The sequence below is a fragment of the Acidovorax sp. 100 genome, assembly GCF_003688355.1.
Taxonomy (GTDB): Bacteria; Pseudomonadota; Gammaproteobacteria; order Burkholderiales; family Burkholderiaceae_C; genus Acidovorax; species Acidovorax delafieldii.
Genome location: NZ_REFD01000001.1, coordinates 1,985,893 through 2,042,528, shown reverse-complemented (window position 1 = coordinate 2,042,528; position 56,636 = coordinate 1,985,893). Strand labels below are relative to the sequence as shown.

Sequence of the window (56,636 nt, the reverse complement as noted above, 5' to 3'; positions counted from 1 at the left end):
CAAAAAATTGCGCAAACCACCACATGGCACGCCGTGTTACCCCCAGCGATAGAAAAGTTCGAGCCCTCCGTCCTGGGTCCTTCAGATCGCTGTCGATTCCCGCCCAATCGTTCAACACGACGATGTGCGCCACCAGGCTGACGCTTGCACATACCACTGCCGCAAGCACAGCCAGGGCATCCGACCAAGGGAGCCCTTGCCCGGCACGGTAGTGCGCGAACGCGAACCCGATCAACGGAGTTCCCTGAAGTACCGCCACCTCATCCAGACGCACGCAAAACAGCCAAGGGTGTTGCCACCAAGAACGCGTTTCCACCGGGAAAATCTCTTTCATCGACGAAGCGCAGCCGCAGGACCGGCCTGCTCTGTTGCCGCGAAAAGGCGCAGCCAAAGCGCCAACCCCAACTCGGGTGACCAGTAGTATCGACGCACCGTGGCAGTCAGGTCATTGTGGAAGTACAGCAGGGGCGACTGCCAAACGCGCGAGAACCCACCCTCAGCCACCTGTCTCAGCAGGTCTTCGTTTATCTGGAGCTGGTGCCGGTCAATTCCCGCTTCTGTAACCTGAATCCGCTCAATGATCCGCAGCCAAAGCCGCTGATCAGCATCTTCGACGGTGAGCAGAGATTGAGGCAGCTTGATGGGACATCCCATGGCACGCAACGCGGGCAATCGCCACACAACGGCAGCTGGCGCTTTTTTGTAGTAAACCCAAAGAGACGGGTCCTCAGAGCGCGATTGCAGCACTTTGCAGAACTCCCGTGCCGCAGTGGCATCCACTTGGTTAAGCCACATCAGGACATGGATCTGGATGCCAATGTCAGCAGGATTGGGGTCCCTGCCAGGATCAACGCAATCGTAGTGGGCAGATGTAGATAACCATGTGCGGTAAAGACCCTCTGGCGTTTTGAATGCTTCCAGCATGGCGCGGGCCCTTGCCTTCAGCTTGTCATCTGACACCGGCGCCAATCGCCAAACCAGCGCAGTATCGTCCGCATCTGGTGTGATCTTGCACCCCAGTACACCGTGGGAAGGCATATCAGGGCGCCCATGGTAGCGAACGAGGCCCGACTCCTCTTCAATTTGCATGGAGAGAAAGCCCTTGGCCCGATTGAGCATGCCGGAGAGCTCCCATCGATCGCTCACTGGGCTGAGCAGATCGACGATCGCTGCGGTAGAGAACACGTTTAACTCGATGCCCGGTTTGTCAAAGCGCGTATCACTGGTGTAGTCGGTCAGCCAATAGCCGCCCACCTCTTGTTGATGCTCCAGCAGCTTGGCTGCGAGTCCGGCCATATCGCTCATTGGCATGCTGGGAGACCAATGCGGACGAGCGGCCGTAGCCGTAACCGAGAACTTCTTGGCGATGAGGTGCTGTGGTGTAAGGGAGAGGCTCTGCTGTGGCAGTACGACGGAGACTTGGTGCTCCCCCTCGGTCAAGCTGCGCACTGGGATACGGACTCTCCATCCGCTAGGACTGCTGATCCCCAGCACTTGCTCTACGTCCGGCCGCCTGTGGAAGGCGTCGATCACCGCGACCCGTTTACCGTCGAGCCACAGTTCCAAGTTTTCAGGCGCAAGTTGGCCGCGCGTGGTCCATCCCACAACGTCAACACCCCGGTTGGGATACACGTGCACCACATCAATCGCCCCTTTCCAGGAAGCCTCAGCGGGAGTCAATGCGACCAACGGGGCGACAACCACAGGCTTTGGAAGTTCGAATGCCTGAAGTGCCCAAGGCGGGGCATTGGGATGCGAACGGACCCAGGCACTGAATACGGGACGGTCCGACTTCATGAGCGAGGCAGGGAAAGATATTTTCCACGCCCCTGCGGCGGAATTGCCCATGAACTTCGCTACATCCTCACGGTACTCAAAATGATTTGCACCACCTGGTATGCGCACCCCATCGACCAATAAATGGACATCAAACGGTTGATGACTGCCGAAAAGCGACCACCCCTCTACGGTGGCAGTTCCATCCGAGGAAATACTCAGTCGGTCGATTGATCCGTAGAGGCCCGGGAACAGATCATTGAAAAACACGGGCAGGGATTTCCACGGCGAATGAGCAAACATCCAAGCAGCTTTTTCTGCATTTACTTTGTGCTCTTTATAGTTTCGTCCGGGATGGTCTCCAAGGTAGGCTGCGTGGGCAATGCCGTTGTAGCCAAATGCTCCGATCAAAGAACTGACAACAGCGATCAACCCAAGCCCCGCAAAAGCCCTGCGACCGATGACTCCGAAATGACGGATTACAGGGGGCAGCGCCCAAAAGAGTAGCGGCAACGCGTCCGTCAAGAATCGCGGCCCCCAACTCACTCCGGCGATCCAGTTCACCGCTCCGTAGAAAAATATCTGACACACAACGGCAGCTCCCACGGCCATGGACAGCAAACGCGTGCGAGGTTGCTTGGCATGGAGCAGCAACCCCAGTGGAGCAAAGGCCAGGAACGGAGAGAACGTGAGCAAGCCATGCACAGGGCTTACTAACAAGCCCCAGACTCCTTCCAAGGTACCCGTCCAGGACATGAGGATCCGATTTCCTCCAAGTGCGAGGCCGTATCCACCCAAAACATGGCCCACCACTTGAAGGTTGTACGCAAATGTGGCGGCTACCGGGAGTGCCCCCCCAAAAACGAAAAATCCGAAATTCCGGCGGTCGAGTGCAAACGCATGTGCAATAAAGGCCATGGCCAAAATTGCGTCCGGTTGCCGATTACAGCCGAGCAATCCGCAAAGCAGTCCCCCAAAGAGGGCCCGTCCGGGCGATTTTTGCTGACTCACAGCCAACCACAGCAGGCCAATTACAAGCAATTGCGCTACACCATGCATCCAAAGCGCTTGGCTACTGATAACCCATGTGGACGTACCAAATGCGAACAAGGTGGTCAAGCTTGCTGCAACGGGCACCTCGGATTGCCGACGAAGCAACAAAAACATCCAAGCCACACATATGCTCGCGACGAAGGACGCTGCCAGTTTTTCCATAACGCGAGCGACCCGTTCAACACGCTGTGGGCTCCAGTCCGTGGCATTCAAATAGATGACCGCGGGCAAATAGAGCGGCGCTACAACCAGTGGCGTGACGGGTGGATACATCGACACCAGCTTTTCCTGCTGAGTCTTTAACATCCACCAAGCTTCACCCTGCTGACCCGACTTCTGAGGAACAGCGAGTCCTTGAGCCACGTGGTTTGCGATGGGATCTAGAAGGAGACTGCCATTTTTCCAAATCGACAAGGGCAGATATCGCGCTGCATAGGTGTCCACCGCACCTATCGTTCTCAAATTGCTGTTGAAAACCAGAAAACTTGTGCAAAAGAGCAGCAAGGCAATCTGCAGGTTTCGGTCCCACCGCACAAAGTGCACAGTCCGGTCGAGTACACGTTGACAAATTGCCGTGCAAAAAAGATGAACACTCATGACCTGGTAAGACCTGGGGGGACAATTGGGGGGACGGGACACAGGAAAATGGGAGGCGCTAACCCGAGCCTGCCCCAGGAGTTCAGAGCCTCACAGTCGGGCACGAAAACGGCTACTTATCCCCGCCAGATGGTGGAAAGCAAGGACAATCGGTCGCTCAGTGTAACAATGCCCCCGGTGCGTAGCGAGTGATGCCATTCTGCTTAAATGAACGCGAATCTGGACCGCATATGCCCTTAGTTGCCGACGATTTTCTGCTCCTGCCCTGATGTCTGGACGTTAGCTTTTTGCGGTAGACCCTGTACTCCTTCAACAAAGCCCCCCGACATTCAGCTGCGCACCAATATTTTCAGCGTTTCGTTTTTCTTGAGATGCCCTGATGCCTAAGTTGTGCGCAAAGCTCATTGTGCTCATGCCCGTGTACGAGGACGCGGAGGCCTGCTCGCAGTTGCTACGACATCTCGAGATCAGCATTCAGGAACCTTACTGCGTCGTGGTCGTAGACGATGGGTCGCTGCGCCATCCATTTGTATATCCTGTTGCCAGAAATTCCGCGCAGGATCTTCGCGTCATACGCCTGAGCAGAAATCGGGGACATCAAGCGGCGATCGCAGTCGGTCTGCGTTACATCGCGAGATATGTGCGCACTGATCAATGGGTGGTGGTCATGGATTCCGACGGGGAAGACGTACCCGAGGCGATCGCTGAACTGGTGGCCCAAAATGAGGCAATCGTCGATGTCGTGGCGGCCTCCCGCGGAAAACGCAATGACGGACCTCTCTTTCAGCTGCTCTATGCTGCCTACAAGGCACTCTTCCGCTGCCTGACGGGCTACCGGATGAACTTTGGCAACTTCATGGCACTCCGGGGGACTGCGGTTCAGCGGCTGAGCACGATGACAACACTCTCCCAGCACCTTGCTGCCACTGTGCTTGCATCTGGTCTGGAGATGCGAAAAGTGCGAGTGGACCGCGGGCGGCGGTACGCAGGCCGCTCCAAGATGAACTTGCGCAAACTTGTGCTGCACGGTGTGGCTTCGCTCGCAGTGTTGGCTCCTGTGGTCCAGCGTCGGCTCGCTCTGAACACCGCACTCTTCGCGGGGCTGGCGTCAGTCGGCGGAATGGTCCTGGGTGGACTTATGGCGGCAGGACTGCACGCCAACCTCTCGTCCGTCGCCATGGCTGTTGTTGTTGTCTCGGCTGTGGTTGTAGTGGTATCTGTGGGGCTGTCCTCGCGACTGCAAAAGCTCCGCAAGCGGACTGAACGGGCGCTTGATCGGGCGCAACCGTTCTCGATTCGGATCGAGACATCGGAGGACCTTGTTACTGGCGGTACCCCAGCCCCATCAGCGAGACTGCTTGCTCAGCCGACCTCAGGATGCAGCTTGTCCGGCAACAACATCTCACACTCACTCCTTCCGCAGGATATTTGATGGAACGTGCAGCTCTCTCCGTCGCGGGAATAGCGACCTATGCAGCCATTGCAGTAGCTACATATTGGATTTACATCCGATTATTCAAAGTAGATGTTGTATTCTACGCGGCCATTTGGGCTTGCACCCTCGCATTACTTGCATATACCCTCCTCATCACAATCACACCATTTTCAAACTACTTCAACCCACTGGAGAAATTTCAAAATATCGCCATCTGTGGACTGCTCGGCTATATATTGGCAATCACCTTTCCGACCATCATAGACCGCTCGCTGTCGTTTTATTTTTTAGAAAAAATCCAGCAACGTGGGGGAGGCATCCAATTGAATTATCTAGACTATATATTTCGCGAGGAATACATCAAAGAGCATCGACTGATGGAGGTGAGGCTCACTGAGCAAATAGAGTCTGGCACCCTATTTGTCGACCAGGGAAGTTGTATCCGCCTGACCACGCGGGGAGAGCTCCTTGCGACGTTCAGTCGCTTCTTCAGGTCTCATTTTCTTCCGCCAAAACGCCTGATCGCTGGCGAATACTCCAGCGACCTTGTGGACCCCTTCCTGCACAAGAATACGGTGCCAAACTATCTTTGCAAGCAGTAGACTCGTACCGTGAATCGCGGTATGAACATTTTCGCAATTCCCACATCTTGCGAGATTAATTTTTGAAAAATGAGGAGTCAATTTGAATTTCGAAAAAGCCCAGCAACTGGTCGCCTCTGTCAAGCATTGGCATCATGCATTCGAAATTTACCCTGGCCTCGTGACACCCGGCAGTTACAATCCAGGATTTTTACTTAATGATATCGATTTCGCTCAAGATTTAAATGGCCAGAGAGTTTTGGACATAGGGTCGTCCGACGGATTTTTCTCGCTGGCCGCCAATCAACGGGGTGCTGAGGTAGTGGCAGTCGACTATCGGCCTAAAAATGCTCATGGCTTTGGTGTCATGGAAGAGATTACAGGGCGGAATTTTCAGTACCACCGTGCCAATATCTACGACCTGACTGCGGATGAGCTGGGAACTTTTGATCACGTACTTTTTCTGGGCGTCCTGTACCACCTGCCAGATATGGTGAAGGCAATGGCGATCGCTCGCTCTCTGTGCAGGGGTACCTTGCACCTCGAAAGCCATGCTGCAAACGACCTGGGTTTGCAAGAACCTGTCGCCCGTTACTACCGGCACTCCTCCCTTGCAGGCGATATTACGAATTTTTGGTCTCCCAATGCGGAGTGCATCCGGGATATGGCCTTCGACTGCGCATTTGACCTGGTATCGCAAAGAACCTGGGGAGATCGGTATTTTGGGCGCTTTCAGATCAACGAGGAGCCGTCGCGCAAGAGCAAACTTCAATGGGGCTACGGTCTGCTCAGATGAGCGTCCCGCAAGTAGCGCAATTTGCAGACAAGAGCGTCTGAGAAGCACGATGCAACCTGCGCGACGGGCGTCATCAGTCTGCGGCCCACTTCCAATGTGCATCGAACCTGGATATTTCAATGCCCGCGAATTTGCCCAGGCTTTGCTCAGCTGAGCCTCGCGATCTCCCCTCAACCTTGCGAGCAATGGCCCCATCCGGGGCCATTTACACGTTTACGGATCGCAACGTTTCCTCCATCATGGGCTTTCCCCTCGGAAAGCACGGAGGCCCATGTTCATTGAGCTGGTCAAAGGCGTTGCGCTGCTGCTGGCGCTGTGCTTTCTGCATGGGTTCAACATCCGCGTCTGGCGCCAGCACCCGTGGGTGGGCCAGGTCTTTTCGGGGCTGATCTTCGGCGGGATCTGCGTGGTGGGCATGCTCACCCCGGTGGTGCTGATGCCGGGCGTGATCTTTGACGCGCGCTCGGTGGTGCTGAGCATGGCCGGCCTGTTTGGCGGCCCGCTGGTAGCGGGCATTGCAGCGCTGATGGCGGCCACCGGGCGCCTGTGGCTGGGGGGCGCGGGTGCCGAGGTGGGGCTGATGGTGATCGTGCTGTGCACGGCCATGGGGCTGGTGTACCGCGAGGGCCGCGCCCGGGGGCGGCTGGGCGTGGAGCCCATACCCCTCGCGCTGTTCGGGCTGCTGCTGCACACGGCGGTGATCGCGCTGTTTCAGCTGCTGCCCGCCGAGGCCGTGCAGCGCATCAACCAGACGCTGGCCCTGCCCTATCTGCTGACCTTCACCCCAGCCACTGTGGTGCTGGGCCTGCTGCTGCACGATGTGGAGCAACGCATGGCCACCGAGCGTGCACTCACTGGCACGGCAGCCCGCCTGCATGCCATCACGCAGGCCATCCCCGATGTGCTGCTGGTGCTGGATGCCCAGGGCCGGTATGGGGAGGTACTGTCCCCCAACGACGCCACCCTGGTCGCCAGCGCCCCCGAGCTGGTAGGTAAACGGTTGCACGATGTGCTGCCCGCCGAGCAGGCAGAACGGTTCATGGGGCTCATCCGGGACACGCTGCAGTCTGGCCAGACCCACAGCGTGGAATACGAGCTGCAGACCCTGTCGGGACTGCGCCAGTTTGAAGGGCGCACCCAGCCCCTGGGCGTGCAGGTGGGTGGCCAGGCGGCTGTGGTGTTCCTCGCCCGCGACATCACGAAGCGCAAGCAGGCTGAAAGTGCGCTGCGCGAGTCCGAGCTGCGTTTTCGCTCGCTGCTGCGCAATATTCCGTCCATCTCGGTGCAAGGCTACCTGCAGGACGGCACCACCAGCTACTGGAACCAGGCGTCCGAGCAGCTGTACGGCTACACGGCCGAAGAAGCCCTGGGCGGCAACCTGCTCGACCTCATCATCCCGCCGCCCATGCGCGACGGCGTGCGGGCACACATGCAGCACATGTTCGCCACCGGCGAGGTGATCCCGGCGGGCGAGCTGCAACTGCAGCGCAAGGACGGCACGCCGGTGCATGTGTTCTCCAGCCACGCCTACATCCAGGTGCCGGGCCACCCGCCCGAGATGTTCTGCATCGACATCGACATCTCGGGCCGCAAGGCCGCCGAGGACGAGGCACGCTACCTGGCGTTCTACGACGCACTCACGCAGCTGCCCAACCGCCGCCTGCTGGTGGACCGGCTGCAGCAGGTGCTGGTCAACGGTGCGCGCTCGGGCCTCACCACGGCCGTGCTGTTTGTGGACCTGGACAACTTCAAGACCCTGAACGACACCCGGGGCCATGAGGTGGGCGATCTGCTGCTCAAGGACGTTGCCCAGCGCCTGCGCAGCTGCGTGCGCGAGCAGGACACTGTGGCCCGCCTCGGAGGTGACGAGTTTGTGGTGGTGCTGCAGAACCTGAGCAGCGACGCCCCCGAGGCCGCCGCACAGGCGCGCACGCTGGGCGAGCTGATCCTGGCGCAATTGCGCCAGTCCTACGAACTGGCGGGGCACGAACACCACTTCACCGCCAGCATCGGCGTGACACTGCTCAATCACCAGCGCGACTCGGTGGACGAGGTGCTCAAGCAGGCCGACATGGCCATGTACCGCGCCAAGGACGCCGGGCGCAACACACTGCGCTTTTTTGACCCCGACATGCAGCAGGCCGTGAACCGCCGCGCCCTGCTGGAAACCGAGCTGCACAACGGCCTGCGGCGCGCGCAGTTCCTGCTGCTGTACCAGCCGCAGGTGGACAGCCAGGGGCGCGTGACCGGCGCAGAGGCCCTGGTGCGCTGGCAGCATCCGGTCCAAGGCATGGTGCCGCCGTCGGAGTTCATCCCGCTGGCGGAAGAATCGGGCCTCATCCTGCCACTGGGCCACTGGGTCATGGAAACCGCCCTGCGCCAGCAGGCCCGCTGGCAACAAGACCCGCAGTTTGCGCAGCTGAGCCTTGCCATCAACGTGAGCGCACGCCAGTTTCTGCAGGACGACTTTGTGGCCCAGGTGCTGGCGCTGGTGCAGCAGACCGGCGCCAACCCCGCACAGATCAAACTGGAGCTGACCGAAAGCCTGCTGCTGGACAACGTGGACAGCGTGATCGCCACCATGCGCGCCCTCAAGGCCCATGGCCTGGGGTTTTCGCTGGACGACTTTGGCACGGGCTACTCGTCGCTCAGCTACCTCAAGCGCCTGCCACTGGACCAGATCAAGATCGACCAGGGCTTTGTGCGCGACGTGCTGCTGGACGCCAGCGACGCGGCCATCGCCCGCTCCATCATCGCGCTGGCTGGCAGCCTGGGCCTGTCCGTGATCGCGGAGGGGGTGGAGACCACCGCCCACTACCAGTTTCTTTTGGCCCATGGCTGCCAGGCTTTCCAGGGCTACCTGTTTGGCCGCCCGCTGACGCTCGAAGACTTTGAAAGCCGGGTGCGGCAAGAGGTGTAGCGGGGGGGGGCGGAGACTGCCACCACGCCAGCCATCGGGTACCCGGCAAAAGGAAGCCAGAAAGAGGGCAAGGCAACATTCAAGTTCTTTCTCCGTGGCGTCGATATCTCTGTGTGGAAGCCCTGGAGGTGTCCCATGAAGATTGAATCGTCCGCCCTGCAGATGCAGGCCCAGCACGTTGCCAGCCGCGTGCACACCCAAAGCAGCCACTTTGAAGCCTGGGTCGGCGATCGCCGCCCCACCAGTGCCCCTGGCCTTACCCGAGCGGCACCAGCCGTACAAATTTCCAGCGCAGCACGCCTGGCCCGCGCCGCCCAGGAGGCCATCGACCCCACCAATGCCGCAGATGCCGCGCCCGGCAGCAGCCCCAGCGACGGCCTGACACCCCAGCTGGCCATGATCCGCGACCTGATTGCCCGCATGACGGGCGTGCAGGTGCGGGTGTACACCGGCCAGACGGAACCCGCACCCTCCCCACCCGCCACACCCACCAGCCGCCTCGACACGGCGCCGACCGCCGATGCAGGCCGTCCCCGTGCCGGGTGGGGCTTGCTGGTGGAGCAGCGCGAAGTGGTCGTAGAAACCGAAAGCACCCAGTTTGCCGCCCAGGGCACCGTGCGCACCGCCGACGGGCGGGAAATCCGCTTCAGGCTGCAGCTGGATATGCAGCGCAGCTACCGCCAGGAATCATCGTTCAGCGTGCGCCTGGGCGACGCTGTGGCGGTAGACCCGCTGGTCATCAACTTCGACGGCTCGGCCGCGCAGTTGCAGGACCTGCGCTTTGCGTTCGACCTGGACAGCGACGGCCAGACCGACAACGTGCCCCTGCTCTCAGGCAACCGGGGCTACCTGGCCCTGGACCTGAACCACAACAGCCGCATCGACAACGGCCGGGAGCTGTTCGGCCCCGGCACCGGCAACGGCTTTGCCGAACTGGCCGCCTATGACAGCGACGGCAACGGCTGGATTGACGAGGCGGACCCGGTCTTTCAGCAGCTGCAGGTATGGACCCCGTCGGCGGATGGCGCCGAGGGCGCTGGCAGCCTGCGCACCTTGGCCGACGTGGGCGTTGGCGCACTCTCCACCAACGCCGTCGCCACCCCTTTTGCCCTGCGCACCGCCGACAACGCCAGCCTGGGCACCGTGCGCTCCACCAGCGCCTACCTGCGAGAAAACGGCAGCGTGGGCACGGTGCAGCAGGTGGATCTGACCGTCTGACGGTACTGCAGCGCCAGCCCGTTACTATGATTTTTATAGCTTCACAGGCATGAAACACTGGCGCTTGATGGCAATCTGACTCAAAAAAATGTCGACATGCGCTGAGTGTTGTACTGCCGAATTCGAAAAATCAGCGACTTGGAACAACATGGGGTGCATACCTTTGTACCTTTTATTCCTTCAGTGTTGTACTTTGCCGGGCGTTTCTCACTGAGTCTTGTACTTTTTCCAGTCGGGCTGTTCGGTGCGCCATCAGCTCGGGATCTTTCTACTCAGCGCCGCGCCTGAACGCTTGCCGCGAAGGGCAGCGATTTGGCCATGCGGCGGCTTCAGGCCGATAGCAGTCGCCGATGTTCGGCAGTTCACTGACCGCGTATTGTTCATACCGGACTTTGGCAACTATTGGAAAACCATTCCATGCCACAGCATCCTCGGCACCTGAGTACAGGCTATCAGGCAGCTAGATATTCCCTCTTCATGGACTGAACCAGGTCGGCAGTAGTCGGTAAGGATGTCACCCCCGACACCGAATGCCCCGCACTCCATAGATCCGACCACCGTTGAATGACTGGTCCGTCAGATCCACCTCCAAATTTGTTGCGTGCTTCCTGAACGGACACCGTCTCGTCCAACGCTTCGGGGTCGAGACCCACCCGGACGATGGACGGCTTCAAGAAGTTCGCGGGTAACCCGGTGAAGGCGCGTGTGGCGAGCACATCGTCCATGGAGCTTTCCAGAAGCATCTCTTTGTAGTCTCCCCCAGCCAGGCTTTCCTTGGTGGCGATGAATCGCGTACCCACACACCCCAGGTCGCAACCCAGTATGGTCGCGGCGCGCAGCGCCACGCCATCCGAGAGGCCACCCGAGAGCACAACAGGGCCGTCGAACATCTGGCGCACGGCGCGCACGAAGGCGAACGGATTGGCCCAACCTGTGTGCCCGCCTGCGCCGGAAGACAGCAAAACGAGGCCATCGACACCCGCCTCCAGCGCGCGCTCTGCATGGTGGAGCGAGGCCACATCGGCAAACACAAGGCAGCCGCCGTCACGCAAGGCAGGAATCACCGAAGCGGGAGACCCCACACTGGTGATCACCAGCTCCGCGCCGTGGCGCACGATCAAGTCCACTTCGGCCTTGAGGCGTGCGGGGTCGCGCCGCATGATGAGGTTGGGGCAATAAGGCGCTCGGCCAGGCTGTTCTTCGGCTTCGCGCTGAAGCCGCTGCAACCACGCCGCAAACTCGTCCAGCGACGTGCAATTGGCCGTGGGAAACGCGCCGATGACCCCAGCTGCACACGCGGCCGAGACCAGCTCGATGCCCGAGACACGCAGCATGGGGGCCGCAATGATGGGCACCACCAGCCGTTCCATAAAAGGCAATCGGTTCATTCTTGTTCCATTCCATTTTGTGAATGCATTGAGCGAAGGGCCGCGATGGCTTGCACCGCTTCGTCCACCATGCCATTGACGATGTCCTGCAGCGGCTCGATGCGGTTTGCGAATGCAATGGATGGCCCCAGGGAGACCAGGCCATTGCGCCAGTCACCCTCGGCGTAGCAGCGGTCGCGCGCCACGGTTCCGCTGATGAGGTCGCCGAAGGCGGCATATTCGGTGGCACCAGCCCGCTCGATGGCCTGAACCTGGCTCGCGGTGTCATTCAGCAGCACGCGCCAGGTGGTGCCCAGTGACTGCAGCAGCCGCACCGTGGAGTGCTCGTCGCAGGTCAGCAGATGCTCCTTGTAGCGGGGGTGCGTCTGTATTTCCTCGCACACCAGAAAGCGGCTGCCGATGAGCACGCCGTCCAGCCCCTGGGCCAGCACCGCAGCCAATTGATTGCCACGACCGATGCCACCGCCTAGCACCACCGGCACGCTGAACTGACCATGAGCGAGCGCGCCCATGAGCATCGTAGGCAGCTCGTTCATGCCCGGGTGTCCGCCTTCCTCCATGCCGACCAGGGCAATGGCATCTGCGCCTGCGCGCTCTGCAGAAAGTGCGTGGCGGATGCTGGAGGCTTTGTGAACAACGACGGCGTTGGCCTTATGCAGCGCTTTGATGAGTTCCGCTGGCGCATGTCCTGCTGTCTCGAAGACCTTCACGCCATGCCCCAGACTGGCATCCATCCAGCGCGGAACCATGGAGTTGGCTTCGGGCCGGTGCGAGAGCGTGAGGTTCACGCCAAACGGTTTGCCGTGAGTCAGCTCCGTGCAAAGCGCGAGGGCGTCCCGGAAATCCGCTTCGCTGGCATACGACCGGGGCGTGATGAAGCCCATGCAGCCTGCATTCACCAGCGCAGCCACATACCTCGCGTCGGACAGCCACATCAGGCCGCCGCCCAGAATGGGGTGATCGATCCCCAGAAGCTGCGTAATGCGCGTGCGCAGAGCGGCGCCCATGGGTCAGCCCCCCGCAGAACCCAGGGCGGGCGCTCCAGCCAGGTGGGTGTCGCCCATCCCCTCCATGGCCACGGGGAAGCGTACCCACGGCATGTCATCAGCAGCGGCAAACTTGCCTCGCGAGGCGAAATGCGCTTGGGACGACAGTTCGGCGGGATGAACCACGGGTGCAGCTGGAACGTCATGGCGACACAGCAATTCGAAGGCCTCCCGCGATTCCAGAGGCTGCATGGCCTGCTCGATACGCAGATTGATCGCATCGGCCACCGCCTTGCGTGCCTTGTGCGTGGCGTACTCCGGACCATCGAAGGGCGCGAGCGGGAGGGCTGTGCACAAGCGCTTCCAGAAATGGTCTTCCAGCGCGGCAATCGACACGTAGCGCCCATCCTTGCACAGGAACGCGCCGTAGGCAGCCTTTACCAGCGTGGCCTCGCGCTGCGCTTGCACAGTGCGCGCACCTGCAGACCGGTAGGCGCCCAGCCGTGGGTTCATCCAGTGCAAGGCACAATCGGCCAGCGCCACGTCCAGGTACTGCCCGCGGCCAGTGGCTTCGCGCTGGAACAGTGCGGCGAGGGTGGCTGACAGCGCGTACATGGTCCCGCACAGGTCGGCCACTGGTAGCCCAAAGCTCTGCGCGGGAGCACCATTCGGCTGGCCCGAAACGGCCAGCACGCCCGCGGCGGCCAGGTAGTTGATGTCATGCCCCGGCAGATTGGCCCACGGTCCTGTCTGGCCGTAGCCACTGAGGGACACATAGATGAGTCGCGGAAAGGCCTGGCAGAGTGCGGCGGCGTCCAGGCCCAGGCGCGCCATCACGCCGGGGCGGTAGGACTCGACCACGATGTCGGCCGACGCGAGCAACTTGCGGACGTGATCGCGCTGGGCTTCGTCCTTGAGGTCCACCAACAGGCTTTGCTTGCCCCGATTCACGGCCTCGAACGCGCCCTGTCCCAGGTGGCGCGCGTTGTCGCCGTGCGGCGGGCGCTCGATCTTGATGATGCGTGCGCCCATCTCCGCCAGGTTCTGCGTCAGGAAAGGCCCCGGCAGCAGCTCACTGAAATCCACCACCGTGATGTCCTTCAGCGGCGGCCGGGCTGTGGTGGCGGTCATGCGGCGGTTCTTTCGATGATCACGGCGTCGAGGGGCAACACACCCTCGCCTTGCGCGCCAATCCACACGGGGTTGAGGTCCATCTCCTCGATACGGCCTGCGTTCTGCATCACGAAGTCCGAGATGCGCAGCAGCAGCGTCTGCAGCGCCTCCAAGTCTGCCGGCGGGCGGCCGCGCACGCCTTCCAGCAAGGGAAAGCACCGCATCTCGCGGACCATCGTAGCTGCCTCGCTGGCGGAAAGCGGCAACATGCGCCGGGTGACGTCGCGCAGGATCTCCACATAGATGCCGCCCAGGCCGAAGGTCATCACATGGCCGAACACCGGGTCGCGCGTAACGCCGACCATCAGCTCCAGGCCACCGCGCGGCGCCATCTTCTCGATCAGTAGACCGTCAATGTGCGCGTCGGGCCTGTGGTGCTTCGCGGCCACCATGATGTCCTCCCAGGCTTGGCGCAGTTCCTCGGCGTTCTGCAGCCCCACCGCTACGCCGCCGATGTCGGACTTGTGCACGATCTGCTCGCTGGCGATCTTGGCCACCACGGGGTAGCCCATGGCGTTGGCCGCCACGACGGCGTCCTCCACGGTAGGCGCCAAGGCATTGGGCAGCAGCGGGATGCCTGCTGCCCGCAGCTGGGACTTGGCCTCGGCCTCGGACAGGCTGCGCGTGGCACTGGGCGGCGGCAGCGCCGCTACCGGGTTCAACGGAGTGTGCGTGCCGCGCGAGCGCTTCCAGCGGCCATATTCGATCCATCGCTGGATGGCCTTGATGGCCTTGCCCACCGACCGTGGTGGCGCAAACCCACCGTCGACCAGCATGCGATAGCCCTCGCCCATGCGGTCGCTCATCCAAATGGGAAGGATCGGGGTGGAGCACCCCTTCTGCGCCGCGATGATGGTGCGCGCCAGCTGGATCGTGGTGTCGCCATAGTCCAGCGCGATCGGAACGATCACGCAGCCCAGATGGGGATCCGCTGCCACGGCGCTCAGCGATTTTTCGATCAGCGCCGCATCGCTCAGCACGGCGGCGGTCGTGTCCACCGGGTTGTCCAGCGCAGCGTAAGCGGGGAGCAGATCAGCAAGAGTCTGCCGCGTGTGAGGGGCAAACTGAGCGAGGGTCAGGCCTGCGGTGCCCACGGCGTCCGCCGTCAAGGCTGCGGTGCCGCCCGACGAGGTGTAGATGGCCACACCTTCGCTGGGTGCTGGCTCGCCGCGTGCGAACAGCCAGGCAGTATCAACCAGCTCGTCGATGTCATCCACCTCGATCACGCCGCACTGCTTGAACACGGCGCTGTTCACTTCGGCCGATCCGGTCAGGGACGCTGTATGCGATTGGGCCGCCTTCTGCCCGTATTCCGACTTGCCCACCTTGAGTGCGATCACGGGCTTGCCATTGGCAGCCGCACGGTTCACGGCGGCCACGAACTTTGCGCCATCCTTGATGCCCTCCAGCAAGGTCACGATCACCTTGATGTCGGGAGCATCGGCCATGTAGTGGATGAAGTCGGCCACCTGCAGGTCCACCTCGTTACCGGTAGAGGCCCACAGGCCGATGCCGATGCCCCGGTCCATGGCTTGCATCACGTTGCGTCCCAGTCCGCCGCCCTGCGTGGCCAGGCCGATGGGCCCCTTGACCAGATCGTGCGGGAAGGAGGGCGAGAAGGTCAGGCCCAGGCGGTGGTTGACGTTGGTGAGACCCGGGCAGTTGGGGCCATACAGGCGCATGCCGCCCGCATCGGCAATCTCCTTGAGCCGCACCTGGGCGCGTTCGCCTTCTTCACCGGCCTCGCCAAAGCCCGACGTCAACACGATGGCAAACAGAACGCCCCGCGCTGCGCATTCTTCGGCCACCGCCAGCACGCCCGATGCGGGCACCACGATCACCGCCACGTCCGGCGTGGCGGGCAGCGATGCCACACTGGGCCAGCAGCGATGCCCGCGAATCTCTGCCTTGGTCGGGTTGACGAGGTAAATGTCTCCGTCGAACTCGGAATGGTCCAGCAGATTGGTCAGCGTGCGCTCGCCAATGCTCTGCGGGCGGTCGGACGCGCCCACAAGGGCAATTGAGCGAGGGCGGATCAGTCGCGAAAGGTCAGTCAATCTTGTCTCCTGGTCGTTATGGGGGTGTTTATGACGAGGGTCAAACAATCGCCGAGATGCCCAGGATTTCGCGCCCGGCAATCAAGGTCTGCACTTCCGTGGTGCCTTCAGGGATCGTGCCGCCGCGTGTGTCGCGGAAGATGCGCTCGATGGGGTAGTCGGTGGCGTAGCCCAGGCCGCCGTGCACCTGCAGCGCCATGCTGGCGACTTCGTGTGCGGCCTCGGTGGCGTAGAGCTTGGCGATAGAACAGGCAGTGCGCGCATCGGCATTGGCGTCCAGTGCGGCGGCGGCGCGCAGGCCCAGTGCCCGGGCGGCTTCCACACGGATCGTCATGTCCACGATGAGCTTTTGAACCAGCTGGAAACTGCCGATGGGCTTGCCGAACTGGGTGCGGGTTCGGGCGTAGTCAATGGACAGGTCGAGCGCCGCCTGGGCTGCGCCCACAGCACCCATGGCGATGTTGACGCGCGCGCCATCCAGGCCCATGAGCATTTTCTTGAGCGCATTGCCTTCTTCGCCCAGCAGGTTGGCGCGAGGCACCTTGACGTTGTCGAACGCGAGCTCGGCCGTACCAGTACTCCGCAGCACCATGGTGTCAACATTGCGCACTTCATAAGGCGATACATCACGCTCTACCAAGAAGGTGGAGAGCCCTCCCTGGCAATCGGGGCTGAACGTGCGGGCAACCACAATGCCAAAGTCGCCAAAGGCTCCGTTGGTTATCCACAGCTTGCGGCCGTTGAGGACGTAGTGGTCGCCCTGCAGGTCTGCGCGGGTCTGAACCTGCGCAATGTTCGAACCCGTGCCCGGCTCGCTGATGGCGTTGAACACCTTGCGTTCGGATGCCAGCAGGGGCTTCAGGAAGCGTTCGCGTTGCTCTTCATTGGCTTCGGCCGCCAGCTTGTTGATGGCCGCGTTGGTGATGTTCACCATGGTCCGCAGCGACAGCCAGGTGTAGCCCGCCTCTTCCATGAGCATCGCCCAGGTCATCTGGTCCATGTCCATGCCTCCCAGGGCCTCGGGCAGGCGGCCACCGATGTATCCGAACTGGGACAGCTCCTTGAGGAGTTCGAAGGGGAAGGTCTTGTCCCGGTCGTGCTGGGCCACGCGGGGTGCGACCTCGCTTTTCATGAAGCGGCGCACGCTGTCGCGCAGCATTTCTTGTTCGGAACTCATCGTTGCATACATGGCTATGTCTCCTGGGTTGAATGCATGGACCCGCCGCTATGCGGGCGTGGCGTCTTTGGTGCCCGCGCTGCGCCGGCCCGAGGCGGTGGCGCGCAGCGTGGGCGCGGGGTTCTGGGGGTGGAACACGAGCGCCCGTACCTCCTGCAAGGCCTGCAGGCACGCGTCTTTGGTACGACGCAGCCGTTCGGTGGGGCCGGCGATCGACAGCGCGAGGGGTTCGTCGCCCAGATAGCCAGCCACGGCGATGGCGGCCAGGCCGTCAAAGCCTTCGTTCTCCACCCACATCCAGCCTTGCTCGCGCGCTTGCGCGATCTGCGCCTCCAGCGCTGCGAGGTCGGTGATGGAGCCGGGGGCGATCTGCTTGAGCGGCTTGAGCCGCAGCTGGCGTGCAGCCTCTTCGGGCGTGCCCAGCGCCAGCTCGGCCTTGCCCAAAGCAGATACGTGCAGGGCGATCTTGTTGCCCACGTTCTCCACATAGCGCAGCGGGTGTGTGCCCTCGGCAAACGCCAGGACCTTGACCACGCCGGCCTCCACGCGGCCGCACATGCCGGTCTCTCCAGTCTTGTCGCGCAGCAGTTCGCAGGCCTCGGACGCCACCGCGTAGAGCGAATCCCCTGCAGCAATGCCTTTGGCAACCGTGAGCAGGCGGGCCGTGGGGTAGAAGCGCCGGGTCCGCGCTGTCCGCATCAAGTAGCCCAGCTCATGCAGCGTATGCAAGAGATCGGAGCAACTGCTTTCTGGCAGGTCCATCAGGCGCGCAAGGTCTGAGTTGGAGAGTTCGCGGCGCTCCCGGGCAAAGACCTCCAGAAGGGCCATGGTGCGAGACGCAGCGGGGACGATGGTGGGCATAAGTTCTCCGGTATTTCGTAGATATCAACGAATCATAGCTTTGACAGCAGGACTATTCATTGAGGAAATCTTTGTGGAATCTCGCTTCTTGCTTTCTACACGAAGATCAAAACTTCTTGCTTGTCTACGAAATATTGAAGTATTCTACGACCAGCCGCAATCTAGTGGCAACAAAAAATGGAGACAAACATGCGTAGAACCTTCCGAAAACTGGTTGTTTTTGTCATCGCCTCATTGGCCTTCGGTGTGCTGCACGCTGCGGGAGATGCGTGGCCCAGCAAGCCCATCACGTTTGTGGTGCCGTTCCCACCTGGGGGCATTACGGACAGCACCTCGCGGCTTTTGGCCAAGCTGCTCAGCGCACAGCTGGGTCAGTCGGTGGTGGTGGACAACCGCCCCGGGGCGGGCGGCTCCATCGGTGTCGAGTCGGCCTCGCGCCAGCCGCCCGATGGCTACACCATCATTTACGGCACGCAGGGAACGCATGGCGCCAATCTGGCGCTGTACAAGAACGTGCGCTATGACCCCGTGGCGGACTTTGTGCCTGTGCACGCCATGTCGGAAACGCCGCTCATGCTGGTGATCAACCCTTCGCGCCCGTTCAAGACGGTGCCCGAGTTGATTGCCTATGCCAAGGCCAATCCCGGCAAGCTCAACTACGGCTCCGCCGGGCCTGGCACGGGCACCCACCTGACGGCCGAGCTGTTCCAGACCGCCGCCGGCATCAAGATGACCCATGTGCCGTACCGCGGCAGCGCGCCGGCCTTGAGCGACCTGATGGCGGGCAACGTCGACCTGATGTTCGACTACCCGGCGGTGGTGCTGCCCCAGGTGCAGGCGAACAAGCTCAAGGCGCTGGCGGTCACCTCCAAGACGCGCCTGGCCAGCTCGCCCGACGTACCCACCGTGGGTGAGCTGGGCGTTCCCGAAGCCGAATCCACAGCCTGGGGCGCTGTGTTCGTTCCGGCCAAGACACCGCCAGACATCGTGAAGCGCCTGGGCGACGAGATCGCCAAGGCCATCGTTCACCCCGAAATGCTGCAGGCCACCGAGAAGTTCGGCAGCGTCCCGCTCGTCGGCCTGCGCGACGCCAAGCTGGGCACCTTCGTGAAGTCGGAGATGACACGGTGGCGTGCAGTGGTTCAGCAGTCGGGCGCCAAGCTTGATTGACAGGCTGCGGGCAATCCATGCCCGCCCAGCAGCTTTCCTTTTCCCTCCCTTCTTCCTATGACCGATTCAAAGACTTCCTTGAAACCGTTGCAGCCCACTCTGTATGAGCTGGCTGAAGACGGCCACTCGCTCAACTTCTTCTTTGCACAGTGCGGCGCCTGCGGGGAGCTGAGCTTTCCTGCCAACGCGCCGGGCTGCATGCACTGCGGAGAGCCGCTGAGCGAAGCCCTGCGCGTGACCCGTCCAGGCGGTGGAGACCTACTGGAGTTCGTGACGCTGCATGTGCCGCTGCTGCCCGGCATGGCGGCGCCCAGCGTTGCGGGGGACATTCGCATCGCGCCCGGCATCGTCGAAGAAGGTGTGATGGCCGTGGCAGATGAATCGGCGCTGAAGCACGGTACGACGGTTCGCGCCGTTGCCGAAGTGAAGCCGGAAGAAGGCGTTTACGTCTGCCGCTTTGTGCCCGTGAATGAAGGAGCCGCTCAATGAGCAATACACAACAATCTACTTCGCGCAACTGGCTCGATGTCAATGGCGGCGTGTTTATCGCCGGTATTGGTCTGCATCCCTACCAGTTCCCGACCGAAACGCCTTACACCAAGCTGGGCCTGACAGCTGTGCGCGCCGCACTGGCGGACTCGGGGCTTCCATGGGGCCGCGTGCAAAGCGCGTACGTGGGCACCACCTCCATCGGGATGGCAGCCGGCCGCGTCATGCTGCGCCACCTGGGGTCGACGGGCCTGGCGGTGACACAGGTGGAAAACGCATCGGCCTCCGGGTCGTTCGCCTTCCGCCAAGCCTGCATGGAAGTGGCCACCGGCATGAGTGATGTGGTGCTGGCAGTCGGAGTAGACAAACATGGCGACGGGCGCCGCGCCGCCAACAAGGACGGCCTGGAGCGACTGAGCGAAACGGCCACCATTCCCGCCGCCAAGTTCGCGATGATGGCGCGTACCTACCTGCGCGAGCGCGGAGCATCCGTGGAGGAAATGGCCAACGTGGCCGTGAAGAACCACGGCAATGCGGCGCGCAACCCGTTCGCGCAGTTCCGCAAACCGCGTACGCTGGAGCAGGTGCTTGCATCGCCCCGCGTGGTGGGAGACCTCACGGTGCAGCAATGCTGCCCGCGCGGCGAAGGCGCTGCTGCGGTGATGGTGGTCTCTGGCAACGCGATCCGAAAATTGGGACTGGATGCCCGGCGCTGCGTGCGTGTCAAGGCGTCGGTCGCAGGCAGTGAACGGCCCGAAACGCACTACGGCGACAGCGCTGTAGAGCTGGTCCGCACCAGCGCACAGGCTGCTTTTGAACAAGCGGGCATCGCCCCCAAAGAGCTAGACCTGCTGGAACTGCATGACGCCTTCTCGGTGGAGGAGTTGCTGTACAGCGAAGCGATTGGTGTGTGCGATCCCGGCGAAGGCGCCCACTATCTGGCGCGTGGCGATTCGCACATTGGCGGCCGCTGCGCCATCAACGCGTCGGGCGGCCTCATCGGCATGGGCCACCCACTCGGCCCCACGGGTATCGGCCAGTTGGCGGAAATCACCCGCCAGCTGCGGGGTGAAGCCGAAGGCCGGCAGCACCCCAACGCGCGGTGGGGCATGGCCCACATGATCGGTCTGGGGTCTGTGTCCGTCGCTCATGTGCTGTCGGCATCGGCGTGACGGCACTTCAGATCTCTTTTTGAAAGCAAGCCAATGACTACCCCTGATATCCAGGACCTGGGCACATTGCTCTATGAGGTGCGCGATCGCGTGGCCGTGATCACCCTCAACCGGCCCGACCGCATGAACACGTTGGGCAGCACCATGAAGCCGGACCTGGCGCGTGCCTTCTTTGAACTGGCGCGCAACGACGACCAAGTGCGCGCGGTTCTGATCACCGGCAGCGGCGACAAAGCATTCTGCGCGGGCGCTGACATCAAGGAGCGCGCTACCGACGTGGTGCGCGGCACGGAGTATTTCGTGCGGCAGAAAGCAACCCACGAATTGTTCCGCAACATCGAAGAGTTCGAGAAACCCGTCATTGCGGCCATCAACGGTGTGGCCCTGGGCGGCGGGCTGGAGATTGCCTTGTGCTGTGACCTGCGCATCGCGGCCTCCCACGCGCGCTTCGGCCTGCCAGAAATCAAGCTGGGCGTCATTCCAGCAGCCGGTGGCACGCAGCGACTGCCACGGCTGGTGGGCGAAGCCAGAGCCAAAGAGCTGATCCTGACGGCCGACTTGATGGACGCGGAAACGGCATTGCGCTACGGCCTCGTCAGCCGTGTGGTGCCGCAAGCCGAGTTGATGACAGCTGCACTGGAACTGAGCCAGCGCGTTGCGCAGCACCCGCCGCTGGCGGTCCGTTTTGCCAAACGTGCCATCAACCGAGGCATGCAGACCGACCTGGACTCGGGCCTGGAATACGAGCGCTATGCGGCCGCAATGATCGTGGACAGCGAAGACCGCATCGAGGGCATGCGCGCCTTTGTCGAGAAACGCGAACCCCAATTCAAAGGACGCTAGGGCCTTAGCGCACTGGCGACTTCATCAGACAACACACACGAAAGGTATCCCATGGAACTCGGATTGAACGGACAGGTCGCGCTCGTCACTGGCGGTGGGCAAGGTGTAGGCCGGCAGATTTGCATCGAACTCGCGGCCGAAGGTGCGCGCGTGGTGGTGAACGACCTGTTTGCCGAACGCGCCCAAGCGGTGGCGGATGAGATCAACGCCGCAGGCGGGCAAGCTTATGCCGCACCGGCGGACATTACCCAACAGGAGGCGGTCGATGCCATGGTGGCCAATGCCGCCGAGCATTTCGGCGCACCCATCACGGTGCTGGTCAACAACGCGGGCATCATCCCTGAGCGCCGCGAAAAAGGGGGCCGCACACCCGCCTTTGTGGACACCCCCGTGGTGGACTGGGCCAAGATCGTGAACCTGAACGTCTACGGCACCATGCACTGCTGCCGCGCCGTGTTGCCGGGCATGGTGCAAAGTAAGACGGGTCGCATCATCAACATCATCTCGGAAGCGGGCCGCATCGGCGAGGCCAACATGGCGGTGTATTCGGGGGCCAAGGCTGCGATTGCCGGTTTCGCCAAGGCCCTTGCACGGGAGCACGGCCGCCATGCGGTCACCGTCAACTCCATCGCTCTGGGCGCCGTGTCCCATGAGGGCATCAAGGACGGTCCGTTGAACATCCACGCCACGGTAGAGAACAACGAACTGCTGGGCAAGATGCTCAATGCATATCCCATCTCCAAAGGCGTGGGTCGCCTGTCCCGTCCGGGCGACGTGTCGGGCATCGTGGCGTTCCTGGCGTCGAACCGCGCGCTGTTCATCACGGGGCAGACCATCGGTGCATCCGGCGGTTTCGCGATGGTTTGATGCAGGACGGGGTGGTCGGTCAAACCGCCTCTGCGCCGCTCAGGTGCTAACCGTGCTGCGTTCTCATGCAGCACGACCGAACACACAACAAGGAGACAAGACCATGATGAATCGCCGCCATTTCTCGGCATCCATGGGGGCTCTGGCACTCTCGCCCTCGGTATTTGCACAGAGCGCTTATCCGCAGCGCCCGATCACCCTCGTCGTTCCTTTCTCCGCAGGCAGCGTGGTGGATGTCCAAGCCCGCCTGATCGCACGCGCGCTGAGCGACAACTTGGGCCAGTCCATCGTCATCGATAACCGGGTGGGGGTGAGCGGCTCCATCGGTGCCGAGTTCGTGTCCCGAGCGGCGCCCGACGGATACACCCTGCTGATCGGCACGCAAGGCACGCAGGGCACCAACACGGCGCTCTTCAAGAACATCCGCTACGACCCGGTCAAGGACTTTGTGGCCATACACGGGCTGACTGGGAACGCGAACGTCCTGGTCTCAAACCCCAGCATGAAGTTCAGCACCGTGACCGATGTGATTGCGTTTGGCAAACAACAGCCAGGAAAGCTCAACTTTGGCTCTGGTGGCAACGGCACATCAGCCCACCTGTGCCTGGAGCTGTTGCAAACCCAGACCGGTGCGCGTTTCAACCACATCCCCTACAAGTCCAGCACGGCGGCCATGGTCGATGTGATTGCCGGGAACCTGGATGTGATGTTCGACTACGTGCAGACCTCCCGGGCGCAGATCCGGGACGGGAAAATCACAGCACTGGCCGTCACCAGCACTAGCCGCCTGGCCGTGCTACCCAACGTGCCGACCATGGCCGAGGCCGGAATACCGAGCGTGGTGGCCATGAACTGGGGCGGGGTCTTTGCACCAGCTAACACGCCAGCGCCCATCGTCAAGCGCTTGTCCGACGCGGTAGGCCAGGCACTGAACTCGCCCGAGGTCACGGCGTCGCTGGACGCAGTGTCGAGCGTCAAGATGGGCATGCCACACGAGCAGTTCGCACCCTTCGTGGCGGCCGAGGCCGCCAAATGGGGCGAGGTAATCCGCAAGTCCGGAGCGAGCCTCTGATGCCGGCCCTCCAAGTGGCCGTGGTCACCGGTGCGGGCAGCGGCATCGGCCGCGCGCTCGCGCTGGCATGCGCCCACGAAGGCATGGCGGTGGTGGCGGCCGACATCGAGGCCGAAGCCCTGGCGCAAACGCAGGCGCTGGTAGAGGCGGCAGGCGCCGCGTGCATGGTGCAGCGCTGCGACGTGTCCAACGCCGCAGACGTGGAGCGACTGGCCGAAGCCAGCTGGGGCCATTGGGGCGGTGTGGATTGGCTCTTCAACAACGCCGGCGTGGCAGTGCTCGGGACCGCCTGGGATGCCACGGACGACGACTGGAGGTGGGTGCTGGGCGTGAACCTGATGGGGGTGGTGCATGGCGTGCGCAGCTTTTTGCCACGCATGCAGGCCCGGGGCATGCCGGCCCACATCGTCAACACATCATCGGCTGCAGGCCTCGCCACCATCGCAGGTTCCGCCGTGTACTGCGCCAGCAAGCACGCAGTCGTCGCTTTCTCGGAATGCCTGGCCAAGGATCTGGAGCAGGTGGGTTCGCCCATCGGCGTGTCCGTCTTGTGCCCCTCCCTGGTGGCCACGCACATTGACCAGTCACAACGCAACCGACCAGCCGCATTGCCAGAGGTGGGCCCCACGGCTGCCGCCTATGGAGAGCGCGTGCGTGCCGGCATGGCCGCTTCAGCCATCACGGCCGAGGATGTTGCACGCGCTGCGGTCGACGCGATTCATGCGCGCCGCTTCTATGTCATTCCCCACGCCCACACGGGTGCATCCGTGTGGGACCGCACCCAAAAAATCATGGGTGATTTCCACCACATTCACCAGGAGAGTCTTCAGTGACCGCTGCCCCCCCATCCACCGACCTTGACGCCTTGCATGAGCATATGAGGGGCCTCACAGAACGCGTTGAACGCTTGGAGAGCATCGAAGCCATCCGCGCGCTGCGTGCCCGCTACCACGAGTTGGTGAATGAGGATGCGGGCAACCGACTCTACGAGCTGTTTGCCCCCGATGCGTATGTGGCTTACGGCGGGCGCCCCGAAGTACGGGGCCGCGACAACATCCGTGCGTTCTTCGCATCGTTTCCGGTGCAAACGGCCCGGCAATTCATCCACAGCCATGTCGTGCAGGTACAGGGCGACCGAGGCACAGGGTCCAGCTACCTGGACGGCCGACCTGTGAAGGAAGGCAAGAGCTTTTACGTGGTGGGCCGCTTTGACGACGAGTACATCCGCCTGGAAGGCCAGTGGTTCTTTCAGCGTGTGACCTTGAGCGTGCACTACATGATCGAAGCCACTGAGCGTTGGGACCACCTCATTCCGCTGCAAGGAACTCGTTGATGCACAGCACCGCCACCATGGCCTCGTTGCCATCCTTGTTTGATCTGACCGGCCAGCGAGCGCTGGTGACGGGCGCTGCCAGCGGTCTCGGGCTGGCCATTGCAGAAGCCCTGCTGGAGGCGGGTGCGGAAGTCGTGCTGTCCGACAGCGATGCGCCAGCGCTGGACGCCGAAGTGCAGCGCCTGCGCAAGACGTACACAAAGGTGCAGCAGCGAGTGATCGACGTCAGCGACGGCGCCGAGGTGGACCGCCACCTCGACGTCATCGCGGCCGAAGGGCCCATCGACTGCGTGTTTGCCAATGCGGGCATGAGCGCTGGACGCGGTTTCTTGGCCGAACAAGGGCGCCTGGAAAATGTGGACCCGGCAGCATGGGAAAAGGTACTTCAGGTGAACCTGACGGGCGTGCTGACCACGCTGCGCGCCGCCAGTCGCCATATGAAGCCCCGCGGACAAGGGAGGATCATCGTGACATCGTCCATTGCCGGGCTGAGGTCGGAGGCACATTCCGGCTACGCCTACGTGGCCTCCAAGGCTGCGGTGAACAACGTGGTGCGCCAGGCGGCCATCGAGCTGGCGCCATTCAACATTCTGGTCAACGCCATCGCCCCCGGCCCCTTTGCCACCGGCATCAACGGAGGCCGCTTGCGTCTGCCGGAGAGCGCCGAGCGTATGCGCACCTACATCCCGCTGGGCCGCATCGCCCAGCCGCATGAGATTCAGGGGCTGGCGCTGCTGCTGGCTTCGCCGGCATCGAGCTACATGACCGGAGCCATCATCCCCATCGACGGCGGTGCGAGCGCGCGTTAGCGCCTGAGATCATCCGTTCATTCCTATCCAACCACGAGCACAGTGAAAGCAGCACCATGATCATCGTCACAGGCCATGTGATTGCACGCCCAGACACACAAGAGGCCGTTGAGCAGCTGGCCGTGGAGCATGTCCTGCGCTCCCGGACAGAGCCAGGGTGCATGTCCCACGAAGTGAGCCGCGATGTGCAGCAGCCGCTACGCTTCGTGTTTGTGGAGCGCTGGGAAAGCATGGCCGCACTGCAAGCTCATTTCCGCGTGGAAGCATCGCGCACGTTCGCGCAGTCAATGGCAAGCTTGTGCCAGGAGTCACCGCAGATCGATATCTATGAGGCGGCAGCTGTTGCGGTACGCTGAAGGCGGCAGTTCCAGCCTGGCAATCCAGCCCATGAGATGGAATGACGGGATCGATTTTTCGCCAAAGGACATTTGCGACCTCACAACAGGCCTCGCATCCATTTTTGTTGAGCGGTGACCGATTCCAGTGCGCTCTGTAAGAAAGTCCTGACTTCGGCAAGCTCGGTGGCAAAACTGCACATTTGACTTGTCGTCTTCAGCCTGGACCTGTCGGTCGCGCGTCATCCACTGGAACACCAAGGTATTCAGCCTCTGCAGGAACTCAGAGTTCGCTAGAGATAGACAGAGCGGCCGCCACATCTTCTGAAATATGAAAGGTGGTGCGCCTAGTTCTCTGCCGCGCTCAGCTCTTGACCAGAGCATCAAAAAGTTAGCACGCGCTTACACCATACCGTCCATCCTTCATCCGACTGCCTGCTGTTTCGAAGCCCTCGGTGTCCGAACATCTGCTCGCAATGGCGGTGGCAAGATTATTAGAATTTTGCCTAGAAAATAGGCATCAACAGTTCAAAGCGCCGTCGGAAATATTGAAATATCTCTTAAAAATCAAAGAGTTATGTAGCTTTTGGCCTAACTCAAAAATACAAAACTCACGTGGAATCGAAATCGACAACTCAAAAATTGTTCAACGGTATCAATGAGCAACCCGACGGGAACTCCGGGCTTAGCACTCAATCAGAGAGAGTGCTAATATCATGGCTTAGAGGAAAGGATTCCCGGAATGAACATTCAATCTGGAACCGCGACGATGTCTCTGGCACCCGCCAATCCCTGGGCGCTGGTGCCCCCCTTGGGCAATCTGGACGCCTACATTTCGGCCGTCAACCGCCTGCCCCTGCTCACGCACGAAGAAGAGCAGACCTACGCACGCCAGCTCAAGGACAACAACGATCTGGACGCTGCCGGCCGGCTGGTGATGTCGCACCTGCGCCTCGTGGTTTCGATTGCACGCCAGTACCTGGGCTACGGCCTGCCCCATGGCGACCTGATCCAGGAAGGCAATGTGGGCCTGATGAAGGCCGTCAAGCGTTTCGACCCCGATCAGGGCGTGCGCCTGGTGAGCTACGCCATGCATTGGATCAAGGCCGAGATCCACGAATACATCCTGAAGAACTGGCGCATGGTCAAGGTGGCGACCACCAAAGCGCAGCGCAAGCTGTTCTTCAACCTGCGCTCCATGAAGCAGGGCTTTAAGGCCGATGCCTCAGCCGCCGATGCCGCCACGCACCGCGACACCCTGTCGGACCATGAGATCGACGCCGTGGCCGCGCAGCTCAATGTGAAGCGCGAAGAAGTCATCGAAATGGAAACCCGCATGGCGGGTGGCGATGTATTGCTGGACCCAGCCCCTGCCGATGATGGCGAACAGGCGTTTGGCCCCATTGCCTACCTGGCCGATGCATCGCACGAACCCACGGCCATGATCGAGTCGCGCCAACGCGACGCCCTGGCTACCGACGGCATTGCCAACGCACTGGCCAGCCTGGACGACCGCAGCCGCCGCATCGTGGAAGAGCGCTGGCTCAAGGTCAATGACGACGGCAGCGGCGGCATGACGCTGCACGACCTGGCGGCGGTGTACGGCGTGAGCGCCGAGCGCATTCGCCAGATCGAAGTGGCTGCCATGAAGAAGATGAAAAAGGCCCTGGCCGAATACGCCTGACCGGTCCGGGCAGCGGGGTTAATATCCCGGGCTGCAGAAGTTGCCTCGCGGGGCCCCAGCTCTGGGGCCCCGCGTCGTTTGGGCCCCCGAATATTCTTCAAGGAGATTGCACCCCATGCCCTCACGTCCCGCCTTTCCTGGCCGTGTTTCCCGCCGTGCTTCGCTGTTGATCGCGCTGGCTGCCGCATCCCCCTGGGCCCTGGCGCAAAGCGCCGGCAAGGCTGCTGCCACTGCGCCCGCGCCGCTGGCCTGGCCCACCAAGCCGCTGAAGATCATCGTGGGCTTTCCTGCGGGATCGTCGCCAGACCTGACGGCACGCACGTTCTCGGAACCCCTGTCCAAGGCCCTGGGCCAGCCCGTGATTGTGGACAACAAGGTGGGCGCAGGCGGCAACATTGGCGCCGACGCAGTGGCCAAGGCCCGTGACGATCACACCATCGGGCTGATGATCAACGGCAACATGACGATTGCCAAGCTGCTGAACCCGGCGGTTCCGTATGACCCGATCAAGGACCTGGCACCGCTGAGCCTGATCGGCACCTCACCGCTGATTCTGACTGCACCCGTCAACCAGCCCGGCGTGGCCGCCAACAGCAGTGCCCGCGACTTCTTCGTGGCAGCACGCAACGGTGGCGACAAGTGGAGCTACGGTACGCCAGGCGTGGGCACGGTGGGCCACATCGGCACCGAGCTGCTCAAGGCGCGCAGCAACATCAACCCCGTGCATGTGCCCTACCCTGGCTATCCGCAGGTGGCCAACGCGATGCTGGGCGGCCAGCTGCAGATGGCGCTGCTGCCCCCGGCGCTGGCGCAGGCCCAGGTGCGTGCGGGCAAGCTGCGCGCAATCGGCGTGACCTCCTCCGGGCGCAGCCCGCTGGCACCCGAGGTGCCGAGCCTGGCCGAGGCAGGCATTAGCAACTTCAACCTGGAAATCTGGAACGCCTTCGCAGCGCCTTCCACCATGCCCAAGCCCATCCAGGCCAAGCTGGCCGCTCTGATCAGCGAGATCGCCCGCAGCGAAGACGTGCGCAGCAAGCTATTTCAGCAGGGGTGGCAGACGGTGGGCTCGTCTCCCGAAGGCCTGGCCAACCGCATCAAGGCCGACACCAATCTGCTGGGCGGCGTGATTGCGATGCGGGGCATCAAGGCCGAATAAGGCCCAAGAGCACCAGAGCTCATGCGGGGCCGCACAGTGCCTCGCATAACGGCGGCCTGGCACAGGCCCCGGGTCACTCAGGGGCTGGGGGCTCAGCCCCCGGCCTCGGCCAACAACACCTTCACATCGGCCGCCAGGGCCTGTGCGCCGCTGCCATAGCGGTTGTAGACCCGCAGGCGCCCTGCGGGGTCGTACACGTAGCTACCTGCAGAGTGGTCCATGGTGTAGCTGGTGGGCGTCTTGCCATCGACTTTCTTGTAATAGATCTTGAAGTCCTTGGCGACAGCGGCCAGTTGCTCGGGTGTGCCGTGCAGCGCCAAGAAGCTCGGGTCGAAGTTGGCCATGTAGGCCTTGAGCACTTCGGGCGTGTCGCGCTCCGGGTCCACCGTTACAAAAATGCCCTGCAGACGGCCTGCGTCCTTGCCCAGCATCTGCTTGACCTCGGCCAGCTCCTGCATCGACGTGGGACACACGTCGGGGCACTGGGTGTAACCGAAGAACACCACCACCACTTTGCCGGCAAAGTCCTTGATGTGGCGTGGCTGGCCATTGTGATCGGTCAGTGGAATGTCGCGGGCATACTCAGCGCCGGTGACGTCCACACCCCGGAATTCGGCCTTTTTCTCGGAACATGCACCCAGGAGGCCTGTAGCGCATATGGATACTGCACCAGCCGCTATCAATTGAAGAGCGTTTCGTTTCTGCATGGATATCATCACAGCACATAGTGGTCCACCAGCAGTGCCGCAAACAGCACGCTCAGGTGGATAAGGGAGAAGCGGAAGGTCTTGCGGGCCAGAGCGTCCGAATAATTGCGCCACAGCGCGAACGCGTAGCCACAGAAACCCAGACTGAGGAGCACGGCGGCAACCAGATAGATCCAGGAACTCATGCCGTAGATGAAGGGCATCATGCTCCCGGCCAGCAGGATCAGCGTGTACAAGAAAACTTGCAACCGCGTGAACTCGTTGCCGTGAGTGACTGGCAGCATGGGCAGGCCAGACTTGCGGTAATCCTCCACCCGGTACAGGGCCAACGCCCAGAAATGCGGTGGCGTCCACAAAAAGATGATGAGGAAAAGGATAAGCGCCTCGGGCCCTACATCGTTGGTCATGGCCGCCCAACCCAGCACCGGCGGCATGGCCCCCGAGGCGCCGCCAATGACGATGTTCTGGGGCGTCAAGGGTTTGAGGATCACGGTGTAGACCACCGCGTAACCCACAAAGGTGGCAAAGGTGAGCCACATGGTCAGCGGGTTGATCCAGACATACAGCAGCACGGAGCCTGCGGCACAGAGTACGGCCGAGAACAGCAGGGTCTGCGCGTTGGACAGCTCGCCCTTGGCCGTGGGCCGCCAGGCGGTGCGCTTCATCTTGGCGTCAATGCCTTGCTCGACGATGCAATTGAACGCGGCTGCAGCACCCGCCACCAGCCACACGCCCAGGCAGGCCAGCGCCATGTGGCCCAGTTGCGCAGCGTTGGGCAGGCCGGGCACGGCCAGCACCATGCCGATCAGCGCACAAAAGACGATGAGCTGTACCACGCGGGGCTTGGTCAGCGCATAAAACTGCTGGAACCGCGAGGGCGGCACAGCAACGGCGGAGGGGGCAACACTCATGCAGATACTCTCGATGCGCCCGTGGGCGCGGAAAACTCTCGGGGCGCGGGCGCTGCGCGGCTGGACACCAGGGTCCAGGTCAATACCACCACCAAAGCTGCAGCACCGCCGGTATGCAGCACCGCCGCCACCAGGGGCCAGTCCAGCACCACGTTGGACAAACCCGTCACCAGTTGCAGCAAGGTCAGCCCGCCGATCCACCGCGCCTGCGCGGGCAGCACGCCACTGCGGTGAAAGCGCCAGGCCACCAGGCCCAGCGCCAGCAGCACCACATACGCCATCAGGCGGTGCACGTAGTGAATGGCGGTGAGCCCAGCAAAGCTGATGTGGCTGCCGTCTTGCAACAGGCCCAGCTTGCGCCAGATCTGGAAGCCCTGCGCAAAGTCCATGGCGGGCCACCAGCTGCCCTGGCAGGTGGGGAAGGTGGTGCATGCCAGCACCGCATAGTTGGTGCTGACCCAGCCCCCCAGCACCACCTGCAGGGCCAGCAGCAGCGTTGTCAGTACCAGCCCCCAGCGCAGCACGGGGGACAAGGCCACCGGTGAGCGCCCCTGGGCACTGTGGGTATGGCGCACGGCCTGCACACACAACAGGGCCAGCAGCACCAAGCCACCGATCAGGTGCAGGGTGACGATGGCGGGAAAGAGCTTCATGGTCACCGTGAGCGCGCCAAATGCACCCTGCAGGCACACCCACAACAAGGTCACCGTGGGCCACCAGGGGCTGAGCGGCGGCGCCTGCTGTCCGCCATCGCGCCGGGCACGCCGTTGCTGCACCCAGGACGACACAGTGATCACAATGATCAGCACCCCCACCCCCGTGGCGAGGTAACGGTGGATCATCTCGATCCAGGCCTTGCCGTGGGTCACCGGGCCGGTGGGCATGGCCTGCTGGGCGGCTGAAATCTCGGCGCGGGCGCCCACCGGGCTGGCACTGCCATAGCAGCCAGGCCAGTCGGGACAACCGAGGCCCGAGTCGGTCAGGCGCGTGAAAGCGCCAAACAGCACCAGATCAAACGTGAGGAACAGCGTGAGCACCGTGAGCGCCTGCAGGCGCCGCATGGGAGAGCTGCGGCGGTTACGCGCCCACACCCAGACCAGCGGCCCCAGTGCGATCACCAGGCCGAGCAGCATCAGCTCGAGCACTGGAGCCAGGTCGTACAGCGGTTGGGTATCGGTCATGGCTTGACCGGCCGCCCCGGCTCATCCCACGAAGAAGAAGCGCGCAGCAGACGCTCCAGATCACGCTTGGCCTTGGCGGCGCCACCGGTGTCCATGGCGGCCGGAAAACGCATCATCCAGTTGCCCATCGGGTCCACCACATAGAGGTGGTCCGCCAGCTGCTGGCCCGGGGCAGGCTCCAGCCAGGCCTTGAGCGCGCCCGGGTCCACCCGCAACACGGTAGCCTGTTGCAGGGCGGGAGTGAGGGCGGCCGGAGGCAAAGCGTTGTCGTTGATCAGCCAGACCCAGTCCACACGGTCCTTTTCCTTGCCCAGGCTCTCGCGCAGCTGGCGCTGCAGGTACAGGTGCTTCTGGCAGGCCGGATCACAGTCGCCCCCCGCCACGCTCACCAGCAACCATTGGCCTTTGAGGGCCTCCAGCCGGGCGGCCCCACCATCGAGCGTGGAGGCCATGAGCGCGGGCACTGTGCGCTGGGGATTGATCAACTCACCGTAATTGCGCCGCCCCTCCGGACGGATCACGTAGTAAGTGAAGTACGAGGCAACCACCGGCGCCGCGCAGATCAGCAGCACGCCCAGCATCTTCCAGCGCCCATGGCGCGCACGCTGCACGGTGGCGACCGCATCCCCCGCCTCGGGCAAGGTGTGCACGGTCAGCCCCAGCGGGTGCTCTGCACGGGCGCCCACCTGTGAATCAGGCGGCAGGCTGGCTGCGCGGGCGAATGAACCGTCGGACGATTTGGAACCAGACATAAAGGAGTGCTATCAGGCCGCAGAGCCCGAACCATTGAAATGCGTAACCGTAGTGTTTTTCGATGCCTGCGCCGACCACAGGCCAGTCGCGTTGCAGGCCATCGCCCGCGTCGCCTGCCGGGCCTGTCTGCAACACCGTAAGGGAGGCGAGCGCCAGACCGGTTTCGGTACGGAACGCTGCCAAGTCGAGATTTTGCCGGATGCGGGAAGACCCCTGTGCGCTATTGCCCCCTTGGAACTCATACAGCCGCGAGGGCGCCAGGGCCACGCGGCCTTGAACGCGCACCTCGGTGTCAGCCGACGTGGTCACGGAAGGCAGCTGGGTGCGGTCCTGAAAATTGCGCCCCGCCCATCCGCGCTGCACCAGCACCACCCCAGCACCCCCGCCAGAAAGCTGCAGTGGCGTGAGCACAAAAAAACCAGGGCGCCCCTGCATCTGCCGATTGTCCAGATACACCGTGTGTTCAGGCAACCAGCGCCCCTGCAGCACCACAGCACGGTGTACGAGGGCCTGTTGCGCCTCGGGTGTCTGGTTAGTCAGGTCTGTCAGCGTGCGTCCATCAATGGCCGGCAAGGTGGCGCGCGCATCCAGCATCGCCTGCAGCGACTCTTTCTGGGCGGCTCGCGACAATTGCCAGCGCCCCAAAGAGGCGGTGACCAGCATGCCCACCACCGCAGCCAGGGTAATGAGCCAAAAACGCAGGTCCACAGGACGGCGAAGGGGGGTCACAGGATAATGCGCTCCATGAAATACCTCGTAGTGCTGGCGTTCCTCGCCATTTTGGCCAGCCTGGCATCAGCCCTGTTCTTCATGATGCGCAATGGGCGCGACGACAAGAGCAAGGGCAACCACATGGCCAAAGCGCTGGCGGTGCGTGTCGGGCTGTCCATCGTGCTGTTTTTGTGCATTCTGGTGGCCTGGCAGCTGGGATATATCCAGCCCACCGGCCTGCCCGCCACCCGTTGAACTGAGGGCTTGGTCCGCAGCCTGGGAGGCTTGGGCTTATCACAGGCTACCACTGGCCAGCACGCAGAGGGTGGAACAAAAAAAGCGCCGCGAGGCGCTTTTTTTGATGGCGTCCGGGTCTGACTTACATCCAGTAGACCAGCACGTACAGACCCAGCCACACCACGTCCACAAAGTGCCAGTACCAGGCCGCACCTTCAAAGCCAAAGTGCTTGTCAGCCGTGAAGTGGCCTTTTTGCAAGCGCAGCGTGATCACCAGCAGCATCAGCATGCCCAGGAACACGTGGAAGCCGTGGAACCCGGTAAGCATGAAGAACGTGGAGCCGAACACACCCGAGCTGAGCTTGAGGTTCAGGTCGGTGTACAGGTGGTAGTACTCATAACCTTGCACCAGCAGGAACACGAAACCCAGCAGCACCGTGGCCCACATGAAGCCGATGGTCTTGCCACGCTGGTTTTCACGCAGGGCGTGGTGGGCAATGGTCAGCGTCACGCCGGAGGTCAGCAGCAGCGCTGTGTTGATCGTGGGCAGCCAGAAGGGGCCCACCGTCTGGAAGGGCTCGATGATGCCGGCCGGCGAAGCGGTGGCGCCAGCGGCGAGGCTGGGCCAGACGGCCTTGAAATCGGGCCAGAGCAGCGCATTGTCCAGGCTGCCCAATGCAGGCACCGAGTGCGAGCGTGCCCACCACAGGGCTGTGAAGAACGCGCCGAAGAACATCACCTCGGAGAAGATGAACCAGCTCATGCTCCAGCGGTACGACAGATCGATCTTATGACCATACAGGCCACCTTCGCTCTCACGCACTGCATCGCCAAACCACTGGTACAGCGTGAACAGCCACCACACCAGGCCCACGGCCAGAGAATATTTACCCCAGTCGTGGCCATTGATCCACTGGCCTGCGCCGAGGATCACAAAGAACAGACCGGCCGCGGCCATCACCGGGTGGCGGGACTCGGCGGGCACATAGTAGTACGGGGTTCCGCCGTGGGTTGATGCACTCATTTCAGCTCCTGATTCTCAAAATCTTTGTTTTCAGTATTTGTTCGCACGAACCAGCCAACACACACTCACACAATCCAGTTCACCAGCCCGATCAGACCAATGACGAGCAAGAAAACCGCGATCAATCCCACCACGATGATGTGAATCGGATTGAGCTTTTCGACATCTTGCTGGTACTCGCTGCCTTTGCGCAAGCCAATCAGCGACCATGCCACTGCACGCACTGTGCGCAGCAACGAGCCCTTGCGTTGCGAGGGCTTGACGTCTGCCGATGGCTCCAGGGGCGCACTCATGACCCGGCTCCTTGCATGCCTGCAGAGCTGGGCGCAGGCAGCACCACCGCCGCCGTCGATTCGGGAGCTGCCGGTGTCTTGCCGCCCACCTCGAAGAAGGTGTACGACAGGGTGATCGTGGTGACGTCTTTGGACAATTTCGGATCAATCACGAACGCCACGGGCCAGGTTTTCTTTTCACCGGGCTCCAGGGTGTACTGATTGAAGCAAAAACATTCCAGCTTGTTGAAATGCGCAGCGGCCTGCCGGGGCGCGTAACTGGGAATGGCCTGAGCGGCCATGCGGCGGTTCTGCACGTTCTGGAACTCGTACATCACCGTCGTCAGTTCACCAGGGTGCACCTGCACGGAACGCTGCGCTGGCTTGAAGTCCCAGGGACCGCGCGAGTTCGCGTCGAACTCCACGGTGATGGTGCGCGACTTATCCACCTGGGTGTTGGCGGGTACGCGCACATCCTTGCCAGCCACACCGTTGCCAGGCACCTGCCGCTCGGACAGCGACAGGATGTTGATGCCCGTCATCTCGCAGATGTGCTTGTAGATCGGGATCAGCACGTAGCCGAAGGCGAACATGCCGGCCGCAATCACGACCAGCTTGCCGACCATCTTGGCGTTTTCGCGGTGCAGGCTCATGGGGTGGGCCAGTGGCTTCAGCGGGACAGCAACACCACCTTGACCATGAACCCGACAAAGAACACCACCGCCACGGACGCCAGAATCAGCGCCAGCCGCAGGTTGCTCTTTTTTTGCTCGGGGGTCATGGACATGGTGTTCAGCCAATCACGCGGGTTGCAGTGGCGTCCAGTTTGGGAGGATTCTCAAACGTGTGGAAAGGCGCGGGGGAAGGAACTTCCCACTCCAGGCCCTCGGCACCGTCCCATGGCTTGGCGGGGGCCTTGGCGCCGTTGCCACGCATGGCAGGCACAACGACCGCCAGGAAGAAGTACACCTGCATCAGACCGAAGCCAAACGCACCCACCGAGGCAATCGCGTTGAAGTCAGCAAACTGCATGGGGTAGTCGGCATAACGACGGGGCATGCCAGCCAGGCCCAGGAAGTGCATCGGGAAGAAGGTGATGTTGAAGGTGATCAGCGAACCCCAGAAATGGATCTGGCCGCGGGTTTCGGAATACATCACGCCGGTCCACTTGGGCAACCAGTAGTACACGCCAGCAAACATGGAGAACAACGAACCTGCCACCAGCACGTAGTGGAAGTGGGCCACCACGTAGTAGGTATCCTGCAGCTGGATGTCGATGGGCGCCATGGCCAGGATCAGGCCGGTGAAACCGCCCATGGTGAACACGAAGATGAAGCCCACAGCAAACAGCATGGGGGTTTCAAACGTCATGGAGCCGCGCCACATCGTGGCGATCCAGTTGAAGATCTTCACGGCCGTGGGCACGGAGATCAGCATCGTGGCGTACATGAAGAACAGCTGGCCGGTCACGGGCATGCCGGTCGTGAACATGTGGTGGGCCCACACGATGAACGACAGGATCGCGATGGACGAGGTGGCGTACACCATGGAGGCATAGCCAAACAGCTTCTTGCGGCTGAACGCGGGCACGATCTGACTGATGATGCCGAAGGCCGGCAAGATCATGATGTACACCTCGGGGTGACCGAAGAACCAGAAGATGTGCTGGTACATCACCGGGTCACCGCCACCGGCGGGGTTGAAGAAGCTGGTGCCGAAGTGGCGGTCCGTCAGCGTCATGGTGATGGCACCGGCCAGCACAGGCATCACGGCGATCAGCAGGTAGGCGGTGATGAGCCAGGTCCAGGCGAACATGGGCATCTTCATCAGCGTCATGCCGGGGGCGCGCATGTTCAGGATGGTCACGATGATGTTGATCGAGCCCATGATGGACGAGGCACCCAGGATGTGCATCGCAAAGATGCCAGCGTCCATGGAAGGGCCCATCTGCAGCGTCAGCGGTGCGTACAGCGTCCAGCCCGCAGCGGGAGCGCCACCGGGCATGAAGAACGAGCTCACCAGCATCAGCGCGGCAGGAATCATCAGCCAGAAGCTGAAGTTGTTCATGCGCGCAAAGGCCATGTCGGATGCGCCGATCTGCAGCGGGATCATCCAGTTCGCAAAGCCCACGAAGGCCGGCATGATCGCGCCGAACACCATGATGAGGCCGTGCATGGTGGTGAGCTGGTTGAACAGCTCGGGGTTCACCAGTTGCAGGCCGGGCTGGAACAGTTCGGCGCGAATCAGCAGGGCCAGGATGCCGCCGACCATCAGCATGGTGAAGGAGAACAGCAGGTACAGCGTACCGATGTCTTTGTGGTTGGTTGCAAACACCCAGCGGCGCCAGCCGGTGGGGCCATGGTGGTCGTGGCCGTCGTGTGCGTGGTCGCCAGCGTGCCCGTGGTTGTCGAGTACTGCGCTCATGGTGAATTCCTCAATACGATGGGGCGATGATTACTTGCCACGCTGGGCCACAACTTCAGCTGGCTGCACCAGCTGGCCGGTCTTGTTGGACCAGTTGTTCTTGGTATAGGTGACCACGGCGGCGATGTCGGTGTCGCTCAGCTGCGCCCATGCAGGCATGGCGCCGTTGTTCTGCCCCTTGAGCAGCACCTGGATCTGCTTGGCATGATCGGCATCCAGCACCACGGCAGCGCCGTCGAGGGGCTTGATGGGGCCAGCGCCCTTGCCGTTGGCCTGGTGGCAGGCGGCGCAGTTGGCCGCATACACCTTCTCGCCGCGCTTGAGGATGTCGTCCAGCGCCCACACCTTCGTGGGGTCGTCCAGCTTGGCTGCGGCCTTCTTCTTTTGTTCGGCCACCCAGGCGGTGTAGTCCTCGGCGGACACCACCTTCACGTGAATGGGCATGTAGGCGTGTTCCTTGCCGCACAGCTCGGCGCACTGGCCGTAGTAGTCTCCGATCTTCTCGGCGCGGAACCAGGTGTCACGCACGAAACCAGGGATCGCGTCCTGCTTGATGCCGAAGGCAGGCACCATGAAGGCGTGGATCACGTCGTTGGCCGTAGTGATGATGCGGATCTTCTTGTTGACCGGCACCACCATGGGGTTGTCCACCTTGAGCAGGTAGTTGGCGGGAGCGTCCTTGACGTTGCCGCTGTCGGACATCACGCGGTGGCTGCTGTCCAGCGTGGAGATGAACGCCAAGCCTTCGCCTTCGCCCGTGATGTAGTCATAGCCCCACTTCCACTGGTAGCCCGTGGTCTTGATCGTGAGGTCGGCGTTGGTGGTGTCTTTTTGGGCCACCAGCACCTTGGTGGCGGGCAAGGCCATCAGGATCACGATGATGAAAGGAACAATGGTCCACACCACTTCAACCGTCACCGACTCGTGGAAGTTGGCAGCCTTCGCGCCTTTGGAGCGGCGATGCTTCCAGATCGAGTAGAACATCACGGAGAACACTGCAACAAAGATCACCGTGCAGATGATCAGCATCATCCAGTGCAGAAAGTGCTGCTCTTCTGCGATCTTGGTGACGGGCGGCGCCAGGTTCAGCTGGTTGACTGCAGGGCCGCCAGGCAGGTCCTGGACGGCATGGGCTGCGGAGCCCACCCATGCACCGGCAATCAGCAGCAGAGAAGCCAGCTTGTTGGAAATGCTCTTCATAGTTCTCACTTACTTCTAAGCCTCAATTTAACCAATCCCTTTCGCGCGCCTGCGTGGGGTCAGGCAGCGCGCAAGGCCATGCGGATCTCCGATGCCAAGGCCCGCCGGAGCTCTGGGCGCACATAGCGCCCCACCTCCACCGAACGGCCCTGTGCAGACAGCGTGATCAGCGAATGGTCTCCCGTCTTGGGCTCTACGCGAACCCGGCTCCGGTCAAACTCCGCGCGCTCCAGCCTGCCTGCTGTCTCCAGCTCCACCACAAGGCGTGAGCCCTGCAATGAAATCCTCTCGCCATCCGCCGCATGGCGACCGTACATGGCGAATGCAATCCCTACTGCCACGATTTCGAGCCAGGCGAAGGGCATCACCAGGTGGGCGCCGAGCATCCAGAAGAATGTCGCGATTCCCAGGGACACCACACACAACGACAGATACATCCAGCCCAATTGCGTCGGCGTGACCGAACAATTGCGAACCAGACGCCAGTCAATCCGCTGACCCGACACCGTGGCAAAACGAAAAACCAAGCCCGTCACCGTGAGTGCTCACAAGACTGCCGGCTGCGGCACACGTTGCGCCTTGGGCACAACAAGCACAGCCTGCCAAATTGCGCGGGAAGATGCCCGAAATCTCAATAACCAAGAATTGTAGCGTGCCTTGTTCCAAGTCATTGACACGCCGTTACAGGTTAGTTCTCAGTGCCGCCCTTGCGCAACATGGCGCGCATGTCCTGCAGCGACACCGCACTGCTGGAACTGACGCGCACCCGGGGTGCAGGCTTGAAGGCATGGCCATAGATGATTTCAAAAGTCAGTGCCAACTGACCCTCCTGGCCCGAATCGGCCAGACGCTCAGACAGCACTTGGTAGAGCTTGTCGCGCCAGCGCCGTCCGCGCAATGAGGGAAAGCGATCAGGGTGCAAATTGACACCCAGCTCGCGCAGCTCCTGAACCAGCCGCTCGGGCGTGGCAAATGTGAGCGCGATGCGCTCCATGTCCATCACCGGCTCTGCAAAACCTGCGTGCACCAGCATGTCACCCCAGTCGTGCATGTCGGTGAAGGCATGGCCTGCAGGCGGCCACCCCATGGCGGCGTACACGCCATGCAGTTCGCGCAGCGTGTCCGGTCCGAGACACGAGAACATCAGATAGCCGTCCACCGCCAAAGCACGATGCCAGTGACCGATCAGGTCTTGCGGGTCGGCCGCCATGTGCAGCGCCATGTTGGACCACAACATCTGCACACTGGCATCGGCAGGCGGCCCCATTTGCAGGGCCCCAGCACCCCAGCGGGCGGGGTTCCACCAGGGCTTGGCCAATGCCTGCCTCGCAACGGGTTCGCAATGCGCGCTGGTTTCGTACACCTGGCAGCGCGCCTGCGGGTAGCGAGCACTCACCAGGGCATGCGCCTGCAGACCGCCACGCACTGGGTCCCAGTGGCACCAGGACTCTGGGGCCTGGCGAATCCACTGCAGTCGGTCCTCCATGCGGCGCGCCACTTCTTCGTGCAGCCAGGGGGACGCAGCCGGGGCTGCGGCATGCCAGCGGGCGGCGGCAACAGGATCAATGGTGGGGGGACGCTCGGAGGACATGGGCGGTGCAGAAGGACGCGCGAGTATATTGATTCATGCTCTTTTTGGGTTTGCCAGGGATTTCACGCCGCCTCCACGCCTGGGTGGACAAAGTGCCCAGCCAGTGCGCCGTGTGCCACGCATGGCCATCGCAGCGTGTCTGCAACGCCTGCGTGATGCGGTTCGCCCAGCCCGCCACGCGTTGCCGGCGATGTGCACTTCGGGTGCCCGCAGGGGTTGACGTTTGCGGCGCCTGCCTGCAGAACCCGCCCAGCTTCGACGCCTGCATTGCCGCCGTGGACTACGCCTACCCCTGGGCCGACGCCCTGGCGCAGTTCAAGTTTCGCGGCGATCCGGGGTGGGCCAGGGCGTTGGCCACCCTCATGCGCAGCACACCCTGGATGGAGCCGGCACTGGACGCGGCCGACCGGGTACTGGCGGTGCCCCTGTCCAGCGAGCGCCTGCGCGAGCGGGGCTTCAACCAGGCGGCCCTGCTGGCGAGGCAACTGGCTGGTGCCAAGGCAGACGGCCACACGCTGTTGCGCCTGCACGCCACCGAGGCACAAAGCGGCCTGCCCAGGGCGCAGCGGCTGCGCAACCTGCGTGGCGCCTTCGCCGTTGAACCCGCCCGCGCAGCCAGCCTGCGCGGCCAGCGGGTGGTACTGATCGACGACGTGATGACCACGGGCGCCACCCTGCATGCAGCGACGTTGGCACTGCGCGAGGCGGGTGTCGCGCACGTCACAGCCGCTGTGCTGGCGCGCACGGAGCTGAACTGAAAAGCACCAGACAGGTAGCGAACAGGAACCGAGGAGGTAGCGCACACCTACCAAAGGGATACTTTTGATTACGAGCGGTTGCTCAACTCACAGGTCCAACGATGACAATGGCGGTCATGTTCCATATCGTCCTCGTCGAACCCGAGATCCCGCCCAACACCGGCAACGTGATTCGCCTGGCGGCCAACACCGGGTGTTCGCTGCACTTGATCGAGCCCCTGGGGTTCTCGATGGAAGACCGCCAGATGCGGCGGGCAGGGCTGGATTACCACGAATACGCCAGCGTGCAGGTCCATGCGGGCTGGACGGCTTTTCTGCGAGACACCCAGCCAGACCCGACCCGCATGTTTGCGATGACCACGCATGGCTCACAACCCGTGCACTCCACGTGCTTCCTGCCCGGCGACTGGATGGTGTTTGGCGCTGAAACGCGGGGACTCCCCCCCGAGTTGCGCGAAAGCTTCCCCCCGGCGCAGCGCCTGCGCCTGCCCATGGTGCCGGGTCAGCGCAGCCTCAATTTGTCTAACGCGGTGGCGGTGACCGTGTTCGAGGCCTGGCGCCAGAACAGCTTTGCCATGCCCGACGGGCAGGTCATGGTCGAGCCCGAGGGCACGATCATCAGCGGGTTCGCGCAACTCAACTGAGCTGGCCGGACTTTTCCGCCATGGCGCGGGGCACATGTTCGGTCAGGAAGTCCAGAAACACCCGCGTGCGCGCGGGCAGCATGCGGCCCGAGGGCAGCGCCGCATAGATCGTGTAACGCGAAAAGATCCAGCCGGGCAGGATGTGGACCAGCTCGCCGCGGGCCAGGTGCTCCTCGGCCAGCAGGCGCGACGTGACTGCCACTCCCGCTCCGTCCACAGCGGCACGCATCAGCAGCTCGGTGCTGACGGACTGCAACACCGCCGGGGCGTCCACTTCTTCGTCCGGCACGTCTGCCCGCAGCGACTGCAGGCGCAGCTTGCGGCCGGGCCCTGACTGCAGGCGCACGGGCGCGCTCGAGTCGCGCAGGTAGTCGTGGTGCACCAGGTCTTGCGGCTCACGCGGAATGCCCCGGCGCTCCAGGTAGTCGGGGGACGCCACCACGATCGCCTCCCCCTGCACCAGGGGGCGCGCGACGATGTTGGCGTCAAAGTCCTCGCCCGCCACCATGATGGTCACATCGAACTCATCCACTCGGCTGGAGGCATAGGCGTCCATGCTGATGTCGAGCATGAGCTTGGGGTAGTAGGCATGCCACACCGCCACCATGGGTGCCAGAAAGTTGGTGGCGAGCACTGGTGCCGCCACGATGCGGATGGTGCCGCGCAGATCGCGTGTGCTGGCTGCGGCAGCGGCCTCGGCATCATCGATCTCGTGCAGGATGGCGCGCACCCGCTGCAGGTACGACTCTCCCGCGTCGGTCAGCGCCAGCTTGCGGGTAGTGCGTTGCAGCAGGCGCGTGCCCAGATGCTGCTCCAGCTCGGCCACCATGCGGGTGACCACGGGGGGTGACATGTCCATGGCGCGGGCAGCGGCGGCAAAGCCGCCCTCTTCCACCACGCGCTCGAAGATCTTCATGGCTTGCAGGCGGTCCATGGTTCAGACCTCCTGCCCGATGGCGAACCGGCTCAGGCCGGGGCGCCGAAGTTGCGTGCGAGCGATTCGGCCACGCACACCGGCTTGTCGCTGCCCTCGCGCTCCACGGTCACCAGCCAGGTCATCTGCATGCCATCGGGCGCCACGGGCTCGGCAGCCTGCAGCGTGAGGCGCGCGCGCAAGCGGCTGCCCACCGGCACCGGCGCCGTAAAGCGGACCTTGTTCAGCCCGTAGTTGACGCCCATGCGCGCACCCTCGATGGTCAGGCCGGTCTCGAAGAATTGCGGAATCAGCGACAGCGTGAGAAACCCGTGCGCAATGGGCGCACCAAAGGGCCCGGCCTTGGCGCGCTCGGGGTCCACATGGATCCACTGGTGATCGCCCGTGGCCTGGGCGAACAGGTTGACCTGTTCCTGCGTGATGGTGATCCAGTCGGTCACGGCGACCTCCTGGCCCACGCAGGCGCTGACTTCGGAATAAGAGCGGAAGATTTTCATCGTTGCAATGTAGCCCTGCGCTCCGGCGCGCCTTGTCTGCCGGGTGACAGGTGTTTTCCCGGGGGATTGGATGTACGTCGTGCTTCACGCTGTCCTTCAAGAATTGAGCCACGTGCAGATCCCTTGCCACTGCTCCAGGTCGCGTGCCACGCGGCCAGGGGCCACGTCAAACAGCGTGAGGCCGTGCGCTGCCAGGTGGATGTAGTTCTGCGTGTCACGCAGATAGCCCAGCACCGGAAACCCCAGGCTGTCCACAAAATGATGCAGTTGCTCGGCCGCCTTGGTGCGCGCATCCACCCGCATGCCGACGATGCCCACGGGCACCCCGGCGGCGTGGCGGTGCTCGGCCAGCTGGTCCAGAAAGGCCCGCGTGGCAAAGATGTCGAACACGCTGGGCTGCAGCGGCACGATGACCTTGTCAGCCAGCTTGAGCACATCGTTCAGGCGCCAGCCGTGCAGGCCAGCGGGCGTGTCGAGTACCGCGTGGGTGGTGCCCTTGGGCGGGCGGCTGATGACGTCCGAGCTGGTGTCCCAGCTGCCGATGGGGCGCGCAGCGGGCGGGCGCAGGCCCAGCCACAGCCGGGCGGACTCCTGCCGGTCGGTGTCGCCCAGAATCACGGGATGCCCCTGGCTGGCAAAGTAGCCCGCGATGTTGGTGGACAGCGTGGACTTGCCCACTCCGCCCTTCGGGTTGGCGACAACAACTACTGGCATGACAAGCTCCTTGGAATCTGCAGGTCCATGAAAATACAAGCCCAATCAGCCTCAAGCGCAATATTCATATGCGCTAGCAGCTATCAAATCAGAAGCACCCTCTGACACCCCAGCGGTGCCACAGCCGCCTCAGGCGTGCTGACCACCGCGCTTGACGAAGAACAGCCCCGCCCCCACCGCCATCAGCAAACCGCCAAACACGCGGTTCTGCGCCCGCACGGCCCGCGCACTGCGCATCAGGCGGCGCAGCGCGCTCGCCCCCGCAGCGTAGCCGTGCATGACCACCACGTCCACCGTCACCGTGGTGGCGGCCATCACCAGCAGCTGCGTCCACAGCGGGCGCGTGTCGGTCATGAACTGGGGCAGCACGGCCACCATGAAGATGATGCCCTTGGGGTTGGTGGCGTTGGTCAGAAAGCCGGTCAGGCAGCGTTTTTGCCAGGTGCCCGCCGACTCGGTCTCATCACCTTGTACCGGCGATTTATCACCAGCACGCCACTGGCAGAAGCCCACATAGATCAGATAACACGCGCCCAGCACCTTGACGATGCTGAACGCCACCTCGGACGCCAGCAGCAGCGAGCCCACACCCGCGCCGGCAATCAGCAAAATCAGCAACAGCCCCAGCTGCAGGCCCAGGATGGTGGCGCCCGTTTTGCGCACACCAAACGACAGACCATGGCTCATCGACAACACAGCCCCCGAGCCCGGCGACACCGCAATCAGGCAAGACGCCGCAAAAAAAGCCAGCCAAGTCTGCAAATCCATGGGTCACCGTACCTGTGTGCGAAGAAGGGCCCGCATCTTAGCAACGCGGGGCTCCATGCACCATGATCTGCATAAAAACAGGCTCAGGCGCTAGATAATCAAGCCTTGATAGCTATCAAATAAATAGCGTCATAGATCCAACCCACGGCACCCAATCCAACGCCTTGCAGCGGTGCCAGAATCTGCCACACCCGCCCCACTCCTCGGGGGCGCGGTGTTCTGCCTCCCCACGACGACCCCCAAGCGCACGCCCATCCATGGAACACGCCCCCACCTGGCTCACCTACGGTTTCCTGTACCTCACCGCCGCCGTGCTGGCCGTGCCCATTGCCAAGGCGCTGGGCCTCGGCGCCATCATTGGCTACCTGGCAGCGGGCATCGCCATCGGGCCCTGGGGCCTGGGGCTGGTGAGCAACGTGCAGGACATCCTGCACTTTGCCGAGTTCGGCGTGGTGCTCATGCTGTTCCTGGTTGGGCTGGAGCTACAACCCAGCCGCCTGTGGGCGCTGCGCCGCCCCATTTTTGGCACCGGCACCGCCCAGGTGCTGGGCTGCGCGGCTGTGCTGTTCGCGCTGGGTGCGCTGGCCGGCCTGCCCTGGCGCGTGAGCCTGGTGGGCGCGCTGGGCCTGGCGCTGTCGTCCACCGCCATTGCGCTGCAATCACTGGCCGAGCGCAACCTGATGCGCACACAAAGCGGCCAGGCCGGCTTCTCCATCCTGCTGTTCCAGGACGTGGCGGCCATCCCCATCCTGGCCCTGCTGCCCGTGCTGGGCGCGGCCGCCGGTGAAGGCGCAGGCCACACCCCGGGCGAGATGGTGCTGGAGGTGCTGAAGATCGTCGGCGTGATCGCCGCCATCATCCTCGGCGGGCGCCTGCTGCTGCGCCCCGTGCTGCGCTGGATCGCCAAGAGCAACACCCCCGAGATCTTCACTGCCGCCGCGCTGCTGCTGGTGGTGGGCATTGCCTACCTGATGGTGCTGGTGGGCCTGTCGATGGCGCTGGGCGCCTTCCTCGCCGGCGTGCTGCTGGCCGACAGCGAATACCGCCGCGAGCTGGAGGCCGACATCGAGCCCTTCAAGGGCCTGCTGCTCGGGCTGTTCTTCATCGCCGTCGGCATGAGCATCGACTTCGGCGTGATCCTGCGCTCGCCCGGCCTCATGGCCGCCATCCTGGTCGGCTTTCTGGCGGCCAAGGCCGTGGTCATCTACGCCCTGGCCAAGGTGGTGGAGATTCCCTACCAGGAGCGCCCTGTCTTCACCCTGCTGCTGGCCCAGGGCGGCGAGTTTGCGTTTGTGGTGTTCCAGGCCGCCGCCGGCGCCAACGTGTTCCCGGCCGAGACTGCCTCGCTGCTGATCGGGGCCGTGGCGCTGTCGATGCTGATCAGCCCGCTGCTGCTGGTGCTGCTGGACCGGGTGCTGCTGCGCCGCTATGCCCAGCTCAAGACCGCCACGCCCCAGGCCGAGGAAATCTCCGAGCCCCAAGAGGCGCCCATCATCATCGCGGGCTTCGGCCGCTACGGGCAGATCGTCTCGCGTGTGCTGCTGGCCCAGGGCATCCCCACCACCGTGCTGGACCATAGCGTGGACATGCTGGAGGTGGCGCGCACCTTTGGCTACCGCGTGTTCTACGGCGACGCCACGCGGCTCGACCTGCTGCGCATCGCCGGGGCCGAACACGCACGCATCCTGGTGGTGGCCGTGGACGATGCCGAGCAGTCCCTGCAGATCGCCAAGCTGGCGCGCGAACACTTCCCGCACCTGCAGGTCGTGGCCCGCGCGCGCGATGTGACGCACTGGAACAAGCTGCGCGACCTGGGCGTGACGCTGGTGCAGCGCGAGCTGTTCGAGTCCAGCCTGCAAAGCGCCCACACCGTGCTGGAGCTGATGGGCCTGCCACCCGCGCAAGCCACCGCCATCACCCAGCGTTTTCGCACCCACAACATCGCCCTGGCCGACCGCATGTACCCGCACCACAAGGACCGCGCCAAGTTCATCGCCGTGGCGCGCGAAGGTCGCAACCAGTTTGCGGAGCAGATGGCGCGGGAGCGGCAGGAGAGTGCGGCGCTGGGTGCGGCCGCTGGTGCATACCCGGGCTACGGCGCAACGGAGGATGGCCCTGGCGGGGACGCCCCCTTGAACACCAGTACCTCTGACAAAAACAAACCTTAGCGCTTATCTTTATTGCCCACATTGCTATTCATTCAATAGCATCCAACAGCACCCCAGGAAAGCAGCCAACGCTATCGACTCATGGCTGCAGCCCCTTGTGGCCTCAGTGCTTGCCCTCAACGCAGCCCGCTACCGCCGGCACAGGGGGGCGGCCTCATGGACCCGGCTGTATCCGAACACAGGGCTCAATGAAATACAGCCCGCCCCGGCATCACCGCTCGGCACCCAGGCAACGATGTCGGAGCTGCCCGGCGCTTGCTTCACAAACTCGCGCATGCGGCCATGCTCGTAGGACGCGTTGGCAGGCGATTCACAAAAGAGCTTCGTGCTCGTGTACCGCCGTCCTTCCAAGACATACGAAAACTGCACGTCTGGTACGCCCACCCGATTGCCTCCTCGGGAGTGCTGCCGGGGCACCACGGAGGTGAAGGTCACGGGAACGGTGTAGAAGTTGCACGCAGGTGGAGGGCCGTCGTGGAACAGCATCATGGCCGTGACCCACAGCAAGGGGCCCAGGACAAGGGTCAGTCCCAGGACTGCAGCAAAGCGTCTCACCAGACGTCCTCTCAACGATCAGCAGCCCGGGAGTTTGCCCCAATTCGCCATCCCCACGAAAGGCTGGCGCCCTGTCGCACGCGACCAAAGCCGGAGCAAAGGAATGCAGCACCATCGTCGCAAAAGATAATCATTCGCATTACAATCCATCATCTTCAGCCAGCCAGCGTCCCGGGACATCACGCGAGCCAGTGCACTCCGCGTTTTGCCCACTCTCCAACGGGACACCCATGCCTTTCCAGCCCTCTCGCGCAGCCCTGGCATCCAGCGCTGCCCGCACTTTGGCGCATGCCATTCCTTCGGTCTGCCAAGCCCGTCTGTTCGCCCTGACACCCCTTGCCCTCTGCCTGGCCCAGGCCGCAATGGCCCAGCAGGCTGACGCACCGGCAGCAGAGGCCGCGGCCTCTGCCCACAGCGTTACCGCCCCCCAGCTCCAAGAAGTCCGCATCAACGCCAGCACCGAAAAAGACATGGGCTTTGCACCCGTCGAGGCCCAAACCGCCAGCAAGGCGCCCATGCGGCGGCTCGAAACTCCGCAGTCCGTCAGCGTGGTCACGCGCGAGCAGATGGAATCGCGGCAGATCACCAACGTGCAGCAAGCGCTGCAGACCGTGGCGGGAGTCAGCCCGGTCAACTTTGGGCGCCGGGGGTTTGACGATCTGAATATCCGGGGCTTTCGCTCCACCGAATCCATCCTGGTCGATGGCCTGGTGCAAAGCCCGGGCATGTGGGCCAAGCTGCAGCCTTATGGCTACGAGCGCTTCGAGGTGCTCAAGGGCTCGGCCTCGGTGCTCTACGGCCAGGTGCAGCCGGGCGGCATCGTCAACGCGGTGAGCAAGCGGCCCAAGAAGGAGGCGATCAACGAGGTGGGTGTGGAAGTGGGCAGCTTTGGTCAGCGCACGCTGCAGGCCGACATCAACCGGCCGCTGTCCGAATCGGGCAAGACGGCGCTTCGCATGAATGCGCAGGTGTCCAACGCCGACGACCCCACGCAGTTCGTCTACCGCAAGGACCGGTGGTTTGCGCCCTCGCTCTCCATCGACCTGGGTGCGCAGACCGACCTGGTGCTGTTTGCCACCTACAGCCAGAGCGAGTGGATGCGCCAGCAGGGCATCACGCCCTACGGCACGGTGCTGCCCAACCGCAATGGCAAGTTGTCACGCACGATGTTCACGGGCGACCCGAGCTTCGGTGTGTATGACGTGGAAAGCACCACGGTGGGCTATGCGCTGGAGCATCGCCTGTCGGATGCCATGACCTTCCGCCAGAACGTGCGCTACGAGACCGAGAAGGGCACGGGCAACTTCGTCTCCAACCAGGCATTGCAGGCCAACCAGCGGCTGCAGAACCGCCAGGCCTCGCGCCAGTACATGGACTACGACCTGCTGGCCACCGACACCTCGCTGCTGTCACGTTTCGAGGCGCTGGGCGTAAAGCACCAGCTGGTGACGGGCCTGGATGTGCGCAGCGGCACCAGCCTGCTGGCCAGCCGTACCTGCCGCATCGGCGCGCTGGACTTGTTTGCGCCCGTGTACGGCATGCAGGCCACCTGCCCCGAGGCGCTGACCAGCGATGCGCCTTCCAAGCTCACCGTGGCGGGCCTGTACGCGCAGGACCAGATCAAGTTCGGCCAGGGCTGGACGGCCCTGGTGGGCCTGCGCCGCGACTGGTCCACCAACGATACCAACAACCGCGTGGCCAACACGCAGACGCGCCAGAAGGACAACGCCACCACGTTGTCTGCCGGCCTGGTGTACGAGTTCAAGCCAGGCTGGGCCGCGTATGGCAGCTATGGCGAGTCCTTCCTGCCCCAGTCGGGCCTGACGTTTGGTGGATCGAACTTCGTGCCCGAAACCGGCAAGCAGTGGGAGGCGGGCGTGAAGTACGAGGCCCCCGGTGGCCAGATCACCGGCGCGCTCGCCGTGTTCGACCTGGTGCGCCAGAACGTGACCACCGCCGACCCGGTGAACACAGGCTTCAGCGTGCAGACCGGCGAGCAGCGCGCGCGCGGGCTGGAGCTGGAGCTGGGCGCCGACCTGAAGAACGGCTGGAAGATCACCAGCGCCTACACCTACACACAGACCAAGGTCACGCGCGACAACAACGCGGCGATTGTGGGCTTGCCGCTCAACCTCACGCCGCGCCACACGCTCACGGCCTGGGCCACCTACAAACTGCCGCAGTACCAGCGGGTGACGCTGGGCCTGGGCGGACGTTATGTGAGCGAGCAGATCGGCTCGTACCCCTTCACGCTGCCGTCGTACTTTGTGGCCGATGCGTCCGTCAGCTACATGGGCGAGAACTACCGCGTGACGGCGGGCGTGAAGAACGTGTTCAACAAGGCGTACTACGACGGCGCGATCAACGCCAACGTGGTCTCGCCCGCATTGCCCCGCAGCTTCAGCCTGGGTGTGACGTACTTCTTCTGACGCAGCGCCCCAACCCCGCCGCCCACACGCATGACCAGCCAGCGCACGCTCAACCGCCTCTTCACCCTGCACTCCTGGGCGGGCATCGTCACGGGGCTGCTGCTGTTCATCGTGTGCTTTTCGGGCGCGGTGGTGGTGTTCAAGAACGAGATCGACCTCTGGGCCAACCCTTCACTGGCAAAGTTGCCACGCTCCGAAAAGCCGGCCTCGCTCGACGCGGTGCTCACGCAGCTGCAGACCCGCTACCCAGGCGCCACGGTGGAAACCATTGCGCTGCCCGATGCCGTCAACCCCAGCTACTTCGCGTTCGTGCGCGAGCGCGGAGCCCCGGCCAACACGCGCACCAAGGTGGCCTTGCGCTCCGACACCGGCACGGTGGTGGGCCCGGTGGACAGCCAGCTCGGCCAGTACCTGCGCATGCTGCATGTGTTTTTGTTCTTCGGGCCGCGCTGGATAGTGGGGTTCCTCGGCGCGGCGATGCTGGTGCTGATTGCCACCGGCATCGTCATCCACCGCAAGATCCTGGCCGAGCTGTTCACCCAGCGCTGGGGCCGCAGCTTTCGCGTGGTGATGTCGGACCTGCACAAGTCCGCCGGCATCTGGGGGCTGGGCTTTCACATCCTGATAGCCACCACCGGCGCGTGGATGGGCCTGGCGCCGTTGTTCGAGCAGGGCTACAAGTTCATCACCACCCCTGCCGCAATGGCGCCCTCTCAGCCCGCGCGCAAGGCCGAGGGCAGCGAGCCCGCGCCCATGCAGTCGCTGGATGCGATGTATGCCACCGCGCAGCAGGCGGTGCCGGGGCTGGAGGCGCGCTATGTGTCGCTGCGCCGCTGGGGCACAGGCACCGCCGAGGCGGGTTTCACCGGCAACCTGAGCGGCCACCTGGCCAGCACCGCGCGGGTGGACATCCATGCCGTCACAGGCATTCCCAAGAAGGTGCACGACCCACGCACGGCGGGCTTCTGGTCGCTGGTCAACAGCCTGATGGAGCCGCTGCACTTTGGCGACTTTGGCGGGCTGGCGCTCAAGTGGCTGTATTTCTTCCTGGGCATGACTCCGGCGTTTTTGTCGATCTCGGGCACGCTGATCTGGCTGGATGCGCGCCAGCAGCGCAGGCGGGAGGCCGACGCGGCACATCCGGCGTCCGCAGGCAACGCCATCGCGGCGGGCTGACGGGCACCAGCCCCCACCTTCCACACCACACCCATCCACCATGCAACGTTTCTTTCTGGCCCTGCATGCCACCGTGCCCGCCGCGCTCCTCGTGGCGGTGTTCGTACACCTGTGGGGACCTGCGGGCTTGGCCCCGCTGGCGCAGCGGCCCGTGTGGACGGTGTGGGTGCTCATTGCCGTGTGGCTGCTGATGTCGGCCCTGGCCGCGTGGGCGCTGCGCACGCTGGCGCTGTGGCGGGTGGCGCTGGGCAGCACCGGAGCGCTGTTGGCCGTGGCAGCACTCACCGGCCTGGCACTCGGTAGCGCCCTGGCACCCGCCATGGCCCTGGGCCTTGCGGCCACGGGTCTGGCCTGTGCGGGCGTGGCGGCGTTCATGGGCCCGCAGCGGGTGCAGCAGGTTCATCGGCGCCGGGGGAGTCGCCCGTCCATTGCGATCACCCCGGCGGCACCACGGCATGTGGTGTCCCGTACGGGCCGCCCCTGGTCCCTGGCACCGCTGGCGCACCTGCCCTTCTGGCTTTGCGCGGCGCTGGCGGTGGAGTCATTCCGTCTGGCGCACATCGTGGCGGTTGAGCCCGCTCGATCGGCCGCCATGCTGGGCCTGCTGCTGTCGTTTTTTGTCGGGTTGCCTGCGGCCACGGTGCGCACCTGGGCGCCCCGCACCAGCGCCCTGCTGTGGCTGCTGGCAGGGCTGGCCTGTGCCGGCCTGGCAGCCAAGGCCGGGCTGCAACAAGGCTGGGTGGCCGCCATGCTGTGCACGGCAGCAGCCTGCAGCAGCGTGCGGCCGCTGCACCACCGGCTGGGGGCCCGGGGCCTGGGCCATCGCAGCAGCACCCGTCACACCCCGCGCAACCCACAGCCCTCGGAGACCGCATGAACGAACTGCTGGGCATTGCCGCCGCCTTGGCCTCGCTGGTGGCACTGGCCTGCTGGGCCCGCACAGTGCCCACCCGTGCGTGGGGCGATGACACACCCACGGGGGCGGCGCGATGGCGCGCCAAGGCGGTGGCGCTGGGCACCTTGCTGTTGCAGACCACCACCGCCAGCCTGGCTGCTGGCTGGGTCGCCGGTGTGGCCCTGGTGCTGGCCGCATGGATGGTGCTGGGCTGGTTGCTGGTGCTGGCCATGAACCTGTGGCCCCAGGCCAGCCAGCGCTGGGCACTGCGGCTGGGGTGGCTGGGCCTGGGCGGATGTGTGCTGGCGCTGGTGGCCTGCGCATTGGGCGAGGGCCTGCTGCGCTGAGTGGACGCAGGCGAGTGCTACACCGGGACCTGACGGGGCCCACCGGGCATACACAACGCCCATCTGCACATTTCTTGCTCAAAATGCGCTCAAGCGCTAATGATTCATGCCTCATTAGCTATCAAATAGATAGCGATTAACCCCCCATGGAATCGCCAGCAGCCACGGCACAATCGTCGCCATGGATTCGCTGATCATCAACGCCCCCTGGGTGCACACCCTGCGCTTTGTGCTGGAAGTGGCCGCCACCGTGGCTTTCGCACTGTCGGGCGTGATGGCCGCCGCGCGCAAGCGGCTGGATGCTGTGGGGGTGTGCGTGGTGGCCTTTGTGGCTGCGCTCGGCGGCGGCACGCTGCGCGACCTGTTGCTGGACCAGCGGCCCTTTTTCTGGATTCGCCACACCGAGTTTGTGTGGGGCATTCTGGCGCTGTGCATTGGCGCCATGCTGTTCATGCGCCAGCGGCACTTTGAGCCCACCGAACGCGCCATGCTGCTGCCCGATGCCATCGGCCTGGGCCTGTTTGCCGCTGTGGGCGTGGACATTGCCACCGCCATTGGCATGCCACCCATCATCAGCGTGATGATGGGCGTGACCACCGGCGTGTTTGGCGGTGTGCTGCGCGACGTGCTGTGCAACGAGGTGCCCCAGGCCTTCAGCGACCACCGGCCCTATGCGCTGTGCGCGTTTGCGGGCGGCTGGGCCGACGTGGCCCTGCGCCAGATGCAGGCTCCCGACTGGGCGCCGCTGGTGGTCTGCGTGCTGCTCACCGCCGGGCTGCGCGGGCTGGCGGTGTGGCGCAACTGGGAGCTGCCCGCATGGCGGGTGTGACCAGGGCATCCAGCCCTGGCACAGCAAGGCTGGCGCACCTGTGACAGCATCGGGTGCCCGAGGCCCGCACACTGGCCTCCGTCCGACTGCAGGAGACACACAACAATGACCACCGCACCCACGCCCGCCCACCTGCGCGCCACGGCCCTCATCGACAGCGACGCCCCTGCTGTGACGGCCTTTGCCGCCGAACATGCGCGTGGCGCCACCGACCGCGAGCGTGCCGTGGCCCTGTACCTGGCCGTGCGCGATGGTTTCCGCTACGACCCCTACCGCATCGACCTGTCGCCCCAGGGCATGACGGCCAGCACCGTGCTGGCCAACGGCTACGGCTGGTGCGTGCCCAAGGCCGCGCTGCTGGCGGCCGTGTGCCGTGCGGCGGGCATCCCGGCGCGCATGGGGTTTGCCGATGTGCGCAACCACCTGAGCACCGAGCGCATGCGCGAGACCATGAAGACCGACCTCTTCATCTGGCATGGCTATACCGACATCTGGCTGGACGGCGCCTGGCGCAAGGCCACGCCCGCCTTCAACATCGAGCTGTGCGAGCGCTTTGGCCTGCTGCCGCTGGAGTTCGATGGCGAGAACGATTCCATCTACCACCCGTTCGACCAATCGGGCGCACGCCACATGGAATACGTGCACCAGCGCGGCGCTTTTGACGACATGCCGCTCGCGCAGATCGTGGCCGACTTTCGCACGGTGTACGGCGGCTGGCTGCAGGGTGACGCCACCCGCAGCAGCCTGCAGGACGCCAGTTTTGCCAACGACATCGAAAAGGAAGCACGCTGATGACGCACGCCCCCGAGAACGCCACCACCGCCCCCATCCCCGCAGGTTTTGCGCCGCTGGTGGCCGGGGGCCCTTACATCCAGCACAACGGCCCGCTGTATGTGCTGCACCAGGGCAACGTGGTGAAGTTCGGCTTTCGCGTGGAGCCGCGCCACACCAACCCCATGGGCAACCTGCACGGCGGCATGATGGCCACCTTTTGCGACATGCTGGTGCCGCTGTCGGTGCACCGCAAAAGCGACCAGGTGTCGGACCGCTTCTTGCCCACCATCAGCCTGCAGATCGACTACCTGGCCCCCGCCCCGCTGGGCGCCTGGGTGGAAGGCGAGGCCGAGCCGCTGCGCATCACACGCTCGCTGGTGTTTGCGCAGGGCCTGGTCACCGCCGACGGTGTGCCGTGCGCGCGGGTGAGCGGGGTGTTCAAGATCGGGCCAGCGGTGCCCAGCAACGCTGTGGAGTGAGCCCCGCAGGCTCTGCATTGCAGCGCGTCAATGTGCCCTTGTGCTGATTGCCCCCGATTGCATCGTCACATCGGTTGTTCTATTTAATTCATAGATATTCATTTTCGACAAATTGTCATGCATCTATGAGTAATTCATACCATTCAGCCCTCTTTCTTCTGAAAGCCATAATTAATTCATAGATGTCCAAAAAAAATCAATTGAACTAACATCTATGAATGCCATCCCAAAACACCAAGCCCACTGACTACCCCCAGGCAGTTCTTCAGCAGATCGCGTTGCTCGCGCAGAACATCGTGATTGCTCGCAAGCGCCGCAAGGAAACACAAGCCCAGTGGGCCCAACGGCTGGGCGTGTCGCAGCCCACCTTGGCGCGCATTGAGCGGGGCGACCCGTCGGTGTCGATGGCGTCGTATGTGATGTGCATGTGGCTCATCAACCAGGCCCAGGGGCTGGCCGACCTGATTGCGCCGCAGAACGACCTGGCCTCTCTCGAGCAAGAGGTGGCCAGAGCACGGCCTCGGCTCAACGCTCGGGCCAGGGCACAGAAGCAAGCGAAAGTCCCACAGAAAACTTCCACAAAAGCGGCGCCCAAAACGCAAGTCTCCCCCATACCACCCGCATCAAAAGTCAATGCGCCCTTCCACTCAACGGACTCACATCAAGCAAGAGAGGAGCGCTTGTTCCCGGGGATAGATCAGACGAATGCGACCAAGAAAGCAGCCTGGATGGCTACAGGACTGGACCAAGAGGAGCAGATCAAACAAGCCACACGTATGGCCACTGGGTTTGACCGAGAGGAAGAGCTCAGGAAAGCCATGAGAGTGGCTGGACTAGATCAGGAGGAAAGTATCAAGAGAGCCACGCAGATGGCAACTGGGATAGGCGTTGAAGAAGAAATAGCAAGGGCCCTAGGGATCCCAGGATTCGGCGCACCGGAACGCCAGCCCAACAGTACCGCCGCTGGTCTGGCCGCTCTAATCCTTGGCCAAAAGAAAGCGCAGCCATGAACCCGACCAACAAGACGCAGCAAGTTACGCCGCGCTCCTATGTGCCGCAGGACACGCTATACGTCTGGGTGCTGGTCAACCCCAATCAGCCCGTCCTGGCCGGGGCCGTGGGCCTGTCACAACTGGTGCCCAACTGCGCCACCTTCAGCTACGCCGCAGACTGGTGGCAATTCGCGCTGAGCGAAGACCTGCCAGTGCTGGCAGGTCAGATGTTCAGCGCGGGCCACAAGGACAGTGCTCCCGGCGCCATCGACGATGCGCGGCCAGACCGTTGGGGCGAGCGCATCATCCGCCACATCGACCGCCCTGCGCGCCTGTCGATTCTGGAGATGCTGCTGTTCGCTGGTGACGACCGCTTTGGCGCCTTGGGTATCTCCACCTCAGCCGAACAGTACATCCCCCGGCGCATCGGGCCGTACCCGCAATTGCGTGATCTGGAGGCCATGGTGCGGGCGGTGGAAGAGGTGCAGTCTCAAGCCCCGGTCACGCCCGAAATCCAGCGGCTGGTGCAACCCGGCGTGACGCTGGGCGGTGCGCGTCCCAAGGCACTGCTGCAAACCGACAGCGGCCCCTGCGTGATCAAGTTCAGTGAGCTGGACGACAGCGTGGACACGCCCCTCATTGAGCACGCCACCATGACGCTGGCGGCCCAGGCAGGCATCCATGTTGCCACCACGGGCGTGCTGCCCATTCCATCGCGCTTGGGCATGGGGCCTCAGCGCCATGCACTCACGATCCAGCGGTTTGACCGTGTGCAGCTGGCCACGCTGAACCTGCGCGTGCACTGCATCTCTGCCAAGACAGCGCTGGCAGCGGCAGGACTGGCCGAAAGCTACGGCGCGCTGGCCACCGTGCTGCTGCGCCAGGCGCACCCCGACCGGCAGAAAGCCCTGCGCGAAGAGCTGTTCCGGCGCATGGTGTTCAACATCCTCATGGACAACACCGATGACCACGAGCGCAACCACTGCCTGCGCCTGGGCTTCGACGGCTACTACGACCTGGCTCCCGCTTTCGATGTGGTGCCCACGCTGCAGAACATGGGCTACCAGGCCATGGTGGTGGGCCAGCACGGCGCGCAGTCCACACTGGACAACGCGCTGACCGAGCTGAGCGAATTCGGTATCACACGGGCACGTGCCATTGCGCTGATTCAGGAAGTCGCCCAGGCGGTCGAGCAATGGCATCGGCATTTCCTGCAGCACGGCGTCTGCGCGGCAGACATGGAGCAATTGACGGCCAGCATCGACCGCGATGCGCTCCAGCAGCAGCGCCGGGCGTTCTGCTGAGCTTGCCTCTGCGCAAGCCTCAACGTCTCTCAGCGCTCCTGCACACCTAACTGCCCTACCACATGCTCCACAAACCGCGCCAGCTTGGGCAGTTGCCGCCGGTCGGGCGCATACACCAGGTGCATCGGGCGCGGCACGGGCAGGCAGTGCTGCATCACCGGCACCAGCGCGCCACTGGCCAGGTCGTCAGCCAGTAGCACCTCGGGTTGCATGATCAGGCCCAGGCCGCGCAACGCCGCCTGGCGCAGGCCATCGCCCTGGTTGCACACAAAGCGCGCGTTCTCGGGCCAGAAGAAATCCTCGTTGCCGTCGCGCAAGGTCCATTCCACCCGGCGCTGCCACACCGAGTGGCTCAGGCACTGGTGGCGCGCCAGGTCGGCCGCGCGTTGGGGCGTGCCGTGGCGCTGCAGGTAC

The 56,636-nt window shown here is 63.3% G+C and carries 56 protein-coding genes (2 of these 56 only partly in view); 30 read left to right on the top strand and 26 right to left on the bottom strand.

Annotated elements, in window-relative coordinates; genetic code table 11:
* Window positions 1-334 carry the 5' portion of a UbiA family prenyltransferase gene (locus C8C96_RS09500; protein ID WP_121942153.1) on the bottom strand. 734 nt of this gene lie to the left of the window's left edge, so only the first 334 of its 1,068 coding nucleotides appear in the window; it begins with the start codon at window positions 332-334; the stop codon falls past the left edge of the window.
* Entirely contained in the window at window positions 331-3,426 is a 3,096-nt protein-coding gene (locus C8C96_RS24615; protein ID WP_147455659.1) for a hypothetical protein, read from the bottom strand. Before C8C96_RS24615 ends, C8C96_RS09500 begins: the two co-directional genes overlap by 4 nt.
* 379 nt (window positions 3,427-3,805) lie before the next feature.
* Here C8C96_RS24615 and C8C96_RS09490 point away from each other — a divergent pair, with 379 nt between their 5' ends.
* The 5 genes from C8C96_RS09490 to C8C96_RS09470 all read left to right on the top strand — a co-directional run bounded on the left by C8C96_RS09490 (window position 3,806) and on the right by C8C96_RS09470 (window position 10,376).
* On the top strand, window positions 3,806-4,858 hold the full coding sequence (locus C8C96_RS09490; protein WP_121942151.1) for a glycosyltransferase: 1,053 nt from the start codon (window positions 3,806-3,808) through the stop codon (window positions 4,856-4,858).
* Entirely contained in the window at window positions 4,858-5,463 is a 606-nt protein-coding gene (locus C8C96_RS09485; protein WP_121942150.1) for a hypothetical protein, read from the top strand. Before C8C96_RS09490 ends, C8C96_RS09485 begins: the two co-directional genes overlap by 1 nt.
* Before the next feature lie 82 nt (window positions 5,464-5,545).
* A complete protein-coding gene (locus C8C96_RS09480) occupies window positions 5,546-6,238 on the top strand; it encodes a bifunctional 2-polyprenyl-6-hydroxyphenol methylase/3-demethylubiquinol 3-O-methyltransferase UbiG (protein ID WP_121942149.1) in 693 nt (230 codons plus the stop codon).
* A 271-nt stretch (window positions 6,239-6,509) separates the two neighbouring features.
* Window positions 6,510-9,158, top strand: a complete 2,649-nt coding sequence (locus C8C96_RS09475) for an EAL domain-containing protein (protein ID WP_121942148.1) — start codon at window positions 6,510-6,512, stop codon at window positions 9,156-9,158.
* A 135-nt stretch (window positions 9,159-9,293) separates the two neighbouring features.
* Window positions 9,294-10,376, top strand: a complete 1,083-nt coding sequence (locus C8C96_RS09470; protein WP_121942147.1) for a hypothetical protein — start codon at window positions 9,294-9,296, stop codon at window positions 10,374-10,376.
* A gap of 452 nt (window positions 10,377-10,828) precedes the next feature.
* Here the strand turns inward: C8C96_RS09470 and C8C96_RS09465 are convergent, their stop codons facing one another.
* From C8C96_RS09465 to C8C96_RS09440, 6 genes are read right to left on the bottom strand one after another with little or no spacing between them, the layout of a single operon-like run.
* Window positions 10,829-11,764 carry a nitronate monooxygenase family protein gene (locus tag C8C96_RS09465; RefSeq protein ID WP_121942146.1) on the bottom strand — a complete coding sequence of 312 codons (936 nt, stop codon included), beginning with the start codon at window positions 11,762-11,764 and terminating at the stop codon, window positions 10,829-10,831.
* On the bottom strand, window positions 11,761-12,771 hold the full coding sequence (locus tag C8C96_RS09460; RefSeq protein WP_121942145.1) for a nitronate monooxygenase family protein: 1,011 nt from the start codon (window positions 12,769-12,771) through the stop codon (window positions 11,761-11,763). The genes C8C96_RS09465 and C8C96_RS09460 overlap by 4 nt, the downstream gene beginning before the upstream one ends.
* Window positions 12,772-12,774: 3 nt before the next feature.
* Window positions 12,775-13,881 carry a CaiB/BaiF CoA-transferase family protein gene (locus C8C96_RS09455; protein ID WP_121942144.1) on the bottom strand — a complete coding sequence of 369 codons (1,107 nt, stop codon included), beginning with the start codon at window positions 13,879-13,881 and terminating at the stop codon, window positions 12,775-12,777.
* Window positions 13,878-15,980, bottom strand: coding sequence for an acetate--CoA ligase family protein (locus tag C8C96_RS09450; protein ID WP_121942143.1), 2,103 nt, complete (start codon window positions 15,978-15,980; stop codon window positions 13,878-13,880). The genes C8C96_RS09455 and C8C96_RS09450 overlap by 4 nt, the downstream gene beginning before the upstream one ends.
* Before the next feature lie 40 nt (window positions 15,981-16,020).
* A complete protein-coding gene (locus tag C8C96_RS09445; protein ID WP_233584203.1) occupies window positions 16,021-17,169 on the bottom strand; it encodes an acyl-CoA dehydrogenase family protein in 1,149 nt (382 codons plus the stop codon).
* 36 nt (window positions 17,170-17,205) lie between these two features.
* Window positions 17,206-18,018 carry an IclR family transcriptional regulator gene (locus C8C96_RS09440; RefSeq protein ID WP_121942142.1) on the bottom strand — a complete coding sequence of 271 codons (813 nt, stop codon included), beginning with the start codon at window positions 18,016-18,018 and terminating at the stop codon, window positions 17,206-17,208.
* Between the two features lie 189 nt (window positions 18,019-18,207).
* On the opposite strand from C8C96_RS09440, the gene C8C96_RS09435 reads away from it, so the two are divergent.
* From C8C96_RS09435 to C8C96_RS09380, 12 genes are all read left to right on the top strand, one after another.
* A complete protein-coding gene (locus C8C96_RS09435) occupies window positions 18,208-19,188 on the top strand; it encodes a tripartite tricarboxylate transporter substrate binding protein (protein WP_121942141.1) in 981 nt (326 codons plus the stop codon).
* 78 nt (window positions 19,189-19,266) lie between these two features.
* Window positions 19,267-19,677 (top strand): zinc ribbon domain-containing protein, encoded by a 411-nt coding sequence (locus tag C8C96_RS09430; RefSeq protein ID WP_121942140.1) that lies wholly within the window; start codon window positions 19,267-19,269, stop codon window positions 19,675-19,677.
* Window positions 19,674-20,849, top strand: a complete 1,176-nt coding sequence (locus C8C96_RS09425) for a thiolase family protein (protein ID WP_121942139.1) — start codon at window positions 19,674-19,676, stop codon at window positions 20,847-20,849. The genes C8C96_RS09430 and C8C96_RS09425 overlap by 4 nt, the downstream gene beginning before the upstream one ends.
* A 33-nt stretch (window positions 20,850-20,882) precedes the next feature.
* On the top strand, window positions 20,883-21,692 hold the full coding sequence (locus C8C96_RS09420; protein WP_121942138.1) for an enoyl-CoA hydratase/isomerase family protein: 810 nt from the start codon (window positions 20,883-20,885) through the stop codon (window positions 21,690-21,692).
* 51 nt (window positions 21,693-21,743) lie between these two features.
* On the top strand, window positions 21,744-22,559 hold the full coding sequence (locus tag C8C96_RS09415) for an SDR family NAD(P)-dependent oxidoreductase (protein ID WP_121942137.1): 816 nt from the start codon (window positions 21,744-21,746) through the stop codon (window positions 22,557-22,559).
* 103 nt (window positions 22,560-22,662) lie between these two features.
* Entirely contained in the window at window positions 22,663-23,631 is a 969-nt protein-coding gene (locus C8C96_RS09410) for a tripartite tricarboxylate transporter substrate binding protein (protein WP_121942136.1), read from the top strand.
* Window positions 23,631-24,464 (top strand): SDR family NAD(P)-dependent oxidoreductase, encoded by an 834-nt coding sequence (locus C8C96_RS09405; RefSeq protein ID WP_121942135.1) that lies wholly within the window; start codon window positions 23,631-23,633, stop codon window positions 24,462-24,464. The genes C8C96_RS09410 and C8C96_RS09405 overlap by 1 nt, the downstream gene beginning before the upstream one ends.
* Window positions 24,461-24,964, top strand: a complete 504-nt coding sequence (locus C8C96_RS09400) for a nuclear transport factor 2 family protein (RefSeq protein WP_121942134.1) — start codon at window positions 24,461-24,463, stop codon at window positions 24,962-24,964. The genes C8C96_RS09405 and C8C96_RS09400 overlap by 4 nt, the downstream gene beginning before the upstream one ends.
* Window positions 24,964-25,773, top strand: a complete 810-nt coding sequence (locus C8C96_RS09395) for an SDR family NAD(P)-dependent oxidoreductase (RefSeq protein WP_121942133.1) — start codon at window positions 24,964-24,966, stop codon at window positions 25,771-25,773. Before C8C96_RS09400 ends, C8C96_RS09395 begins: the two co-directional genes overlap by 1 nt.
* Window positions 25,774-25,829: 56 nt before the next feature.
* A complete protein-coding gene (locus C8C96_RS09390; RefSeq protein ID WP_121942132.1) occupies window positions 25,830-26,129 on the top strand; it encodes a putative quinol monooxygenase in 300 nt (99 codons plus the stop codon).
* A gap of 721 nt (window positions 26,130-26,850) precedes the next feature.
* Complete coding sequence (gene rpoH, locus C8C96_RS09385; protein ID WP_056065967.1) at window positions 26,851-27,792, top strand: RNA polymerase sigma factor RpoH; 942 nt, start codon at window positions 26,851-26,853, stop codon at window positions 27,790-27,792.
* A gap of 115 nt (window positions 27,793-27,907) precedes the next feature.
* The gene (locus C8C96_RS09380) at window positions 27,908-28,948 is read left to right on the top strand and encodes a tripartite tricarboxylate transporter substrate binding protein (protein ID WP_108498682.1); all 1,041 of its coding nucleotides are present in this window, start codon (window positions 27,908-27,910) and stop codon (window positions 28,946-28,948) included.
* A gap of 92 nt (window positions 28,949-29,040) precedes the next feature.
* On the opposite strand, the gene C8C96_RS09375 is transcribed toward C8C96_RS09380, so the two are convergent.
* From C8C96_RS09375 to C8C96_RS09355, 5 genes are read right to left on the bottom strand one after another with little or no spacing between them, the layout of a single operon-like run.
* Window positions 29,041-29,655 carry an SCO family protein gene (locus C8C96_RS09375; protein WP_199737457.1) on the bottom strand — a complete coding sequence of 205 codons (615 nt, stop codon included), beginning with the start codon at window positions 29,653-29,655 and terminating at the stop codon, window positions 29,041-29,043.
* Between the two features lie 8 nt (window positions 29,656-29,663).
* Entirely contained in the window at window positions 29,664-30,566 is a 903-nt protein-coding gene (gene cyoE, locus C8C96_RS09370; RefSeq protein ID WP_121942131.1) for a heme o synthase, read from the bottom strand.
* Window positions 30,563-31,747, bottom strand: a complete 1,185-nt coding sequence (locus C8C96_RS09365) for a heme A synthase (RefSeq protein ID WP_121942130.1) — start codon at window positions 31,745-31,747, stop codon at window positions 30,563-30,565. Before C8C96_RS09365 ends, cyoE begins: the two co-directional genes overlap by 4 nt.
* A complete protein-coding gene (locus C8C96_RS09360; protein WP_121942129.1) occupies window positions 31,744-32,499 on the bottom strand; it encodes a hypothetical protein in 756 nt (251 codons plus the stop codon). The genes C8C96_RS09365 and C8C96_RS09360 overlap by 4 nt, the downstream gene beginning before the upstream one ends.
* Entirely contained in the window at window positions 32,441-33,229 is a 789-nt protein-coding gene (locus tag C8C96_RS09355) for an SURF1 family protein (RefSeq protein WP_121942128.1), read from the bottom strand. Before C8C96_RS09355 ends, C8C96_RS09360 begins: the two co-directional genes overlap by 59 nt.
* A 15-nt stretch (window positions 33,230-33,244) precedes the next feature.
* Between C8C96_RS09355 and C8C96_RS09350 the strand changes: the two genes are divergently transcribed.
* Window positions 33,245-33,466: a twin transmembrane helix small protein gene (locus C8C96_RS09350; RefSeq protein ID WP_056065987.1), complete on the top strand. Its 222-nt coding sequence runs from the start codon at window positions 33,245-33,247 to the stop codon at window positions 33,464-33,466.
* A gap of 124 nt (window positions 33,467-33,590) precedes the next feature.
* On the opposite strand, the gene C8C96_RS09345 is transcribed toward C8C96_RS09350, so the two are convergent.
* The 8 genes from C8C96_RS09345 to C8C96_RS09315 form a co-directional block, all read right to left on the bottom strand.
* A complete protein-coding gene (locus tag C8C96_RS09345) occupies window positions 33,591-34,472 on the bottom strand; it encodes a cytochrome c oxidase subunit 3 (protein WP_056065990.1) in 882 nt (293 codons plus the stop codon).
* 65 nt (window positions 34,473-34,537) lie between these two features.
* Window positions 34,538-34,765, bottom strand: a complete 228-nt coding sequence (locus tag C8C96_RS09340; protein WP_056065993.1) for a DUF2970 domain-containing protein — start codon at window positions 34,763-34,765, stop codon at window positions 34,538-34,540.
* Complete coding sequence (locus tag C8C96_RS09335) at window positions 34,762-35,397, bottom strand: cytochrome c oxidase assembly protein (protein WP_056746811.1); 636 nt, start codon at window positions 35,395-35,397, stop codon at window positions 34,762-34,764. Before C8C96_RS09335 ends, C8C96_RS09340 begins: the two co-directional genes overlap by 4 nt.
* 17 nt (window positions 35,398-35,414) lie before the next feature.
* Window positions 35,415-35,525, bottom strand: a complete 111-nt coding sequence (locus C8C96_RS25145) for a cytochrome oxidase small assembly protein (RefSeq protein ID WP_225581085.1) — start codon at window positions 35,523-35,525, stop codon at window positions 35,415-35,417.
* An 11-nt stretch (window positions 35,526-35,536) separates the two neighbouring features.
* The gene (ctaD, locus tag C8C96_RS09330) at window positions 35,537-37,168 is read right to left on the bottom strand and encodes a cytochrome c oxidase subunit I (protein WP_056066001.1); all 1,632 of its coding nucleotides are present in this window, start codon (window positions 37,166-37,168) and stop codon (window positions 35,537-35,539) included.
* A 30-nt stretch (window positions 37,169-37,198) separates the two neighbouring features.
* The gene (gene coxB / locus C8C96_RS09325) at window positions 37,199-38,368 is read right to left on the bottom strand and encodes a cytochrome c oxidase subunit II (RefSeq protein ID WP_056746812.1); all 1,170 of its coding nucleotides are present in this window, start codon (window positions 38,366-38,368) and stop codon (window positions 37,199-37,201) included.
* Between the two features lie 59 nt (window positions 38,369-38,427).
* Window positions 38,428-38,904: a DUF2244 domain-containing protein gene (locus C8C96_RS09320; protein ID WP_121942127.1), complete on the bottom strand. Its 477-nt coding sequence runs from the start codon at window positions 38,902-38,904 to the stop codon at window positions 38,428-38,430.
* 152 nt (window positions 38,905-39,056) lie between these two features.
* Window positions 39,057-39,959: a methyltransferase domain-containing protein gene (locus C8C96_RS09315; protein WP_121942126.1), complete on the bottom strand. Its 903-nt coding sequence runs from the start codon at window positions 39,957-39,959 to the stop codon at window positions 39,057-39,059.
* A gap of 35 nt (window positions 39,960-39,994) precedes the next feature.
* Between C8C96_RS09315 and C8C96_RS09310 the strand changes: the two genes are divergently transcribed.
* A complete protein-coding gene (locus tag C8C96_RS09310; RefSeq protein ID WP_121942125.1) occupies window positions 39,995-40,717 on the top strand; it encodes a ComF family protein in 723 nt (240 codons plus the stop codon).
* A gap of 116 nt (window positions 40,718-40,833) precedes the next feature.
* On the top strand, window positions 40,834-41,361 hold the full coding sequence (locus C8C96_RS09305; RefSeq protein WP_056066014.1) for a tRNA (cytidine(34)-2'-O)-methyltransferase: 528 nt from the start codon (window positions 40,834-40,836) through the stop codon (window positions 41,359-41,361).
* Here the strand turns inward: C8C96_RS09305 and C8C96_RS09300 are convergent.
* The 4 genes from C8C96_RS09300 to C8C96_RS09285 all read right to left on the bottom strand — a co-directional run bounded on the left by C8C96_RS09300 (window position 41,354) and on the right by C8C96_RS09285 (window position 44,274).
* Entirely contained in the window at window positions 41,354-42,295 is a 942-nt protein-coding gene (locus C8C96_RS09300) for a LysR family transcriptional regulator (protein ID WP_121942124.1), read from the bottom strand. The genes C8C96_RS09305 and C8C96_RS09300 overlap by 8 nt on opposite strands.
* 32 nt (window positions 42,296-42,327) lie before the next feature.
* Window positions 42,328-42,792 (bottom strand): MaoC family dehydratase, encoded by a 465-nt coding sequence (locus tag C8C96_RS09295; protein WP_056066019.1) that lies wholly within the window; start codon window positions 42,790-42,792, stop codon window positions 42,328-42,330.
* Window positions 42,793-42,888: 96 nt separating this feature from the next.
* On the bottom strand, window positions 42,889-43,506 hold the full coding sequence (locus tag C8C96_RS09290) for a ParA family protein (RefSeq protein ID WP_056066024.1): 618 nt from the start codon (window positions 43,504-43,506) through the stop codon (window positions 42,889-42,891).
* A 129-nt stretch (window positions 43,507-43,635) separates the two neighbouring features.
* Complete coding sequence (locus C8C96_RS09285; RefSeq protein ID WP_056066027.1) at window positions 43,636-44,274, bottom strand: LysE family translocator; 639 nt, start codon at window positions 44,272-44,274, stop codon at window positions 43,636-43,638.
* A 257-nt stretch (window positions 44,275-44,531) separates the two neighbouring features.
* Between C8C96_RS09285 and kefC the strand changes: the two genes are divergently transcribed.
* The 10 genes from kefC to C8C96_RS09230 all read left to right on the top strand — a co-directional run bounded on the left by kefC (window position 44,532) and on the right by C8C96_RS09230 (window position 56,222).
* On the top strand, window positions 44,532-46,442 hold the full coding sequence (gene kefC, locus C8C96_RS09280; protein WP_056746816.1) for a glutathione-regulated potassium-efflux system protein KefC: 1,911 nt from the start codon (window positions 44,532-44,534) through the stop codon (window positions 46,440-46,442).
* Window positions 46,443-47,227: 785 nt separating this feature from the next.
* A complete protein-coding gene (locus tag C8C96_RS09270) occupies window positions 47,228-49,426 on the top strand; it encodes a TonB-dependent siderophore receptor (protein ID WP_121942122.1) in 2,199 nt (732 codons plus the stop codon).
* A gap of 30 nt (window positions 49,427-49,456) precedes the next feature.
* Window positions 49,457-50,602 (top strand): PepSY domain-containing protein, encoded by a 1,146-nt coding sequence (locus C8C96_RS09265; RefSeq protein ID WP_121942121.1) that lies wholly within the window; start codon window positions 49,457-49,459, stop codon window positions 50,600-50,602.
* 40 nt (window positions 50,603-50,642) lie between these two features.
* Window positions 50,643-51,479, top strand: a complete 837-nt coding sequence (locus C8C96_RS09260; protein ID WP_121942120.1) for a hypothetical protein — start codon at window positions 50,643-50,645, stop codon at window positions 51,477-51,479.
* The gene (locus C8C96_RS09255) at window positions 51,476-51,844 is read left to right on the top strand and encodes a hypothetical protein (RefSeq protein WP_056066043.1); all 369 of its coding nucleotides are present in this window, start codon (window positions 51,476-51,478) and stop codon (window positions 51,842-51,844) included. Before C8C96_RS09260 ends, C8C96_RS09255 begins: the two co-directional genes overlap by 4 nt.
* 181 nt (window positions 51,845-52,025) lie before the next feature.
* On the top strand, window positions 52,026-52,673 hold the full coding sequence (locus C8C96_RS09250) for a trimeric intracellular cation channel family protein (protein WP_121942119.1): 648 nt from the start codon (window positions 52,026-52,028) through the stop codon (window positions 52,671-52,673).
* A gap of 105 nt (window positions 52,674-52,778) precedes the next feature.
* Entirely contained in the window at window positions 52,779-53,465 is a 687-nt protein-coding gene (locus C8C96_RS09245; RefSeq protein WP_121942118.1) for a transglutaminase family protein, read from the top strand.
* The gene (locus tag C8C96_RS09240; RefSeq protein WP_116747852.1) at window positions 53,465-53,926 is read left to right on the top strand and encodes a PaaI family thioesterase; all 462 of its coding nucleotides are present in this window, start codon (window positions 53,465-53,467) and stop codon (window positions 53,924-53,926) included. The genes C8C96_RS09245 and C8C96_RS09240 overlap by 1 nt, the downstream gene beginning before the upstream one ends.
* Window positions 53,927-54,144: 218 nt before the next feature.
* A complete protein-coding gene (locus tag C8C96_RS25140; RefSeq protein WP_233584202.1) occupies window positions 54,145-54,936 on the top strand; it encodes a helix-turn-helix transcriptional regulator in 792 nt (263 codons plus the stop codon).
* Window positions 54,933-56,222: a type II toxin-antitoxin system HipA family toxin gene (locus C8C96_RS09230; RefSeq protein WP_121942117.1), complete on the top strand. Its 1,290-nt coding sequence runs from the start codon at window positions 54,933-54,935 to the stop codon at window positions 56,220-56,222. Before C8C96_RS25140 ends, C8C96_RS09230 begins: the two co-directional genes overlap by 4 nt.
* A gap of 29 nt (window positions 56,223-56,251) precedes the next feature.
* Here the strand turns inward: C8C96_RS09230 and C8C96_RS09225 are convergent, their stop codons facing one another.
* A protein-coding gene (locus tag C8C96_RS09225; RefSeq protein ID WP_121942116.1) for a LysR family transcriptional regulator crosses the window boundary here: on the bottom strand, window positions 56,252-56,636 show its final stretch. 509 nt of this gene lie beyond the right edge of the window; the window shows 385 of its 894 coding nt (coding positions 510-894); its start codon lies beyond the right edge, outside the window — the gene reads right to left on this strand; its stop codon occupies window positions 56,252-56,254.

Coding starts and splice junctions, on each gene's coding strand:
- C8C96_RS09290 (WP_056066024.1), bottom strand. CDS start 43,506: ATGCCAGTAGTTGTTGTCGCCAACCCGAAGGGCGGAGTGGGCAAGTCC.
- C8C96_RS09490 (WP_121942151.1), top strand. CDS start 3,806: ATGCCTAAGTTGTGCGCAAAGCTCATTGTGCTCATGCCCGTGTACGAG.
- C8C96_RS09365 (WP_121942130.1), bottom strand. CDS start 31,747: ATGACCGATACCCAACCGCTGTACGACCTGGCTCCAGTGCTCGAGCTG.
- C8C96_RS09270 (WP_121942122.1), top strand. CDS start 47,228: ATGCCTTTCCAGCCCTCTCGCGCAGCCCTGGCATCCAGCGCTGCCCGC.
- ctaD (WP_056066001.1), bottom strand. CDS start 37,168: ATGAGCGCAGTACTCGACAACCACGGGCACGCTGGCGACCACGCACAC.
- C8C96_RS09300 (WP_121942124.1), bottom strand. CDS start 42,295: ATGGACCGCCTGCAAGCCATGAAGATCTTCGAGCGCGTGGTGGAAGAG.
- C8C96_RS09260 (WP_121942120.1), top strand. CDS start 50,643: ATGCAACGTTTCTTTCTGGCCCTGCATGCCACCGTGCCCGCCGCGCTC.
- C8C96_RS09410 (WP_121942136.1), top strand. CDS start 22,663: ATGATGAATCGCCGCCATTTCTCGGCATCCATGGGGGCTCTGGCACTC.
- C8C96_RS09265 (WP_121942121.1), top strand. CDS start 49,457: ATGACCAGCCAGCGCACGCTCAACCGCCTCTTCACCCTGCACTCCTGG.
- C8C96_RS09420 (WP_121942138.1), top strand. CDS start 20,883: ATGACTACCCCTGATATCCAGGACCTGGGCACATTGCTCTATGAGGTG.
- kefC (WP_056746816.1), top strand. CDS start 44,532: ATGGAACACGCCCCCACCTGGCTCACCTACGGTTTCCTGTACCTCACC.
- C8C96_RS09285 (WP_056066027.1), bottom strand. CDS start 44,274: ATGGATTTGCAGACTTGGCTGGCTTTTTTTGCGGCGTCTTGCCTGATT.
- C8C96_RS09485 (WP_121942150.1), top strand. CDS start 4,858: ATGGAACGTGCAGCTCTCTCCGTCGCGGGAATAGCGACCTATGCAGCC.
- C8C96_RS24615 (WP_147455659.1), bottom strand. CDS start 3,426: ATGAGTGTTCATCTTTTTTGCACGGCAATTTGTCAACGTGTACTCGAC.
- C8C96_RS09335 (WP_056746811.1), bottom strand. CDS start 35,397: ATGAGCCTGCACCGCGAAAACGCCAAGATGGTCGGCAAGCTGGTCGTG.
- coxB (WP_056746812.1), bottom strand. CDS start 38,368: ATGAAGAGCATTTCCAACAAGCTGGCTTCTCTGCTGCTGATTGCCGGT.
- C8C96_RS09245 (WP_121942118.1), top strand. CDS start 52,779: ATGACCACCGCACCCACGCCCGCCCACCTGCGCGCCACGGCCCTCATC.
- C8C96_RS09345 (WP_056065990.1), bottom strand. CDS start 34,472: ATGAGTGCATCAACCCACGGCGGAACCCCGTACTACTATGTGCCCGCC.
- C8C96_RS09340 (WP_056065993.1), bottom strand. CDS start 34,765: ATGAGTGCGCCCCTGGAGCCATCGGCAGACGTCAAGCCCTCGCAACGC.
- C8C96_RS09250 (WP_121942119.1), top strand. CDS start 52,026: ATGGATTCGCTGATCATCAACGCCCCCTGGGTGCACACCCTGCGCTTT.
- C8C96_RS09240 (WP_116747852.1), top strand. CDS start 53,465: ATGACGCACGCCCCCGAGAACGCCACCACCGCCCCCATCCCCGCAGGT.
- C8C96_RS09470 (WP_121942147.1), top strand. CDS start 9,294: ATGAAGATTGAATCGTCCGCCCTGCAGATGCAGGCCCAGCACGTTGCC.
- C8C96_RS09425 (WP_121942139.1), top strand. CDS start 19,674: ATGAGCAATACACAACAATCTACTTCGCGCAACTGGCTCGATGTCAAT.
- C8C96_RS09395 (WP_121942133.1), top strand. CDS start 24,964: ATGCACAGCACCGCCACCATGGCCTCGTTGCCATCCTTGTTTGATCTG.
- C8C96_RS09360 (WP_121942129.1), bottom strand. CDS start 32,499: ATGTCTGGTTCCAAATCGTCCGACGGTTCATTCGCCCGCGCAGCCAGC.
- C8C96_RS09465 (WP_121942146.1), bottom strand. CDS start 11,764: ATGAACCGATTGCCTTTTATGGAACGGCTGGTGGTGCCCATCATTGCG.
- C8C96_RS09315 (WP_121942126.1), bottom strand. CDS start 39,959: ATGTCCTCCGAGCGTCCCCCCACCATTGATCCTGTTGCCGCCGCCCGC.
- C8C96_RS09230 (WP_121942117.1), top strand. CDS start 54,933: ATGAACCCGACCAACAAGACGCAGCAAGTTACGCCGCGCTCCTATGTG.
- rpoH (WP_056065967.1), top strand. CDS start 26,851: ATGAACATTCAATCTGGAACCGCGACGATGTCTCTGGCACCCGCCAAT.
- C8C96_RS09295 (WP_056066019.1), bottom strand. CDS start 42,792: ATGAAAATCTTCCGCTCTTATTCCGAAGTCAGCGCCTGCGTGGGCCAG.
- C8C96_RS09435 (WP_121942141.1), top strand. CDS start 18,208: ATGCGTAGAACCTTCCGAAAACTGGTTGTTTTTGTCATCGCCTCATTG.
- C8C96_RS09460 (WP_121942145.1), bottom strand. CDS start 12,771: ATGGGCGCCGCTCTGCGCACGCGCATTACGCAGCTTCTGGGGATCGAT.
- C8C96_RS09415 (WP_121942137.1), top strand. CDS start 21,744: ATGGAACTCGGATTGAACGGACAGGTCGCGCTCGTCACTGGCGGTGGG.
- C8C96_RS25140 (WP_233584202.1), top strand. CDS start 54,145: ATGCCATCCCAAAACACCAAGCCCACTGACTACCCCCAGGCAGTTCTT.
- C8C96_RS25145 (WP_225581085.1), bottom strand. CDS start 35,525: ATGACCCCCGAGCAAAAAAAGAGCAACCTGCGGCTGGCGCTGATTCTG.
- C8C96_RS09390 (WP_121942132.1), top strand. CDS start 25,830: ATGATCATCGTCACAGGCCATGTGATTGCACGCCCAGACACACAAGAG.
- C8C96_RS09305 (WP_056066014.1), top strand. CDS start 40,834: ATGTTCCATATCGTCCTCGTCGAACCCGAGATCCCGCCCAACACCGGC.
- C8C96_RS09445 (WP_233584203.1), bottom strand. CDS start 17,169: ATGTATGCAACGATGAGTTCCGAACAAGAAATGCTGCGCGACAGCGTG.
- C8C96_RS09440 (WP_121942142.1), bottom strand. CDS start 18,018: ATGCCCACCATCGTCCCCGCTGCGTCTCGCACCATGGCCCTTCTGGAG.
- C8C96_RS09310 (WP_121942125.1), top strand. CDS start 39,995: ATGCTCTTTTTGGGTTTGCCAGGGATTTCACGCCGCCTCCACGCCTGG.
- C8C96_RS09350 (WP_056065987.1), top strand. CDS start 33,245: ATGAAATACCTCGTAGTGCTGGCGTTCCTCGCCATTTTGGCCAGCCTG.
- C8C96_RS09380 (WP_108498682.1), top strand. CDS start 27,908: ATGCCCTCACGTCCCGCCTTTCCTGGCCGTGTTTCCCGCCGTGCTTCG.
- C8C96_RS09405 (WP_121942135.1), top strand. CDS start 23,631: ATGCCGGCCCTCCAAGTGGCCGTGGTCACCGGTGCGGGCAGCGGCATC.
- C8C96_RS09475 (WP_121942148.1), top strand. CDS start 6,510: ATGTTCATTGAGCTGGTCAAAGGCGTTGCGCTGCTGCTGGCGCTGTGC.
- C8C96_RS09375 (WP_199737457.1), bottom strand. CDS start 29,655: ATGCAGAAACGAAACGCTCTTCAATTGATAGCGGCTGGTGCAGTATCC.
- cyoE (WP_121942131.1), bottom strand. CDS start 30,566: ATGAGTGTTGCCCCCTCCGCCGTTGCTGTGCCGCCCTCGCGGTTCCAG.
- C8C96_RS09455 (WP_121942144.1), bottom strand. CDS start 13,881: ATGACCGCCACCACAGCCCGGCCGCCGCTGAAGGACATCACGGTGGTG.
- C8C96_RS09255 (WP_056066043.1), top strand. CDS start 51,476: ATGAACGAACTGCTGGGCATTGCCGCCGCCTTGGCCTCGCTGGTGGCA.